Source organism: Sporosarcina sp. NPDC096371, from assembly GCF_044762865.1.
In the GTDB taxonomy this organism is placed as follows: Bacteria; Bacillota; Bacilli; order Bacillales_A; family Planococcaceae; genus Sporosarcina.
Genome location: NZ_JBIWFE010000003.1, coordinates 1 through 57,671, shown reverse-complemented (window position 1 = coordinate 57,671; position 57,671 = coordinate 1). Strand labels below are relative to the sequence as shown.

Below are 57,671 nucleotides of genomic sequence, written 5' to 3'. Positions count from 1 at the left end.
CATCGAGATGCTTCACTGCTAATTGGACAACCTTAATTTCTTTGCCATTTTTCAAAAGAAGTTGTTGGATCATCCTGTGACCTTCTCTGAAAACACCGTTAGTTCGTGTAATACCTGCTCATCAATCTCAATGCCTAATCCAGGTTTGTCAGTCAAGCGGATAAATGGTACATCATAGTGTAAATTCCCAACATCCTTGCTGAACTTTAATGGTCCAGTCAATTCAACACTCGTAATGACTTTTTTCGAAAATGATACATGGAACCCCGCTGCCGAACCAATGGACGATTCAACCATCGAACCCACTTGACACTCAATGCCAGCCATTTCTGCCATATGTGCAAGCTTCATAGCTGGATAGATGCCACCGCACTTCATCAATTTAATGTTGACTTTATCGGCTGCTCGCTTGGCGATAATCTCCCTCATATCTCGCACACCGCGCAAACCTTCGTCAATCATCATTGGTATCGAGGACTTCGATTTCACTTCTACCATGCCATCGATATCGTCTGCCATCACAGGTTGCTCTAACCAATCGAGCGAGCAATGTTCAAGTTTGCGAAGTCCTTGTAACGTATTCGCACTGTTTTTCCATCCTTGGTTCACATCGACACGAATGGCGATATCCTCACCAACACGTGCACGAACCGCTTCAATTCGCTTCACATCTTCTGCAACTTGTGTACCGACTTTCATCTTCAAGGAGCGATAGCCAGCAGCCACTCTTTCTTCCGCTTCTTTCGCCATCGCCTCGGGAGATGCAATACTGAGCACATGCGTAATCGGGAATTCTGCATGATATCTACCACCAAGAAGATCATAAACAGGCACACCCAGCGCTTTACCAACGACATCATAGCAAGCAATATCGATTGCTGCTTTTGCTGTCGGAACACCGTAAATTTCTGAATCCATTAGCTCATGAATACGTTCCATATTCTTCGGGTTTTCACCAATCAGCTTAGGCGCCAATGTATCTTTCAAGACTGCAAATGTGCCTGTCCAGCTTTCCCCAGTCACATGATCATCTGCCACACTTTCCCCGTAGCCCACATGACCTGTATCCGTCGTTACTTTGACAATAATGGAAGGCATATAATCATAGGTCGCATAACTTATCACAAATGGTTCGTATAGTGGTAAGTGGATCGCATAAATCTCAATTTCAGTAATTTTCATTCTTTTCAAACCCTTTCTATTGGCAAATGCTTTAATTCATTGTATCATTGTCGTTAAATAGCCGCTATATAAAAATACTGAAATGCGGAAGGCGCCTGGGAGACGCGACAGGCGCTGGAGGGCTTGAAGATAAAGGCGTTCTTTGCCTTTATCAGCAAGACCGTAGCGACCCGAGCGACTGGCGCCTGCAACTAGACTATACTAAAAAGCGCAAGGCATACAACAGGAGGCTTCATATTATGAAAGTAAAAATTGCAATTATCGGATCCCATGATTTTTGTCAGCATACAGAACAACTTGTTACAGGGAGAACAGATATAGAACTTCATTGGTATCGCTATGATGAACCTAAAACAGCTCCTCTTCTACTACAAACGCTTAAACCATGTGATGCCATTCTTTTCTCTGGTTCACTGCCATACTACTATGCAAAAGAACTACTTATAGACTTTTCGATACCCATTCTCTATTTACAGCAAGACGAAGCAGCTGTGGCGCTTACGCTACTTCATTTAGCCACAAAAGAACGATTGGACTTGAACCGGGTTTCCATCGATGTCCGTGAAAAAACATTGATTGAAAACGTCAAAAAAGATTTGAATCAGGTACTGGAGCTGCCATACGTCCATCCGCTTTATGACGATGAAAATATTGAAGATATTGTTTCCTATCACAAGCTGCTGTCCTTGCAAGGTAAGACTGATATGGCTGTCACAAGTGTCCATGTTGTGTACGAGCGGCTGCAACAGCAACAAATTCCGTCCTATACCATGATTGACCCGATAAGTTCAATTTTGCGTACTATTGAAAATGCAAAACAGCAAGCCATTTTACATAAAAGTAATGCCGCTCAAATTGCAGTAGGCCTTGTCAAAGGAATACCCAATGCCGAAAACCTTGAAACCTTTATCGCCGCCTTGGCTACTATCATGAAGGCACGGTGGAACGAGAATAATGGCGAATATACATTATTTACGACAATGGGTAATATCGAATTTTCTTTAAAAAACAATGAATTTCTAGCGCTGTTCCAAACAATTTCTGGGCAAGCTAAAATGTCGTTTGGCTGTGGTGATACGATTGTAGATGCCACTGAGAATGCACGTTTTGCACTGAATCTCATCCATGAAAGTGATGGTCATTCCTTTTATATGCTAGACGCAAACAAAAAATTGCATGGTCCATTTCCACAAGCAAACACAGCCATCGCGATGAAAATCAACGAACCCGTGCTAGTTGAAATGGCTGACAAAACGAAGTTAAGTCCCGCAAACATTTCTAAACTACTACTTTTTGGTCAAACACGCCAAACCAAACAATTTACAGCGACTGACTTAGCACTCCACCTAAATGTCACGCGGAGAACAGCTGAACGCACACTCAAAAAGTTAGTCGAATTTAATTACATCACAATCGCCGGGGAAGAAATGACCTATAAACAAGGTCGACCTCGAGCATTGTACGAATTCAACTTCCCTACTTTTTAATCTCTCTACAAGAAAAGGAAAGCTCACGTATCTACCGTGGACTTTCCTTTTTCTTTGTTTAATGAATGATTAGACTTATCACCCTACACTTAACTCTTCATTTCTCTGTTCTTCTTTAGCAATATCCATCTTTTCTTGCTCCGTCAATTTCACAATTGTAAGTCCTGTAACCGCATACAAAATCGAAATGAATGGAATGACTAAGTTCAAAATAGCATAAGGTCCGTATTCAACGACACCGACTCCAAGCGTCCCTAAGATAAACACACCACATGTATTCCATGGGATGAAAACAGAAGTAAGTGTTCCCCCATCTTCTAATGCACGTGATAGGTTTTTCGAATGTAATCCCATATCTTTATATGCTTTACTGAACATCCGCGACGGTACGACAATTGAAATATATTGTTCCGAACAAGATGCATTCGTCATGAAACAAGCTGCAATCGTTGATGTGATCAATGATCCTGTAGATTTCACCACTTTTAATAATTGATTCATGATTGCTTTTAACATTCCCGAGAATTCTAAAATCCCGCCAAATGTCATCGCAACGATTGTCATCGAGACCGTATACATCATCGAGTCCAAACCACCACCGTTAAATAGTGCATCTACCATCTCGTTACCTGTTGCAATGGTGAATCCACTTTGCAAGGCCTCGATTCCTCCTATGAGCGAACCACCTTGTATAAAGATTTGTGATAGGAACCCAAGCACAATCCCGACAATCAGGGCAGGAATCGCAGGTACTTTTAAAGCAACCATCACGATTACAGCAAGTGGCACAAGCAATAACCACGGCGTAATAAGAAAGCTTTCCTGTAATACTTTTGCTGTTTCAGCAATTTCAATCGCTTCAATTTGATTCGTTGCAAATTTATTTCCTAAAAAAGCATAGACCCCCAGCGCAATCGCTAGCCCCGGAATGGTCGTGTAGAGCATATGTTTAATATGTTCAAATAAATCCGTTCCCGTCAATCCCGCTGCTAAGTTCGTTGTATCTGAAAGCGGTGACATTTTATCCCCAAAGTAAGCACCAGAAATAATCGCACCTGCAATCATCCCTGCTGGAATGCCCATACTCAAACCGATACCCATTCCCGCAACACCAATCGTTCCCATCGTCGACCATGAACTCCCAATGGCTAATGCAACAATTGCACAAATGATACAAATGGTTACCAAAAACCAAGCAGGCGTAATAATTTGTAGACCATAATAGATCATCGTCGCAACAATCCCGCCACCCATCCAAGCACCAATCGTTAAACCAACTAAAATGATAATAACGACTGCCGGAAGCGCCAAGCGAATTCCCTTATACATCATTTCTTCAATGTCTTTCCACGTATAACCAGCTTTCCAAGCTACTAAAGCTGCAGTCGATGTCCCAATAATTAGTGGAATATGTGGACCTTGCTCTAATTTAACAACTGTAAAAATCATTACAAAGATCATCACAATTAGAGGCAATAAAGCCATCCAAAAACCGATTTTTTTCTCTTGTTTTTCCATCTATATCCCCCCGAATCTAAAAATTAGCAATATTATAAACTGTCGTTATATAGTCGTTATTAGCATAATATACGTTTGTAGAATCAAAGTCAATATCATTCCCGGTTTTTCTGTAAGCGTTTTCAATCCCATTAACGTTAGACCTAGACTTAAATTATCTGAATAGCAACGAAAAAATGCCTACGTATCAGGCACCTCATTGAAGAAGCACATGTACATAGGCTATTGAATAATCGATAGTCCTTTTACAAAGGAAACACAATTGGAATGGCAATCATCATAACGATAAACATCACAATTTGCAACGGAACTCCAACCTTGACGAAGTCAAAAAACTTATAGCCCCCCGCCGTCATCACCAGTGCATTGGTCGGCGAGGCAACCGGTGTGGCAAACGCCATACTGGAAGCAACTGCAACCGCTATTAAAAACGTGTACGGACTGGCATCCAAGCTAATGGCAGCATTCATCGCGATTGGCGCAAACAACACAGCCGTCGCCGTATTGCTAATGAATTGCCCAAACACCATCGTGATGAAGTAGATGCCCGCCAACACACCGATCGCTCCAAATCCGCCAAGCATATCAATAATGCCTTCTGACAGCATCACCATGCCTCCCGTTTTTTCCAAAGCCGTCGCCATAGGCAACATCGCAGCGATCAACACAATACTTTCCCAGTTAATTTTGCTATAGGCATCGTCCATATTGCGTACGCACCCCGTCACAATCATCAATACAGCACCGATTAACACAGAAATAACAGCAGGAAACACTTCAAAGATCATCAGTAACACCATCAACAGCATGATTCCGCCAGCAATCGGTGCTTTGCCGTTCGCAGCGGCCATACTCGCATGTTCTTTCGGCTGCCCCACAACAACGACATCCCGTGTTTCCCTTGCCAACAATTCAATTTCATCCCACGCACCTTGTACAAGCAACGCATCCCCAAAGCGCAAGCGCTCCTTCGACATTTCTTTCAAGACATAATCTCCACTACGGTTAATCCCAAGTATATTCAAATTATATTTTTCCCGAAAATTAATGCTCCTAACCGTCTCACCAATCAGACTGGAATGCGGCGTCAGCAGTACTTCCGCGATGCCAAGCTGCTTCGATACCAACTCGTCAGCTTCAGACTTCTCTTGTTCAATCACTAACGCATAATCGGTCACTAACTGTTCGAGATTGTTCAACGCGCCTTGAATTTGCAAGATGTCTTTTGCTTGAATAATACTCGTTGGCCCCGCCATTTCCTGGTACGTCATCGGCAACAGATTGATGCCTTCTGTCGATTTACGTTCAATGGTCAAGATACATAATTGGTAGGTTCCCGGAATTTTTAGTTGCGCCAGCCGCTTACCAATCATTTCCGAGTCTTCGGGAACACTTACCCGAAATAGTTTCCCACCTAATTGATAGTCGGAAGCCAGCTGTTTAGGCGATAGCTGATGCTCATCCTTTGAATTATTTCTTCTTTTTTCATTCGGCAGTAAAATATTTCGAACGGCAAATAAATAAATGATACCAACAACCACACCAATAATCCCAATCGGTGTAATCTCGAAAAAGCCTAGCTTTTCAAAACCATTATCCACCAATTGTTGACTGACAATTAAATTCGGTGGTGACGCAATTAGCGTTAGCAGACCGGAAAAGCTAGCCATATACGATAGCGGTATTAAAAATTTCGATGGACTGCTTTTGATACTAATGGCTACACTGACAACAATCGGTAGCATCAACGCAACCGTTCCCGTGTTGCTCATGAAAGCTCCGACAGCCGCCACAATAACAAGCAAAAGAATGAATAATTTCTTCTCGCTATCTCCCGATGAACGGAGCAATACATTCCCCGCCATTTGGGCCAGTCCCGTTCGTAAAATTCCTGCCCCCACGATAAATAAACCGGCAATCATAATGACGACAGAGTTGGAAAATCCGACAAGCGCTTCTGTCGCATCTAAAATACCCGTCAAAACGAATGCCAGTAACGCCAGCACCGCCACAAGATCCGCGCGTACTCGATTACTCATGAACAAAATAATGCTAATGCCTAAAATTACAAATGTAATGATTAATTGCAATGGACTCGAATCCTTTCTATTTATGACCGGCATATCCTCTATTATGCTCGGCATAGACGTGATTATGACCGCCACAACTTTCGTCATTTCTATGTTCGACTTATATAGTAATTATATACCGGCCACACAAAAAAGTGCTTCCAACAACGGCACTTTTCTGTGAACTTACGCTGAGTTAGCGCTGCGCATGGAGGCAGCTATCCCTTTGTTAACCCCATAGATTAAAATCGTTTGATCATTTATCATGGTTTCTTCTCCTTACATCCCCCTATTCTACTAGAAAGTTATTGCCAAGTTGTTGCTAGTTGAGTTGACATGAATTATTCCTTTGAAATCCGCTGCGGCGCTTGGGAAGGATTGAACTCCATCCTTCCTCGGGGATGCCTCCCACGATAAGCCTGACGGAAAAGCTGTTTCAATAGGTCACACGCATTCTATTTGCTATACTTACCAATGTAAATACTTATCCAAAAAGGAGCTAATTACATGCAAAACTTAACAGGTAAAACGGCATTGATCACTGGTGCAGGTAGAGGAATTGGCCGTGCGACAGCAATTGCTTTTGCGAAGGAAGGCATCCATATTGGCCTTGTAGGAAGAACAGCTGCAAACCTTGAGGAAGTAGCGAAAGAACTTAGTGAATACGGCGTCAACGTAACAATGGCTACGGCTGATGTATCAGATAACGAATCGGTTATCGCGGCAGTTGAACATGTCAAATCCGAATTAGGTCCTATCGATATTCTCATTAACAATGCGGGTATCGGTAAGTTCGGTAAATTCCTAGAGCTATCTCCAGAGGAATTCAAAAATATTATCGACGTCAACTTAATGGGTGTTTATTATGTCACAAGAGCTGTGCTTCCTGAAATGATCGAGCGACAAGCCGGCGACATCATTAATATTTCATCAACAGCTGGACAAAAAGGTGCACCCGTCACAAGTGCTTACAGCGCATCTAAATTCGGTTTATTAGGATTGACAGAATCCCTTATGCTAGAAGTTAGAAAGCATAACATCCGTGTCAGCGCCTTAACACCAAGTACAGTTGCGACTGATTTGGCATTTGCTGAAAACCTAACAGACGGCAATCCTGACAAAGTCATGCAGCCAGAAGATCTTGCTGAAGTCATGGTGATGCAATTGAAATTGCACCCACGTATTCTTGTGAAATCGGCTGGGTTATGGTCGACAAATCCGTAATAGCATCTATGAAAAAAGCTTTCCAAGGAAATTTCCCTGGAAAGCTTTTTTTCAATAATAAGGTGAGATCAAAATATACACCAACACACCCGTGAAGCTAACATACAACCAAATCGGCATGGTCCAACGCGCAATTTTCTTATGACGCGCATTTTCTCGGTTCCAAGCGCGTGCCACACTCGTCAGCGCAAGTGGTACGATTACTGCCGCCAAAATGATATGCGTAATGAGAATAAAGTAATAAAAACCAGCCATGAAACCTTCTCCACCATAAGGCGTGGAAGGTGCTAAATAATGATACGTGACGTACGTAAGCAGGAAAAGGAATGTCGTCGTAAATGCCGCGTAAATAAAGCGACGATGTACCGTGACATTACGCTTTAATATCGCAACCAACGCACACACTAAGAACACAAAGGTAAAACTATTCAAGATAGCATTCGTCAACGGAAGAATGGTCAGATCAAATGCATCAAAATTCTTCTCCCCACGCATACCTGATAGGACACCAATCGCCCCGATTAAAATAACCGACAATGCAATAATGAACGGCTTATAATTACGTTTTTTAAACGGCTTACTAGCACTATTATTCATCTACATGATTCACTCCAATAGTATTTAAAATTCCTTCTTAAAAAATTTTACCACAACCTGGCCCATAAGAGCGTATCCAGCGTAGAAGTTCATGAATCTGTCAAGAAGAGATAACTTATATATCGTCAAAAACAGCAAGTAAAATAGTAGTAAATGATAGATTTCATTTTGATAACAACGAGACGTTCTTCCCAATTCAACGCTTGGAATGGTCCATTTTTTCACATGCAATCCTCCGTATAATACGTTGTCTTCGACAAATACTATGTTAGCGGATATCCATCAAGGACAATCTTCAGCCATCAACAGAAAGGATGGGGGAATGATTTATGAAATTTTTGAGTTTAAAGATTGTATTCGTACTGATTTTACTTTTCTCAATTACGTATGTAGCTTTGGCAACGGAAAAAGGAAGGCCCTATTATGAAGAAAAAGGATATGTTCTATGGGAAGTTAAAACAGATGAAAAATTAATCGCTCTGACATTTGATGATGGACCCGACAAAACCTACACGGCCCAAATTTTAGATTTACTTGCCCAATACGATGCGAAGTCAACCTTTTTCGTTATTGGAGAACGTGCCGAAAAATTTCCGGATCTTGTTCGTAGGCTAGATGATGATGGCCATGAAATTGCGAATCATACGTATACGCATCCTTATTCCACTACTACTGACAACCTGAAGCAAGAACTGAAAAAGACCAATGATGTAATCCGTGATATCACCGGTACTGCGCCTTTTCTTTATCGACCCGTGGGTGGAAGTTATAATGAACGTATGATTAATACTGCGGTACAAAGTGGCTACAAAGTGGTGATGTGGTCCTGGCATTTGGATACAAAGGATTGGAAAAGACCCGGGGTACAAAACATTGTCTCCATGGTGACATCGGGTGCTAAGCCAGGAAATATCGTATTATTTCATGATGCAGGCGGTGATCGCTCTCAAACCGTAGCAGCACTTAAGCAAATTCTACCTGCCTTACAAAAGCAAGGGTATACATTTGTAACAGTGTCAGAGCTGATGGATCGGACTAGTGTCAAGGTTCATCACTAATTGAAAAACAGGGTTCTAACACGATTTGATATCGTCCCAGAGCCCTGTATGATTAGGGTTGCCCCAAGTATTTTCTAGTCTTCCCCGTTTTCTTTGATGAAATCTGTTTCGTCGAAAAAAGAATAAGTTTCCCTTTTTTTATGACAATCGCGGACATAAATAGTCGCGCCTCCACAACGAGAGCAAATAGCACGATGCCAACAGCAACATGAAACAGTATCCAACCTATTCCATCAGAAGTCTTCATCGATAAAAGACCGAACAAACCTTGCAAAATTACGGTCAGGGAAACGAATTTAAAACGCTTTTGAAGCCCCGCACCCCAATCTTTGGCATAAGACCAATTCGTCAACACTAGACTATATCCTGCCGAAATAATCCATAATAGTGTCAGCACCGTTTGTAGCGGTTGCGAGCTTGTCCCCTCCATCAAACCGTGTCTCACATACGCTTCGACAAATAAAGTCAGCAACACTAAGCCTAGAAAGACCGTCAAATGTCTGGAAATCATTTTGTGCTGTTCATAGTTTAGTGAAAAATAATGAAAACGGACTGATTGACTCCATATCACTAGCACACATGCAAGATAAAGCATCGCAAGTATTGCATGTACCGCTACAACAAATGTATGCACTTCAAACCATACACTAGCGGCACCTAATAACATTTGAACAACAAATAAAGACATCATCCAGTTAGCTACCTTTCGAATAGTAGCACTCACCTTTGCACGTTTTACGTTCACAACTAGCATGACAGTCATGACACCCTGAACAACCCCCATTGCCCTATACAAAAACACAATGAGTGCATCGCCTTCGAGAGGTGGAATGAGTTTTCCATTACACAAAGGCCACTCAGATCCACATGCCGTTCCTGATGATGATGCAGCCACAAAACCACCCATTACCATGAAACCAAACGTAAGGACTATTGTAAAAAAAGACAATCGTCTAATTGACACATTCAACCCTCCATGTCCTTGTCATGCTCATACTAGCCAAAATCCGGCCATTCTATAAGCAGATTGAACAGCAGATAGGTGCATTTCACCCCTTTCGATTATCTTTTCATCACGATAGATAGTTCACGAATCTATAATCTGCTATGCTAGAAAAAAAGATTGATTGTTGGAGATGAACAGCTGTGGATTTAATCTTGATTATTTTGCCGGTATTTATTATTTTTTTCATCGGATATATGGGACAAAAACTAATCGGCTTTGATATTAAGTCGATCTCGACGGTAGCCCTTTACCTAATGTCACCTTTTCTAGCATTCCGAACATTTTATTCGAATGCATTAACGATGGATTATCTTTACATAGTCTTATTTTGTTTAGCTTTAACAGTCGTTCTTCTTGCTATCGTCTGGCTAACAGCACGCGCTATGAAGTCAACCAGGCCTCAGCTATCGGCTATGATTCTCGGTGGCGTGTTCATGAATAGCGGCAACTATGGTGCACCCGTTGTACTCTTTGCATTTGGGGCTGCCGGGTTTGATTACGCAGTAGTCATGATGGTGTTTCAATCACTGTTAATGAACACCATTGGTATCTTTTTTGCATCCATTGGTGGAGAGGAAAAAGCGACATTGCGCCAGTCATTCCAGCGGGTCATCCGTATGCCGCTCATTTATGCCGCCGTGTTAGGAGTTGGTCTTCAGCTACTCCCCATAACGGTCCCTCAGACTTTGATGGAAGGGATTAGTCTCGTTGCAGATGCCTCTATTCCTACAGTGATGCTCGTACTCGGCATGCAACTCGCGGCCATTGCTAGAAAAAAAGTGGCGTACCGCTATGTTTCGGCAGTTGTTGTGGTTAGAATGGTGCTATCTCCTTTAATCGCAGCTGGCTTTTTGTATTTTATGCCGATAAATGACTTACTCAAAGCAGTCATTATTGTCCAATCTGCAATGCCTTCAGCGGCAAATACAACCATGTTTGCGCTACAATTCGGTACGGAGCCAGACCTTGTATCATTTACAACATTCATCACAACGCTAATTAGTATCGTCACCATCCCTTTGGTGCTGTTTTTCTTGGGCGTATAACATCTTCACTCGTCGGTTAGGCTACTATAAAAATCCGATGAAAGGATGGGCGATTTGAAAGTAAAATGGATACTGCTAATTATCGTTCTACTGTCTTCCCAATTAGTGATGAGTGCTTGTAGTGATAAAAATATCGTGAAGAAAAAAAGCGATGAAGATGAACAACAATCCCTCGGAGACGAATTCGGCTTCATTTCATTCGATGTTGCGATTGATACAACGGATACGAAAGAAGCCATTCTCGCCAACTATGAGGAAAAACCCGATAAGACAGAAGCTATGTATGAGAACAAAATGGAAGATGCGTACTTGCATGGTGACCAAGCAATGGACAAACTCGATGGCATCTTCAAGGAGCTAGCACTCGAATCCGATGCCGATGACGAAGATCTAATCAAGCAAACGGCAGAAGCATTTGGGGTGAAGGAGTATACAACGTTGAAATTGACGATTCAATTTAAAGGGCATGATGCAAAAAAATTGATGATGTCGAAGTAATTTCCACTATTTGTAGATGGAGAAACATTCAGCTGTACTATCGTTTCACAGCAAATCGAAATTAATAACATAAATAAGCATTCTCAACGGCACTTAATTTTTGTGCATGTTGTGGATGCTTTTTTGTAGATTACAATTTAACAGTCTCGGTTACCCTTACGTAATGTCATGGCTTTTTTCAAGTATTTTATTCGGGTTCTAGGTAAGAATAGGACTAAACATGAAGATTACTTCTGTTGACAATATAAAATATTGATAGTGAATTTGCGGTTGCCTTTTTCTTTCTTTTTATCATATGGAATCGTTTTGTTAACATCAGTTACAGGACAGCATGGAGGAGATGGTTAGATGAAGAATGCGTGGAAAATATTCACTTCAGACGTCAAAGGCATAGGACGAAATTGGATGGCATCCCTCCTAATAGGCGGTCTTATTTTTCTTCCTTCCCTCTATGCATGGCTCAATATTATCGCTTCCTGGGATCCATATTCACAGACCAGTCAAATGCCCATTGCCATTGTCAATGAAGATGTTGGAGCAAATGTACGCGGAGAACACATTGATGTCGGGGAACAGCTTGTGAACACATTAAAAACGAATAAGGATATGGGCTGGATATTCACCAATCGTGAAAAAGCAATGGAGAAAGTGGAGTACGGCGATTATTTTGCTGTCATTATAATTCCCGCAGATTTCTCCAATAAGCTGACCTCTGTCATTACAGATATACCGGAAAAAGCGCAAATAGACTATTTCGTTAACGAGAAAATCAATTCCATTGCACCAAAAATCACAGAAAAAGGTGCCAGTGTCATTGTAGATCAAATGAGTGGCCAGTTCGTCTCCACTGTCAACGGCGTTATCTTTAACGCCTTCAATGAAATAGGCATTGAAATTGAAAACGACTTGCCGGATATTCAAAAGTTCGAACAGTACATTTTTGATTTGGAAGAAAACCTGCCGAACATTAATAAATTGCTGAATGAATCATTAACCGATACAAAATCCGCACAAAAGATCATCCAAAAAGCACAGAATCTTCTCCCTGATGTACAGCGGTTAACCGCCGACGGTCTCAGTAAGCTGAACAGCACCTCTGACTTTCTTACGAAAGCGGAAACAAGACTAAACGAAATGGCCCCGAAGATAAACGCAGATTTAAAGAACGTACAAAGAATTTCTACTGAATCCAATGACATGCTAAAAAAAGTCCAGTCTTTGGATCTCGATTTCACAGAACTGGAAAGCGTAAAACAACAACTTGACCAAAGAATGAGTAAAGCGATTGAAACCGTCGAAACGATTGAAGCCGATCTTATTCTTTTGAACGATATGAATGCGTCACAACCCTCTCCGCCTACAGAGGAAAATAACCAAGCCGCTAATTCTTCCAAGGGCCAAGCACAACTTGACGATGCCATTCAAAAGACCACGATGCTAAAAGGATTCCTTCAGGAAGTTCAAGGCAACGTTCAAAAAAGTAACGCGCTTGTAGAGGGGAAACAGCTGCAATTTAAAAAAGCCATTGATGAATTGCAGGAAATTACCGCTACTGTTTCCGTCAAATTGGATACTTTCATCAATGACTATAAAGAAACGATTGAACCCCGGGTACTTGCTGAAGTTGGCGAAGCTAAAAACATTGTGCTTGAAGCCAAAGGGATATTAAATGGTATCCATACGACCCTTCCTGAAGCCATCCGGATTATCAGTAGTACAGATGGTCATGTCAACGAAGGAACGAACATACTTGAAACTGTACTCGGGGAGTTTCCTTATGTAAATGACAAAGTAAGACAACTTGCGGGGCGTATCCGAAAAATACAGGGAGATGTAGAAATTAACGAGATTATTAAACTGCTTCAAAATGATCCGCAAGCGGAACGTTCCTTTTTTGAAGAACCGATTGTTTTGAATGAAAACAAACTATTTCCGATTGAGAATTACGGTACAGGAATGACCCCTTTCTATACTGTGCTCTCCATTTGGGTCGGTTGTCTATTGCTCATTTCCTTGCTTGCTGTCGACACAACGCAAAACAGCAATTATATCGTCAAGGATATCTATTTCGGACGCTTTCTCACATTTTGGGCGATCGGATTCTTACAGACCTTGATTGTGACAATCGGCGATATCATCTTGATCGGTGTAAAGGTCCATCATCCGGTTTGGTTTATCTTATTCGGATTATTTATCAGTTTTATTTTCGTTTCAATTGTCTATACACTGGTTTCTGTGTTCGGAAACGTCGGAAAAGCACTTGCCATCATCATGCTTGTCTTGCAAATTTCCGGTTCAGGCGGAACTTACCCGGTCGTTTTACTCCCTAAGTTTTTCCAATTTATTAATCCCGCCCTTCCATTCACATATGCCGTTGACTTAATGCGTGAAGCGGTGGGCGGAATCGTCTGGAGAAGAGTAGGTATCGATCTGTTATTCCTGATGGCTGTCGGTTTGGCATTCTTACTTTTCGGCACTTTCCTGAAAGAACAAATAAACAGAAAAACAAAGCATCTATTGACCAAGTCCAAAGAATCCGATCTGTTTCATTAAGCATGTAGAAACCCAACCTTTACTTTAGCAAGGTTGGGTTTCTACATAATCTACTCAATAAACGGACCTATTAAGATGCGTCCAAATTAGTCTAAAGTGTAGTCCTCTTCCAGATTGTTCATTCAAATACTCCACTTCTAAGCAATGTAAAGTCAACATTGACATTGACCTTCATTTCCTTGTACAATTCATGCCACTTCTCATCTGTAAGTTTAGAATGACGTACAGAGCTTCTGTACAATTCACCATATCCAAAAACATCCGAGTCAATTTGTTGACAATAGGCAATTACTCTCGATATTTCACTTGATAAATTCTTACCAATTAATTTTTCAAGTTCTTCCACCTTTTCAGGTTCCCAGGTATCGATGTCCGGTTTTATTTCTAATAATCTTGCTTGTACGTTGAGATGTAAATCAAATTCGGGTGTTTCTGGATTGACTAACTTCACATCACTATCCGTTTTAATCGGATCGAATACCAAATGAAATTCTTCAGGGGATCCCTTTATTAAAGATGAAGGAAAATCATCGCCTTTAATCTTTATTTCAAGCGTTCCATTTTGATAATCATCTCGACTTAGCTTCACGTAAAAACTATCCTCAACAGAAAGTTCCCCTATCATTTTATCTTCCTTAAATAAAGCGATGCCAGAAATCTCGATAAGCTCCTTATCTTTTTTTATAATAGGCAATGCAATGTCTCTGCCTGGAGAATAAAAATCATACGCTATTTCATGAAGTGTAGATGAAACTACCTGCTCACTTTCAATGTTTTGATCTAACAGCTTATAGATATGTTCACCAATTTCATCGATATCTGGGTATTGAAATTCAAGTAATGGTCTCGCCTCGCCCTCAACTACCGCCACAATCACTCCCGCACTTATAGTGGGATTTCTCAAGAAGGTGTCAATGTAATGGCCAATGCCATTTTCGGCAAACTCCTTCCCGAACAAGACTCCCCTCAATTGTCCTGACACCAACTTTTCGGATGTCCTGAGATTGATTTTTGCTCGTGTCCCTTGACTGGTTTCATTTTCAGCGGTAATAATTGCAACTTTACTTTGTAATTCTGTACCTACTTGGCGAACAACAGCTGTTGTCTCGACGTTTTCCTCTTTACCTGTGTCATAGCCTATCAAAGTGACTAAACTCACCCTTTCAAGGATTTTGGATTTTGCACATCCGACTAAACTAACGCAGAGTACTAGTAATAGTATAAAAAAATAAAACTTTTTCATTCTTTTTTCTCCTTATTTGATTTAAACTTATTTTTTATCGCTGCTAGCACATACAAGATGATAGGGTAAACAAAAATAATATAAAATGCCGCTTGGTTAAAGTAATCATTAAACGTATTTATTTGAACTCGAGTTTTAAAAGTTAAGCTTATAATGAAGATAATTAATGAGAATATCCAGACGAATTTATTCGCATTTACCTTTACCATACGGCTGGTTCCGCGATATGCAGACCATACAAACAGACAAAGGTTCGATAAAATGATCAACATCCAAAAACAAACAACTATATACTCAATTCGTTCGATGAACGGTAGTTTAACAATACTGAATAAAGACAAAGTCGCCCAAATGGTTTTAGTTAATTGTTCCCCACTGAAGTAGGTTAACGAAACCAACATGATGGCGAGGTAAATGATGGTCGTCACGAACAAACCAAGATGAATATGTTTTTTTGCATTCTCTTTATCTTTTACAAAAGGATAAATCACATATATTATCTCAAATCCAATAACTGTAAACGCCATAGACTTTACCCCCTTCAATATTTCGCTCATATTGGCCTCTAAAACGGGGAGAAGACTCCGTGTTTCTATGAACTTTATCGGATAAGCCAATATCGGGATAAGCCATATGGCAAGTACAACACTAAAAAAGGAAATGCCCACAATTACCCGCAGACCACCCGTAAACGTATAAATCACGATTAACAGCAATGTAGCTGCAATAAACCAAGTACCCAAATCTGGGAAAACCCATGTCTGAACGACTTCAATATAGTTTCTCAAAACGGTGAAAAATGCACCTGAACAATAAATTATATAAAGAATGTTCAACAAATTACCTATCCATTTACCAAATATATCTTGTTGAATGCCGTAAAGATCATTTGAACCATACATTTGTAGCGTTTTAAGCATAAAAAAGACGATGACATGTGTGGCAAGACCTGCAAGAAGTACAGAAATCCATGCATCCTGTTTTGCATCTTGGTAGATAACCCGCTGAAATCCCTGTAACCCGACCCCAATTTGAGCGGTATGAATGATGAAAAAAAGTAGAAATGCGTTAAACGTATCCTTGGGACTAAGTTGTATAGAACTTTTCACTTATTTCACCTTCTGAGCATTTTTTTCAGGATTTATAGGCTCAGGTTCATATTTGTCTTCATCTTCCGGTCTGGTATTTGAAGGCCTCTTAAATGTAAATGGTAAGGGTAATCGGACAAGACTATCCCGCCAATCAATTAGACGCGGTGGATAAAAAGGAGCTGTATACGGCGACCCCAGACTTGTTTGTCGCAAAAGGTGAGTAAGGATGAAACAAAGTCCCAGCATAATCCCATAAAAGCCCCAAAGTCCTGCTAATAGTATTAACGGGAAGCGAATGATTCTGATGACATTGCCCATCATATAACTCGGTGTTGTGAATGACGACAATGCCCCTAAGGCAATAATGATAATTAAGATATTACTCGTAATCCCCGCTTGAACAGCTGCCGTTCCAATCACGATACCACCAACAATACCAATCGTTTGACCAACCTTCGACGGTAATCTGACTCCAGCTTCTCTAAGCAGTTCAATAATAAGTTCCAAAAGTAGGGCTTCAATTACAGGTGGGAATGGAACTAAAGCTCTTGATTCACTTAGCGGAACTACGAGCGTTTGTGGAATGACTTCGTAGTGAAATGTTAATGCCGCTACATATAATGGAGTTAAAAAAACAGATAGAACAACCGCACCGAATCTTAATAACCGGGCAAACGTAGCGATCTGCCATCGAAGATTTTGATCTTCCTGACTTTGGAAGAATTCAAGAAATGAGTGTGGACAAACGATTGCAAGGGAACTTCCATCCACGATGACGCCTAACTTACCATTCAATAGTTCAGCGCAAAACTTGTCCGGTCTTTCTGTCAGTAACATTTGCGGAAATATGGATAATGAGTTGTCGTCTATCAACTGTTCAAGAATCGAACTATCCAATACGGAATCAACCTCAAGGTCGTTAATCCTTTGACGTAGCGTACTCACCATTTCCTCAGAAGCAACGCCTTTAATGTATAACATAGCCACTGCTGTTTTCGATTGTTTGCCAAGTTCTATTTTTTCATTGCAAAGGTCCCTATTTTTTATGTATCTCCGAATCAAGGAGACATTCGTTGAAAGACTTTCATTAAACCCAACTTGTGCACCGATTACTTGGGACTCATTTTCCGGCGCTGCTAATGCCCGCGATTCATCAGTGGGGATTCTTGCCAATACAACTTCCGAGTACCCCTCAACATGAATAAGTAGAGCCCCATCCATCATTGCAGTGATGGTTTCATTCGTGTTATTGGATAACTCCACTTGAGGGATGGTCAGTGTGGATAAGATACTTTCTGGCGAGACCTTCTGACTTTTGAACAAGTCCTGCAAAATATGACTTTTTAATATTTTTGCATCCACTAACGTGTCTATATAAATAAGCGTAAGACTCGGGGGAATTGATTTAACAATTAAATCTGATGTGTTATGAACAGCATTACTCACTGCCAGAATAAATTCATTTGCTAATTCTGACACTGTACATTCGATTTCTATCGTACTTTCCATATTATTTTTTTCCAATATCAAACTCACCCCATAACTAACTTTGTTTCTAAGATTGACTTTTAAACAGTAATCTATACTCTTTTACTCATTTTTACCGTTTAAGATATAAATCTATAAATTTTAAAAGGATTGCACAAAAAAACCGATCCAATGATGCGGATCGGTTTTACTTTTTCATTATAGACCAAGTGAAATATACTTCATTTCTATATACTCGTCGATGCCATGCTGCCCACCTTCACGACCTAAACCGCTTTGTTTAAAGCCTCCAAACGGAGCTTGTTGTGTCGATGGAAGTCCATCGTTCAACCCAATGATGCCATACTCCAGTTTTTCGGTCACTCGGATTCCCCGCGTAATATTTTCTGTGAAGACATAAGCAGCCAGTCCATAAATCGAATCATTGGCTCTTCTGATGGCTTCCACTTCGGTCGTAAATGTGCTAATTGGCAATACAGGACCGAATGTCTCCTCTTGCATACACACCATGTCATCCGTTACGTTTGCCAAAATGGTTGGCTCGAAGAACAGCCCTCCCTTTGGATTACCGCCAAGTTCAACTGTTGCACCGCTTATTGTTGCATCCTCTACATGTTGTTGTACTTTTTCAACAGCAGAAGCATCAATGAGCGGACCAATATCTACGCCTTCATCCAATCCATTGCCGACCTTCATCTTCTTCGCTTCTTCAACAAGCTTTTCTGTAAACGACTTCGCAATCGATTCCTGCACGTACACGCGGTTGATGCAGACACATGTCTGACCTGCATTGCGGAATTTCGCCGCCAGTACACCTGCTACGGCTTTATCCAGATCACAATCTTCCATAATAATTGCCGGCGCATGCCCACCCAGTTCAAGGGATACTTTCTTCACCGTTTCCGCAGCACCTTGCATGAGTACCTTGCCCACCTCCGTCGAGCCTGTGAACGTCAATTTCCGGACACGCGGATCTTGTAGCCAAGTATCCCCAATTACTTTGGAGTCTCCCGTAACGATATTGACAACGCCACTCGGGATACCTGCCTGCTTGGCCAACTGAACAAGCTTCAAAGCTGTCAGTGGCGTTTGGCCGGCTGGCTTTATGACAACCGTACATCCTGCTGCCAGTGCTGGCGCCACTTTCCGTGTGATCATCGCCGCCGGGAAATTCCATGGGGTAATCACTGCAGCTACTCCAACTGGCTGCTTATGAACGAAAAGGCGCTTGTTTTGTTGCGTAGCCGGTATGATTTCACCGTAAATCCGCTTGCCTTCCTCTGCATACCAGGACATAAAACCATTCGCATAATTGATTTCACCACGAGCTTCAGAAAGCGGTTTCCCTTGTTCTTGCGTCATCGTCATCGCCAGGTCTTCCGTCTGCTCCTTTATCAAATCATGCCAGTTGCGAATCAATTCACTTCGCTCATAAGCCGATAAACTAGACCATTGTTCAAATGCTTTGTACGCAGCATCGACGGCAAGCTCAGCTTCCTCACGACTCCCCTTCGGAACAGTCGCAAATACTTCGCCTGTAGCAGGGTTACTTACTTCTATAACTGGCAGTTCATGCCCAACTTCTTCACCATTAATCATCATAAGATAAGTTTTCAAGTATACTCACTCCTCATTGGACTTCGAATAGTATTTCTCCAATACCCGATTCATAATCGGTTGTGTTTTTCCATCCTCAAAATTGCTAGTCGTATTCCGAAATGCATCAGAACAGTCATCTGTAATATCAATACCTGTATAGACAAGATTCACTGACGAACCATCACCATAAGAATCATATCCGCCTGTCCCTAATCCCCGAACGCAACGATCATCAATGGGTGTCCGCGTACCATTTTCATCAACAAAATAATATTGATCCGTCACAGTTCCATACGTCATATCATTCTTCGAAGTCGCAAAATAACCTTCTTCATTCATTTCATGAACCGCAAAATCCCCTTCATACGTAAGTGGCTGCGCACCCTTCACATTATAAAAAGCCAATGCATGCCCGGTATAACCTTCAGGAATTAAATAGATGGCGTTTGTTTTGCCGCTGTTCATGCATCCACTTACTAAAAAGGTTATGAAAAGTGTGCTTACGATAAACCACTTTTTGTTCATTCTTTATTCCCTCATCTCATACATTCGTTCAAAATCATAACGGTTATCTGTCAATTCTATCATATTATTGTCAATGGAACTAACGTTCACCCATCTGTTACAATTAAGGATATACACTATGACATTATGACTTAGGAGGACTATCATGCGTAAAAAAATAGTCGCCTATCTTACTCTATTCATCAGTTTGCTTATTTTTTCTGGTTGTTCAAATGACATCATTGAACCTGTATCCAAATTAGACAACGTAGAGATAGACACTGGCGATGCACAACAAAATGGTACATTGAAAGTCCATTACATAGACGTTGGACAAGCGGATGCGACGTTGCTACAAGTAATTGACAAGGATGAATCGATTAATCTCCTTATTGATACCGGAGATTGGAACGCATCCGATGTAGTCGATTACCTTCATGCACAAAATATCAAGGATATTGACATCATCGCCGTGACACATCCCCATGCCGATCACATCGGCCAATTGGATAAAATCATAGGAGAGTTTTCCGTAACTGAAGTGTGGATGAACGGGGAAACCGCAAATTCAGGGGTGTTTGCGAAATCACTAGAAGCAATTGAGAAGCATAATGTCGAGTATTACGAACCCGAAGTTGGCGAGGTATTTGACATCGGACCACTTGAAATCGCGATTCTTCATCCAAACGCTCTTTCGGCGAATACAAATAATAATTCGCTCGCGATGCGGTTACAATATGGAGAAGTGTCCTTCCTATTCACAGGGGATGCTGAACAACAGGCGGAACAGGCAATCCTCACAAATGGCGCAAACATCCATGCACAGATTTTACATCTCGGACACCATGGCTCCAATACATCTAGCACACCTGAATTTTTGCAGGCCGTCAAGCCAGAAATCGCGATTTACTCTGCCGGGATTGATAACTCATATGGTCATCCTGATGCTGAAGTCGTTGATCGTATCCATTCGAGGGACATCCCCCTATACGGAACAGATACACATGGTACGATCATGGTAGAAACAGATGGAAAAACCTATACAGTCATGACCCAAAAACAAGGAACACTTTCCCAGCCAACAGCGGGAAATTCTTGTCTGGATATCAACACGGCAAGTGAAGAAGATGTTCAGCAAATCACACATATCGGTCCTGCTTTGGCAAGTGAATTAATCAAACTTCGCCCTTATCATTCTATTGATGAGCTCACCACCATTAAAGGGATTGGACCTGCACGTTTACAGGATATCAAATCGCAGGGACTTGCCTGCGTGGGAGGCAAATAAATGCATTCAGGCTATCTCGATCGTTTTACGGATACAAATGACGCATTGATACTCGTTGACGCATTACAACAGCAATTCCATGTACCCGTTTCTTTCCTTCCAGCAGGCAGCACTGTGGGGACTTGGTTTTTAGTGACTATTCAAGAAGATAAAATCATTGCGATTCAAACAGATATAGACAAGACGCTTGCGAATAGGCAAGAAGTTGAAGATCGAATGCAGCGATTGAAATCGAAAAAGACAAGCCGGTTTAAACGTCAGTAAATAGTTGAAGACCCGAAAAAACGCCAAGGAACCATTCCTCTGGCGTTTTTTCAAACTCTTTCGTAATATTCCGTTTGACAGAATAATAGATACATGATAGCTTTGAACACATCGATAACTAAATAGTAAAGCAATGGAAATAGGTGGTCTGATGAGTCGTACATTTGTCAGATCTTAATAGAGAAGCCGGTGAAACGATAATCCGGCGCGGTCCCGCCACTGTAACAGCAAATTTGCTGAAGCCAGATAGCTGCCTATTTTTGTAACGCTCTACCCTACGGTCGATAGGGAGTGTTAGAATGCAAACGCAAATGATATGTGTGCCGCGGCACACATGTACGATCCGTAACTAGCGGAATCAACTACGTAAACATTTCTAACCCTCGTTAGAAGTGTTTTTTTGTTGCCTAAGAAGCTAAAAAACACTTCTTCACTTCACAAAAAGAGGAGACGAAACGGTATGTCAATGATCAGCAGTACGATTGGTTACCCATATATCGGGGGCAACAGGGAATGGAAAAAAGCACTCGAGGCTTTTTGGACTGGAAAATTGGAGGAAGACCTATTCCACGCAGAAATCGAAACACTTCGGCTGGAACGTCTTCAAAAACAAAAGGATGCGGGGATTGACTTGATTCCTGTCGGTGATTTCACGCTTTACGACCGGATGCTCGATACAGCTGTGATGTTCGGCATGATTCCTGAGCGCTTTGGATGGTCTGGCGGAGATGTATCGCTTGCCACGTATTTCTCGATTGCACGCGGCAATGATCAAGCAGTTGCGTCAGAAATGACAAAATGGTTCAACGCAAACTACCATTACATCGTGCCAGAATATGGTCAGAAAAAACTAGTACTGACAGAGAACAAACCACTTACTGCCTATCTGGAAGCGAAAGAAAAATTGAATATTGACGGCAAGCCTGTTTTAATTGGCCCATATACGTTTTTAAAACTATCAAAAGGCTATGACAAAAAGGATATCCCGGCATTCATTTTGCAATTGATTCCCCTTTACGGCCAAATTCTTAACGAATTAGCAGAAGCAGGGGCGCAGTGGGTTCAACTCGAAGAACCGATTCTCTCAACGTCACTGACGAAAGATGACATCCAAACCGTCTCCGAAATTTACAAACAACTAAGTACGGTAGCTCCGCATACTAAAATTATGCTACAAACATATTTTGACGCACTCGAGAACTATGAAGAGGTTGTTGCCCTTCCTGTAGCTGGTATTGGTCTAGATTTCGCGCAAGGTGCAGATAAGAATCTTGAACAATTGCAAGCACACAGTTTCCCAGTAGATAAAACCCTTGCTGTCGGCCTCATTGATGGACGCAACATCTGGCGTGCAGATTTGAAAGAAAAAGCGAGTTTGCTTGATGCGTTGACAAAGCTCGTTCCAACAGATCGCATGTGGGTACAACCTTCAAGCAGTCTGCTTCACGTTCCAGTTACCGTACAATCGGAAGAAAAACTGGATGCAACGATTAAAGCCGCGCTTGCTTTTGCAGATGAAAAGCTTGTGGAAGTCACAACGCTCGTTAAAGGCCTGCGCGAAGGGAATCAAGCGATCGCAGATGCGGTGGCAACAAGTTTAACTGCTCGTCAAAATCTTGAAGATCTGCCTGCAAGAAATCACCCTGGTTTACTGCAAGCCGTGCAAAACATCAGCGTACAAGATGGTCAGCGTCATTCGCCATTCAAAGAACGTCGTGACAAACAGCAGGACTACTTTAAATTGCCACTATTACCAACAACAACAATCGGTAGTTTCCCACAGACACCGGAAGTTCGCCGTGCACGAACAAAATGGCGCAAAGGTGAATCGACGGATGTACAATACCGCGACTTCGTCCGCAATGAAATCAAACAATGGATCGACATTCAAGAAGATATCGGGCTAGATGTCTTTGTTCACGGTGAATTTGAACGGACGGACATGGTCGAATATTTCGGCGAAAAATTGGGCGGCTTTGTCTTCACCGAGAAAGCTTGGGTCGTTTCCTACGGTTCACGCTGTGTCAAACCACCCGTTATTTACGGTGATGTGACATTCATCAACCCCATGACCGTAGAAGAATCTGTCTACGCTCAATCCTTAACGAACAAACCGATGAAAGGAATGTTGACGGGCCCTGTCACCATTTTGAACTGGTCATTTGTACGCGACGACATTTCGCGTAAAGATGTCACCTACCAAATCGCACTTGCGCTACGAAAAGAAGTCGAAGCGTTGGAAGAGGCTGGCATTCACATCATTCAAGTAGACGAACCCGCTCTTCGCGAAGGCTTACCGCTCAAAAAGTCGGAATGGAACGACTACCTGGAGTGGGCCATCAACGCATTTAGACTAGCGACAGCGTCCGTACAAGATACAACGCAAATCCATACGCATATGTGCTACTGTGAATTCAACGACTTCATCGACTCGATCAGTGGGCTGGATGCAGACGTCATCTCCATCGAAACATCACGAAGCCACGGCGATCTCGTTTCCGCCTTCAATGACTTCTCTTACGACAAAGGTATTGGTCTCGGCGTCTACGATATCCATAGCCCTCGGGTTCCCGAAGTCAAAGAAATGATTGACGTCATCGAACAAGGCCTTGGCGTACTAGAACCCAACCAATTTTGGATTAACCCCGATTGCGGTTTAAAAACAAGAAAGCATGAAGAAACCATTGCAGCTTTAAAAAATATGGTCGCGGCTACAAATACTATGCGCGAGCATTACGCTGTTTTGCAGAAATAACTACTGTAGACACGTCTATGCCTGCCAAATTCCGGGCAACATTAAAAGCCAGCTCCCGACGGTTTCAGTGTAATTGAAACCGCTGGGGACTGGCGTTCTTCATTTCGGATTACCAAGCAATTCTATAACCCATGATTAATATGGTTAGCGACTAGCATTTCCAACTTCGCAGCAGGAATGGGTGGGCTTAACAGATACCCTTGTATTTCTTCGCAGTGCAATTCTGTTAGAAATGCTAGTTGCTCCTCATCTTCGACGCCTTCTGCAATGACATTTAACTGCAAACTTCGCGCGATGGAAATAATCGCCCTCACAATAGCAGCATTTTCTGAATCACTGGTCACATTCCGCAAAAAAGATCTATCAACTTTGATATGATCAATCGGCATTTTCTTCAAATAACTAAGCGAGTTATAGCCTGTTCCAAAATCATCTATACTAATCTGAACGCCTAGCTTTTTTAATTCGCGTAATACTTGAATAGAGTATTCTGCATCCATCATCATGTTTTCTGTGATTTCCAGATTCAGCAATTCGGGGGCCAATCCCTCATCTTGTAGTGTTTCTGAAACCATTTTTACAAGTTCAGGTTTTTGAAACTGCACAGCGGATAGATTGACAGACATCTCTAACGGTAACGAATTATCCTGCCACTTTTTACATTGGGCAACCGCAGTTCGCAACACCCAATTTCCAATCGGGACAATCAACCCCGATTCTTCCGCTTGCGGAATAAAATCATCAGGTGAAATGAACCCCTTTTCAGGATGATTCCACCTAACCAATGCTTCTACCCCAATAATTTGCCCACTATCCACATGAAGTCTGGGTTGATAGTACACAACAAACTCGTCACGTTCCAACGCCATTCTCAACTCATTTACCAGCTGTAGTTTCTGTAAAACTTGTAAATCAGTTCCCTTTCTGAAAAATGAATAACCATTCCTCCCCTGTTCTTTCGCTTCATACATAGCAATATCAGCATGTTTCACCAGCGTTTCCTGATTTTCACCATCTGACGGATACATGGCTATGCCAATACTCGTTGTGATGAATGCTTCATGACCTTCAAGATCAAAAGGCTGAGCCAAGGATTGGATGAGTTTTCCCACTATATTTTCCGCTTCCTGTCTGGTTGTCCCATTCAAAATAATCGTAAACTCGTCACCACCATTTCGGGCGACTGTATTCTGTGTTTCCATACAGTTCTGCAGTCTTTCTGCAACACTTTTCAGCATTAGATCTCCAACGGTATGACCCATAGAATCATTGATAAGTTTAAATCCATCCAAATCTAAATATAGAACAGCTACCTTTGTCTGATGCGCTTCCGCTTCTTTTAAAGCCATACGGAGATGTTCATTGAAAAAACGTCGATTTGGTAAACTTGTCAGGAAATCTCGGTACGCCATTTTCTTGATTATGTCCTCGGACTGCTTTACCTTTGTGATATCTCGGGCATATACCGTAAATAACGGTAGTCCCTCCCGCTTTATTTTCGTAATGGTTAGTTCTATTGGAAACTCGTCACCGTCACACCGAACGCCGATGGTTTCTAAACGCTGATCACATATCATCTTTCCATCACTCGCTGTGATGCTAGGAACTTCTGCTTGTTTCGCAGATGGCTGCACTAAGAGTTTATTTTTTAAATTATGTCCAATTAACTCTTCCTGTATATAGCCAAATGTCCTCACCGACGCTGGATTGCATTCGATAATATTCCCTTTATGGTCAATGATGATCAAACAATCTAACACTGACTCAAGAATGGCCCCCTTAAAGGTCATTTCTTCCTCTAGTCTCCGATCCAGAACGAAAGAAATCGCAAGTACAATACCTAATATTACGATGGTACCCATCGTTAACCCGACAACAATCGAACTCGTATCAAGAGCAACAACTACTTTTCCCACACTAGAATTGTCTGGCACGATAGTTGCTGCAAACATGCCTGTATAGTGCATACTAGAAATGGCTATTCCCATCACCGTTGCGCTAACTAGTTTCGTATTACTACTTACCCCGTTACGGCTCCCGCGGAATCGAAAGGCCAACATTAATGCAATAATCGAAGCACTGATTGCAAGCACCAGGGAAACAACGACAAGGAAGGGGTCGTAAGTAATACGTATGCCTTTCATCGCGGCCATGCCAATGTAGTGCATGCCACTTATCCCTACTCCCATAAAGCAGCCACCGAAAACCAAATTCAAGCTGTTCATATTTGACTTGTAACTAACATACAACCCACACAAGGAAGCCGAAATAGCAACTATGATTGAAACGAGTACAAGTAAAATATCGTACTGAACAGGAACTGGCAGTTTAAAGGCAAGCATCGCAATAAAGTGCATCGCCCAAATGCCGATACCCATTGCAGCTGATCCACCAAACAGCCATAACTTCCTTTGCCAACCTACGGAGAAATTAGTTCTTCTTACAGTCTCTATCGCCGTGAGTGAAGTTAAAAATGCAAACAATAATGACAGTGCTACCAATGTAAAATTATGAGTCCCGTGCATAGAATGCATACAACTTTCACCTCTTTTTCTAAGCCAAGCCAGTAAAGTAAGTAGTTCTTCTTAAAGATCTTCAATTGTCTCTAAGAGTCGATCTGATGAAAAGGCAAGTATTTGAACCGCTTTATTTATTTCATTTAGTATTTCGGAAATAGTGCTTATATCAGAGTTTGACTGTTCACTTTGTTCTTTAATACCAGCCATTGACTGGACGATAACATCAAATGAGCTGATTACACACTTACTACTTTCCGCACTGTTGTAAACAAGTTTTTGCATAGCAGATACTGATTTCATCATATCTACAATACCTTCATCAGTGTTTTCTATTAAACCTGTTACGTTTCCGATTGCCTCTTTTGTGTCTTCAGAAAGCTTGCGCACTTCCTTAGCAACCACCGCAAATCCGGCTCCATGCTGCCCCGCCCGCGCTGCCTCAATCGCAGCATTTAAAGCAAGTAAATTTGTTTGATTAGCTATGGCAGTCACTAAGTCAACAACATCGCGAACTTGACTCGATGATGCCTGTACTTGGCCCATCTTCGCCTTCAAGTCTCGATTACTTTCGATGATCGCTTCTATTTGCTTTGTTTGATTGATCAATAAATCCGTTCCTACATGCGATTTTTGTTCAGTATCTGTTACTAAAGACAAACTCTCTATTGTCGAGTCCCTAATTGTCATGGCTTCAACCGCCAATTGCTCAATAGAAGCACTTGTTTCTTCACTTATAGTAGCTAATTCTTGTGAAGTACTAAGTACTTGTTGTTTAATGGTTGCTTTGAACTTCATTTCTTCTGTTCTTCGCTGTTCATGCTTATCCTCGTAGGCTTCCAGCACTAATTGCTGTTCCAAGTTCAAGACTCTATAGAACGCACGTATCAATTCCAGTCTATCTTTCGGTGAAATGAGTAAGTTTTCAACGAAGAAGGAGAACTCCGTAAACAAAGATTCGAAAGCGCCCATATACCATTTTGGTTCTAATCCGATTCGTACGTGAACATGCGCAATTACTTTTCGTTGCTGAAGATAATTAGCGTCTATACAACCATCAAACATTTCTTTTAAATGACTTGTCAGTGAGATTTTTAGACGATCTATACTCTTATTCGAATCAATAATTTGCACTAACGATGATTCAACTGTAAGTGCTTTGTAAAATTCATCGACAACCTTTGTCAGAAAAGGATCGATATGTGGCTTTAAATGTCGAAGCATCTCCAAATCTCGCGTAGTTAAATGGATCATTTCAATTTGTTTTTGTACTTCCGGGAATTTGTCCACATCGATTTTTACGGACTGTGTTTGGGTAAAATCAATCATCGATTCTTGATAGTTTTTCGAACGAAATCTTCTATGTACATGCATGACAATAACCCCTTCTTACTTCTTAATGGTCACTAGACTTCTTCCTGTTCAGCAAAAAACATCCCTGATAGACAGCACAACTATTCATCCCAATAATAGCCATCATGACTTTAGTAGTCAAGTTATTATAGTTATATAGTTATAAATACTTTCCATAATAAATATACAAACGTTCTAAACGGCCTATTTGCATTTTATTCAAATCGAAATATCACGCCATTAATACGTTCTCTAAACTTTTTTAGGAATGGTCACTATGTTACCCCCATTCAAACAGGTTGTTAGTCAGGTCGAATTATAAGAAAAAAGAAAAGCATCGCTAAATGCGATGCTCTAGTAAGGTGCTAATCGAAACCATTTGGTACGTTTAATATGTTATTTATACCACTTCGCTGAATCCCAGATATAGGGTTCAGTCTTAATTGTTGTGGTCTATATTTTATTTATTCGCTTTATGCACTTTCAATTGCTTGCCTTTTACAGTCGTCGTTCTCATTGCATCCAACACAAGTTTTCCCTTGCCATTGAGTATATCAATATACGTCTCGGTATCTTGGATTTTAATGATGCCAATATCTTCACCCGTAACGCCCGGAATGTTTGTAATGGTACCCACAAAGTCAAATGCCCGTAGCTTTTTCTTTTTGCCACCATTGAAATACAGCTTCATAATATCTTTGTCCACAAGGGCACTTTTCGTCTTTTTCAACTTGGGAATGCGCTCCATTTTTTCAATGAACGCATCCTTTGCCGCCTCAACGGATTGACGGGATGGTGCATTTCTTTGCGGAATTTCAAAACCTATATATGCCTCAATATCCGCTAGGAATTTATCTTCATTAGGCGTGACAAACGAAATTGCCTTCCCTCTTTTACCCGCTCGTCCTGTTCGTCCTACTCTGTGAACGTAACTTTCAGTCTCTAAAGGAATATCATAATTAATGACATGTGTAATGCTATCAATATCAATCCCGCGTGCTGCAACATCAGTCGCCACCAAGTAACGGAACTCACCGCGTTTGAACGCATCTATTACAGTAAAGCGATCTTCCTGCATCATGCCGCCATGTAGTTTATCGCATGTATAAAAAAACTTCTCAAGCTGTTCAGTAACCCCATCCACCTGGTCCTTCGTCCGACAGAATACGATACAGCTGTCCGGATTTTCAACAACTGTCACATCACGCAACAAATCAAATTTCTGCTGCTCTCTAACGACAATCAACGAATGGTCGATTTGATCCGTTAACGTTACAGTTGAAGCAATCTCAATATTTTTCGGATTGAGTAAGTATTTACTACTCAATTTCGCTATTTTCTCTGGAAGTGTCGCAGAAAAAAGCATCGTCGTTCTATTTTTCGGCAATTGACTAATGATTGACTCGACTTGGTCAATAAAGCCCATATTCAACATTTCATCGGCTTCATCTAACACCAAATAATCGATTTTATCGAGCACCAATGTCCCACGCTCGATATGATCGAAAACGCGCCCCGGTGTCCCAACAACGACGTGGCATTTTTGCTTGAGCTCTTCCTTTTGATAAGCAAAAGGATGCTTACCGTATACCGCAGCTGCTTTAATCCGCTTAAAGCGACCAATGTTCGTTATATCGTCCTTGACCTGATCGGCCAATTCACGTGTCGGCGTTAAAATAAGTGCCTGTGGCTTATTCTCATCCCAGTTCACCATTTCACAAATCGGAATCCCAAACGCAGCCGTTTTACCGCTTCCCGTCTGTGATTTAACAACCAAATCATGACGATCTAATGCAACAGGAATTACGTTCTCCTGCACCTCCGTCGGAGAAGAATAACCGAGCCCGTCTAGCGCTCGTATAATTTCGTTACTTAATCGATAATCTTGAAAGTTCATTCTCTTCAACCTCACATTCTTCGTACATTATCCCATGAACAGGCTATATACGTCAGTATAGAGATTATTATGATTTTTGAAAAGCGCTGGGCATCTGTAACTCCTAGGCGCTGGAGCTGGACACTGACAAATTGATTAGCCAGACGTACCGTTCGGTATACGACGGTTCACCCTTTTTAAAATCGTGACTGCAATCGACAATCATCAGATTTTTAAAGAGTTATGATTAAATGCCTGATGGGCTAGCAACAGCGAACCCGTAATCCCGGCATCATCTCCTAGTCCAGGGCTAACGATGTATTCAGATAGCTCCGGCAATTCAACATACCCTCCCATAAGCTCCGGTAAGTACTTATAAACTGAAGCAAATACTTGTTTCTGTTTCAACACGCCGCCACCAAGAATAATCTTTTTGGGTGAAAGGATCAAGATATACTGCATAAGTGCTTGCGCGATATAATAGCCCTCCAATTCCCATACTTCCTGCTTGTCTACCAAATCAATCCCTTTTTTACCCCAGCGCCCCTCAATCGCGGGACCTGCCGCTAAACCTTCCAAACAGTCGCTGTGATAATGACATTTACCTTGATAGTTGTCATCTGGATGGCGTCTTACGAGAATATGGCCCATTTCTGGGTGTGACAATCCTTGAAGCAACTTACCTTGAACGACTGCGCCGGCTCCGACTCCAGTGCCAACCGTTATGTATAAGCAGCTATCCAGCCCTTTGGCAGCACCGTGGACAGACTCCCCGAGAGCTGCCGCATTCACGTCAGTGTTGAAACCAATAGGCACTGAAAAAGCATCTTTCATCGCTTGCAAAAAATGATAGTTTCGCCACGGCAATTTTGGCGTAGAAGTAATCATTCCATAAGTTGGACTCTCCTCATTAATATCAATCGGACCAAATGAGCCGACACCTATCGCATCCAGTTGATATTTTTCAAAAAAAGTGATGACCTGCGCCATCGTCTCCTCCGGCACGGTAGTAGGAATCGAAATTCGCTCTATAATAATCCCTTTCTCATCACCCACCGCACAAACAAATTTTGTTCCTCCAGCTTCAATTGCACCAAACATATTTAGCTTCCTCCCGATTATGAGATTATTGATGGTTCATGCACTTTTAGGAAATGAAACAAGGCTCCTATTAAATTAGCATCATTGTCAAATTGACAAGCTTCAACTTCAATCGTTAACGTTGAAGTATCATCTTTTAATAACGATAATTCAGCATTAATGCCCTCAGTGACTTCCTTACGCTTACTAATCCCGCCGCCAATAAGAATTTTTTCAGGGTCAAGCGAATACTGCAAATTGTAAATGCCAATCGCTAGTTTTTTATAAAACTGCCTAATACTTTCTTGGGCCGCTACATCTTTTGATTCGGCTAGATGAAATACTTCTTCCCCAGTTAATGTCCCCATTGGTAGTGATTTTTTCGCTTCTAGTTCAGTAACGAGTGCTCGGGTAGAGGCCGTTAGACTCCAAGTAGATTGAAGATCCTTTTTACCTGATGACCTGCTCGCGTCGTTCATAATCATATAGCCAAACTCTCCACCATGCAGATTTGCCCCACGCAAAATAGAATGATTCATAACGATACTTCCGCCAATTCCAGTTCCAATGACAATACAGATGTAATAATCCGTATCTTTTGCTGCACCAATCCAGCCCTCTGCCAGAGCAGCACAATTGGCATCATTTTCAATTGTTACGGGAAGCCCTGTCCGTTGTCGTATTAGATCCGTCATGCAGACGCCGTGTATATAAGGAATTGCGCTTGCCCCACCAATAAACCCGGTCTTTGTATTTACGGCACCTGGGGAACTTATGGCAATCCCCCTCAAATCAAATGCATTTTCAAATTCATTTACAATGTTATGAATGTCCTCTAAAAAAATCTCCAAATCGTCTTGTGGAGTTGGTACTTTGCCGCTTGCAAGCTTCTCTGCCCCTTCGTTCATGACGGAGTATTTTATGTAAGTCCCGCCAACATCGAATACCATATAGGCTTTCATCTTTCATTCCCCCGGCCTCAAAAACCATTGTTTTCAGATAATTGTTTATACCATCTTCCCGATTTTTTCACTGTTCGTTTGAAGTCCTGTTGTAAATCTACTTCTACTAATCCATAGCGATTTTTATAGGCATTGGCCCAAGACCAGTTATCCATAAATGTCCATAAGTGATAACCGAGACAATTGGCCCCTTCTTGAATCCCTTTATGCATCCATTTCAAATGTTCTTGGATAAATTCAATGCGATAATCATCCTCTATGAACCCTTCAGCATTGCGGAATTTCTCTTCCCCTTCCACGCCCATACCATTCTCGGAGATGAAAAACGGAAGATTTCCATAGTTATCGCGCAGATCGACCATAATGTCATAAATCACTTCTTCACAGATTTCCCAACCGCGATGTGGGTTGATTTTACGCCCCGGCATAATATAAGGATCGAATAGATGCTCTGGCATAAATGCCTCTCCATCCGGAATCGGTGTTTCTTTCGCCTTTACTCGACGCGGCTGGTAGTAGTTGACGCCTAACATATCGATTGGATTATTTTTAATGACTGTTAAATCATCTGCTTCTATAATAGGTAGCAGATTTCGCTCCCGTAAAATCTCAACTAAGTCTTTCGGATATTCACCCTTCGTCACCGGGTCAAGGAAGCTACGATTAAAAATTAAATCGGCAATATGAGCAGCCTTCACATCTTCAACGTCTTCACTTCTCGGATAAGAGGGTGTCAAGTTAAGAATAATCCCGATTTCCCCGTCTAACTGCAACTTTTTAAAAGCCTCGACTGCCCTAGCGTGAGCAACAACCGTATTGTGGGCTACTTGCGCCCCACGTTTGAAATCGACGATTTTCGGATAATGCCATTGATATAAATAACTCGCTTCAACCGGGACAATCGGTTCATTGAATGTGAACCAATATTTCACACGGTCTCCAAATAAACGAAAGCAGGTTGTAGCAAAATTCACGTAGGCATCCACCACTTCTCGACTTTCCCATCCGCCTTTTTCCTGCATACACATTGGCATATCGAAGTGATATAAATTGATAAACGGCTCAATGTCATTGGCAATAAGTTCATCAATCACCCGCCCATAAAAATCAACTGCTAACTGATTCACCTCTCCAACACCATCTGGTATTAACCGTGACCATTGAATCGAAGTGCGGAATGAATTATGACCCGTTTTTTTCATAAGTGCTATATCATGTCTGTAGCGATGATAGAAATCAGAAGTATTTTCGGGTCCAACTCCATTATGGAAACTTTCTGGATCAATGCTGTGCCAATAATCCCACATACTTGGTTTTCTTCCATCCACTTGAGCAGCTCCTTCTGTTTGAGGACCAGATGCCGCACTCCCCCACCAAAAATTCTCCGGAAATGAATAAGTCGTTTTACTTTCTACATTCGTATTTTCCATATGCTATCACCCGTTTCTTGTAGTTTACATTTAGATTTTTCTCCATTCACTCGGCGTAATTCCTACAACTCTTCTAAACTGCTTATAAAAATAAGTAGAATCAGAGTACCCTACTTTTTTACCGATTTCCCCCGCACGGAAATGCGTTGTTTTTAACAATTCCTTTGCCTTTTCCAGTCGATAATGATTTATATAATCAGAGAAGACAACGCCCACTTCCTTCTGAAATAATTGCCCTAGATAGATCGTATTGACATGGAATTGCTGTCCCAATGTTTTTAATGATAATCCCTCATCATAATGGGTATGAATATGGTTCAAGACATTTTGGACTATTGGACTCCGCATATGACCTTGATTTTGGATTGTTAACATTAATTCCTGACAGTAGTCCTGTAAAATCACTTTCAATTGCTGAATAGCTGTCGCATACACCATTCGTTCAACGGATGCCGTATAAAGTGGCAGTTCATCAGGCTGTATCGAATAATGAATGTAGGACATCAGATCCAAAACATATTTTTTCGCTACTTGTGGAGAAATATATTTCGACTTCTTTGTCACACTGTCCAAGAAAATTTCAATCATATCTAATGCGGCTTCATCCCCATGTAACAGTGCCTTGACTAAACTTTCCTTAAATTCTTGTTTTCTTTTTACTTCCTCCTGCCGATTGATGGCTAGTCCATCTGAAATAAGGACGTTAGGTTCTAAATATAGCTGCATGAGATTATGCTCCCTAGCGAGTGAATAGCTTTCTTCTAGTCCCTCTATCGCCGTAATTGTTCTTCCCATAGATACATAAAATGAACCTGTTTCCCATTGGCCATCCCTAAGTTTTTCCACTAAACTTTGATTTTGGTTGACGACATCTTGCTTGCTCATCCCGCCAAAGATGACTATCAATTCTTGGTTAGGGCTATAAAAACAGACGGCGTTATAGTGTTCTTCTATAAAATCTCGAATCCTTTTTGTCACTGCAAGGTCCTGAAAATATTCGAAACTTAAAATTGAAATCGTATAATACGGCTCGTGAAACTGGATATTATAAAGGGCTAATCGCTCTAGACAATCATTTTTTTCAATTTCTCCATTGAGAAATCGCCAAAGTGTATTGTCCATTAATGTAATCGAATCCTCACTTGGCATAGGTGCTACTTCTACAGACGCCAAATTCAACTTACGGCCTATATTTTGAACAGACATCAATAACTCTTCCTCATCCACCGGTTTTACCAAATAGTTTTCGATGCCTAATCGTAGACCCTCTTTTATATAATCGAACTCTTGATAACCGGTTAGCACGATACTTTTCATGTGAGGTTGGATATTTTTCGCTTCTTTAATTAATTCCAATCCAGAAATTTCCAACATCCTAATATCAGTAATCAACAGGTCAATTTGATGTTCTTGTATATAGGTAAGCGCTTCTTCCCCGCTTTCTGCCGTATAGACAATTTCAAACCCATAATCCTCCCAGTCTAACAATGCTTGAAGTCCAAGGGTTATCATTGGCTCATCATCTGCCAACAATACCTTAAACATGATAGTTCCCCTGTACCGGAATAGATAGTGTCACAATCGTTCCCTGGTCTTTGATACTCTTTAGTGCAATGCCAAATTGTTCGCCATATTTTAGCTTTAGTCGTTGATGAATATTTCTTAATCCGATTGATTTCATTTCATCACCCTCATCAAGATTAATATGTCGCAAAATAGTTGAAAGTTCTACTTCCGTCATTCCTTTTCCATTGTCTTCCACTCGCACTGTAATCATATCACCTAGCTTTACTGCTCGAATAATTAATGTATTGTCCGACTGACCTTTTTTGAAGCCGTGAATAAAGTAATTTTCAATAATCGGTTGTAAAATAAGTTTTTGTACCATAATTTGTTCCACTTCACTCGGAATATCAAAATACACTTGCAATTTATTTGGAAATTTGAATTGCATTAATGATATATATTGATTCAAGTATTCAATTTCTGTATAAAGTGGCACTACGTCTTTTGATTCCAATGAATAGCGAAAGAGCTTAGATAAATGGAATATCATTTTACCGGAAGTTTTCGATCCTTCCATTACCGCTACCATTCGGATTGCTTCTAGTGTATTGAACAAAAAATGCGGATCAATCTGTGCTTGTAGCGCTTTCAATTCTGCGTGCTGTTGCTTCAGATTCAACAAATAGAACTGTTCAATATAATTGTTCAATTCTTCTAACATTGAATTGATATTAACGGCAATTTTCGATAATTCATCATCATGTTTGGATTCCGGAATCCTTGCGTTAAGATTTCCATTTTCCACCTGACGTATAATCGAAATAATATTTGTAATTCTCCTCGAATAATTATGAGTAAAGGAATATGAAATTAAAATAGCAACAGCAATGAGTAAAGTAATCACGATCCACATCGTTCCCCTGACAATCGAGAGCTTCTTCCAACCTTTGTCTGGGATTACACTTACATACGTAAAGTCTCCACTATTAGCAACCGTGTTAATGTAGTAGTTGTCATGCTGCCATTTCATTTTCGTTTCATTTGTTCGAAGACTTACATTCTCTAGCAAATTTGAGGGAGTACCTTTATCACTTGAATATATACTCTTCCCTTCATTGTCGAGTAGAAAATAGGTAGCAAGAGCGCCTTCATGTCTATTTAACATGTTATCTAATTGTTCTGTTGTATAGTAAAATGAGATTTCCCCTATTTTTGTTAGTGTTATTGGGTTATTTATATCAATTTTTTTCGTAATTGTATTTGTTAACTCACGACTATTTGGTAAATAATTCGTACTTTCTCTCCACCGCGTATAATTATTAATCAACAAATATTCGATAGCGGGATTTTCCAAAGAACGTAAACTAATCGCATTAAGATCGTTATCTTGACTAAAATAACTGGTAAAGTATATCTCTATATTACTTGGTATAAATGAATCTTTATCGGAAAATTTATCTAACCTGTATTCTATGTATTCTCCATAGCCATTGTTAAGGGCATAAGAAATATCCTCAAGCATATCCCCTCTACTATACAAATCCTTCATCGCTCTGTTAATATCTGCGTCTTTAGCATTGAAGTAATCTTCTACCCTCTCCAATGTTCTCGTACTAATATTAACTTCTTTTTGGATAATAATATCCGAATAATAATTCGTAATGGTAACGATTAAAATAATGACCGTCGTAATGATTGTGATGGATGAAATGAGAAATAACTTATTAAAGATATTTTGCGTAGTAAATCGACCTTTTCTTCTTATTTTCATGTTGAAGTCCTCAAATTTACATTTATTTTCTTCAAGCATATCACAATAAAATAGGGCTTCAAGATAGATAATGACACAAAATCAAGCTGGAGTATTTCCTCCAGCTTGACGTTATCTGAATTCAGCAGAAGACCGCCACTTCCATAAGTGGCGGACTGAATGAAGGATGCTTTTCATTCAGTGGAAGTTCGAACCCCTGCTGAATCCAGATAAAGCCTCCGGCGGATGTCACGGATTTTGAAAGGAGTTAATCGAGCAAGCTCGATTCAAAATCCGGACACAATCCCGCCGAGGCGTGATTGATTGTTATTTATTACTGATCTTTTTTCCACTCATCATACTGCTTTTGAATTTCTTGGAGCACTTTATCTATGCCCGCTTCTTTTAACTTCTTATTGTATTTAGGCAAATATACTTCTGGATCAACAGAACCTGTTGCCAATGCTGGATAGAATTCTTTCGAAATATTTGTAATCGCTGCGATTTCTGCTCTCACCGCTGCATTGTTAAAGTGGAATCCAAGCGTTGGTGCAGCGGTTGCTGATTCGTTAAATACTTTAAATTGATCCCATTTGTCTACTGGGTCCGTGTCATATAAATATAACGTAAAGAAGTTACCAATTGAATACGTTGGAATGTTATAACTTTCGATACGTGCTGGAAGGTCTTTAATCCTTCCGTCTTCATTCTTCTCATAGTGAACGCCTTCAAGTCCTTTGTCCACTAGGTTACGTAGGTAAGGGTCTGTGTTCAATAAGTTTAAAAACTCCATTGCTTTTTCAGGATTTTTTGATGTTGCTGAAATCGCTTGAATAGACCCAGAAACAGAATCATTAATTGTCACAGGTTGTTCAGCTGGAACAGAAACAAGTTCATATTTTGCAGCCCGACTCCATAGTAAATCAGCATATGGCTGTGAATCACCCAAGCGGACAAACCAGTTTGCTACATCTAATGGCCAACTATCTTTACTCGTTGCAGCATCTTCTTTTAAGTAGCCAGCTTTATAATACTTATGCATCGTTTTGTAGATTTCCATCGTTAAGTCAGATTCGAATGGGTTAATGACATGGTCAGTGTCCCCTTCAAATGGGATACCAAACGGCATTTCATTGTTGAAAATATAGTCATATGGTAAGTATGCTTTAGATGTTGCCATAGGTGTAACGCCCGGCTCATTTTCTTTAATGATTTTCAACATTGGTTCCAAATCTTCCAACGTTTTTACTGTTGACAAATCGAAGCCATATTTTTCAGCTAGAACGTTATTGAACGTATAAACCGTTTGTCTAGCAGCCTCTTTGTTGGCAGGAATACCATACACTTGACCATCAATTTTGACACCTTCTAATAGGGCAGGGTCAAGCGTTTCTTTTAGTTCTTTCCCTTCGTTCTCTAACAAATCATCAAGTGCTATGAACGCACCTTTTTGGGCATTTTGAACATATTTAGTTCCACTTGCAAAGATAATATCTACTGGTTCACCAGAGTTAATCATTACTTGAGATTTTTGATCCCAATCTCCCCAGTCAATTTGCGTCATTTTAACTGTCGCATTAATTTCTTCTTTCAAATACTTATTCACTTCTTCAAATACTTTTTCAGTATCTTTTTGTGGAGTTCCGATGGTATACCATTTAATTTCATATGGCTGTCCATCTTTTCCTCCCCCATCCGACGAAGAACTATCTTTACCGCCACAAGCAGCAAGGATGGTTCCAACAGCTAGCAATAACGCAAGTAACATTGTAAACCTTTTGTTCATAGTTTTTTCTCCCCTTTTCTTGTTTTATTCTTTCACGCCACCAATTGTCAATCCGCCAATAAAATACTTTTGGAAGAATGGGTACGATACAGCAATTGGTAAAGTGGCGATTACAACCATAGCCATTTTGGCTGATTCTTGTGGCAATGTATCAAATAGACTTTGCTGCATTAAACCAACTTCCACATTTTGTCGCATGAATTCTAGATTTGCCTCAATTTTCATAAGTAACGCTTGAAGCGGTACCAATTTCGGATCATCTATATAGAGTAATGCCGTAAACCAATCATTCCAGTAACCTAATGTGCTGAAAAGTGCGATTGTGGCAATACCCGGCAGTGACAGTGGGAAAACGATTTGGAAAAAGATTCTCCATTCACTAGCTCCGTCAATTCGGGCAGACTCCAATATAGACTCTGAAACGGATTTCATGAAGAAGGTTCTCATAATAATTATGTAGAAAGCGTTCATCGCAAGTGGCAGGATCAAAGCCCAAATCGTGTTTTTTAACCCTAAAAATTGTGTAACGACGATATAGGTCGGAACCAATCCACCGCTAAATAGCATTGTGAAAAATGCTAGCATTGTGAAAAATCTTCTGTATTTAAACTGCGGTCTCGAGATTGCATAAGAGTAAAAGGAAATCATTAAAACACTAACGATTGTTCCAACAACCGTTACGATAATCGTTATACCGTAAGAACCAAGTAGTTGCTCTTTAACACCCCATAAATAGTGATATGCATCCATACTCCACTCAGATGGAATGATTTGGAACCCGTTTCTTACAATACTTTCCTCACTCGTAAAGGAAATGATAATAACGTAGAGAAACGGAAAGACACACATGAAGGTAAACACACCAAGAAAAATACTAAAAATCGAATTCGCTACTGGATGGAGTGCGTGAGGATCTCTTAGCTTTTTTCGCTTAAATCCCCCTCCGTCTTTCTTTACATTCAATGGCTGTGATTCGTTGCCTGAGACTTGAGCTTCGTTTAGATTATTTGGCATATAGTTAGCCGCCGAGCGACTTTCCCTCCTTTCTAAGTAAGGACAAATTGTTCCACCGCTGTGTCAGGTTAGAACAATGCACTTTCTTCATCTACTTTTCGAACAATATAGTTGGTAATTAGAACGAGGGCCAAACCAACGACAGATTGATAAAGACCGGCTGCTGTACTCATCCCAATATCTCCAAGTGTCATCAAGCCCCGGAAGACAAATGTATCAATAACGTTTGTCACTGCGTATAGTGTGCCTGAATCGCGTGGTACTTGATAAAACAAACCGAAATCCGAGTTAAAAATGCGTCCGACGTTCATAATCGTCAAAATAATCATCAATGGTTTCAACATTGGTAGCGTAATGTGCTTAATTTGCTTCCATTTTGAAGCTCCGTCAATCATTGCAGCCTCGTAATACGCTCTGTCAATACCAACGATGGATGCAAGATAGACAATACTACCATAGCCGACCCCTTTCCATAAGCTCATGAATACTAAAATGTACGGCCAATACTTTGGCTCGTTGTACCATGAAACAGGGTCAATATTAAACCAGCCTAGAACACTATTTAACAATCCACTGTCTGCGCTAAGGAAGGTGAAGACAAAATAACTACCGATAACCCAAGATATAAAATGGGGAAATAGCATCCCCGTCTGATACACTTTAGAAAGTCTTTTGTTCACCAACTCACTAAGTATGATGGCCGTTCCAACCGCTGCCACAAGACCTAGTACAATAAACACCAGATTGTACAAAATTGTATTTCTTGTAATGATTAAGGCGTCATTCGTACTAAATAAGTATTTAAAGTTGTCCCATCCAACCCATTCACTAGTGATAACGCTCGCAAAGAAACCATCCGGGTGAATTCGAAAATCTTTAAAGGCTAACACCTGACCGAACATTGGCAAATAGGCAAACAATAAAAGCCAAATTGTTCCGGGCAAAACCATGATTAACCACACTTTATTTCTATAAATATCTTTCAATATCTTTTTCATCATTTTCCTCCTCCCACCCAATGTAAGCACTTCCATAACTCTAGTTTATAGTTCTAAGTAAGCTAATGGTAGTTGACTAATTTAGAATTAACTGAAAAAACCTTAGATTTCATCAATAATTTGTATAGTTTTTTAATTGGTGTTCCTGAAAAAAAATAGAAAAGGCCGACCGGAATATTCCAGCCGGCACTCTTCACTTCTTATACGATTCGAATTGTTTTGATTTCATACGGTTTGATCGCAAACTCAATTGATGAATCAGCCGCCGTGCCAATCGGCTCTTCCATTAGGTCCGTCTCAACCCAAGACGTAAACCCTTTTGGAATCGTTAACGCCACATCGCCTCTTCGTCCTTCATATTCATGGAGGCGAATAATCAGGCCATTACCGTCGTAGGCGGGCTTAATCGCATCAATCCATACATGATCAGCATCCATCTCAACAAACGAATCTTCCATTGTCCACTTACCTTCTACAGCCAAAATGGGATCGTTCAAATCCCAAGCTTTTTCCACAGTTTTTGCCTGACGCCAATCGCCAGCATGTGGATACAATGAGTAAACAAAAGAATGCGCGCCTTGGTCGGCCTCTGGGTCTGGATGTATAGCAGATTTCAGTAGCGTTAATCGCATCACATTCTCTTTAATATCGTAACCGTACTTAGAATCATTCAACAAACTAACCCCGTAATCAGGCTCCGATAGATCAGCCCATTGGTGGCCAACCGTTTCGAATTTCGCCATATCCCAGCTCGTATTCCAATGTGTTGGGCGCTTCACGTTCCCATATTGCACATCATAAGTCGCCTCTGTTGCACGAATATCAACAGGGAAAGCAACTTTCAATAATTTTCTCTTTTCATGCCAGTCAACATTCGTTTCAAAATCAATGCGGCGATCATTTTTATAGAAAACAATTCGCTGTGAAATGTCGGAATGATGATAGTTCCAAGTAACAAGTAAGCTGAAAACAAGCTCACCGTCTTCCTCTACTTCAAACGTACCAATATTACGGATTTCCTCCATCTTTTCCTGATAGAAAATATCAATATCCCAAGCATCGTGAGCAAGCGGCTTATCTTCAAAAATTTGCAGAACATTGCCCTTCTCCCCATCAGCTAATACATGGCGCTGTGCTTCTTTATCAAATAGTTTTGTCATTTGACCAAACTCATTCCACTCAATGGAATAATAAGGCGTTTCCAATTGTCGGTTCTCATAACGGAAATCCGTTGCCGATTCTTCAACAATTTCAAGAGGTTCGAAAGACAATTGTTTTGCGCCAAATGATGGTAGAGAATCCACTTCAACCAACCACCCATCCGAACGTTTTTGGTGGTGTAACACCTTGCCACTGTCATCCTTCCAAATACCAGCATCAACATCAGCAAACTGAGAAATGAAGACATTTCTTCCGCTTGTCAGATGCGTCGAATTAATGGCCACTACTGAATGACCTACTTGTTCAATCCCATTGTCAATAATTCGTGCTTCAAGTCCAGTAACGAGTTGGAGTGCCTCCTCATATTCTTCTCTAGCATCATCATAGACTTCTTTAATCGACGATCCAGGAATAATATCATGGAATTGATTTCTTAAAATAATTTTCCAACCTTCTTTTAGCTCATCTACTCCGAGCCATGCACCATGTTCAGATAGCCAAGAGGTGAAAAATTCAGTTCTACGATACAATAGTTCCAATTTACGATTCATTCTTTTCACATGTGCTTGGCTTGTATACGTTCCACGGTGGTATTCCAAGTACAATTCGCCATCCCATTTATGAATATAGCCATCCGAATCAGCTACATTTTGATGCAATTTATCGAAAAACTCTCCTGCTGTTGAAGTCTTAACATTTGGCATCCCCGGTAGCTGATCAAAACGCCTTCTCATTTCAAGCATATGACGATTGACACCGCCGCCGCCATCGCCGTATCCGTAGGAAAGAAGCAGGTCCTTCGACAAATCCTTGTCGCGATAGCCTTCCCAAATACCTTTCACCGTTTTAGCCGTAATGTAGCCATTATACGTATAGAACCAAGAGTCTGGACCATTCCATGGTTCAGGCGTCGTGATAAAGTGCGTTAAAATTTCAGAGCCGTCAATCCCTTTCCAATAAAAGGTATCATGTGGCATTCTGTTATATTGGTTCCAACTGATTTTTGTCGTCATCATTGTTTTGATGCCAGACTTGGTCAAAATTTGTGGCAGTGCCCAACTATAACCGAACACATCTGGGAGCCATAAATACTCGCAATCTACGCCAAATTCTTCTTGGAAATATTTTTTCCCATGTAGGATTTGACGTACTAACGACTCCCCACTCGGGATATTACAGTCTGCTTCCAACCACATTGCACCGCCCGCTTCCCACTGAGCAGCAGCAACTCGTTCCTTTATTTGTTCATATATCTCCGGATAGTCATCCTTTATATAATCATAAAGTTGTGGCTGTGTTTGTAAAAATAAATAGTCAGGGAACTGCTTCATTAAATGGAGCACCGTCGAAAACGAGCGTGCTGATTTTTCTCTCGTATTTTTTAATCGCCATAGCCAAGCAACGTCAATATGGGTATGTCCAACTGTATGTATCGTAATCTCAGAAGTTTTATCAATCGCTTGTAGCGCCTCTGTAAGAACTTCCTCCGCTTCGTAGCAGGATTCATAAAATTCTGCACTGCCTGGCTCTGTCCAATCAATGCACTGTAAAGCATTTTGAAGTAGCCCTTTTAATTGCATATAAGCAGGATCTGCTTCGTTTGTTTCTTTTAGAGCTTCGTATGCCGCTAGAAGCGTGTAGTATAGATTATCAACTTTTGTATCAAGCCAGCCGATTTGTGCCTGTTGAAGTTTAAATTCGTTTTCAACAGGAACGCCGCCACCCTCATATCCAGACCACAGTCTGAAATCTAAGCGCATTGGCCCGTTACCCGTTTCTTGATCAAACAGGACTTCCTCATGATTGGAGTCTACACCTTGGTACGGCTTCCCATTGACAAATAATAACGATTCAAATCCTGAGTTATTGCCGCCTCCCGTTTTACCAAAAGAGAAAAGACCAACAATTTGCTGACCATTGTTCACTAGATGGCCATCGACATCAGCATTGAGCCAAATATAACGGTCACGACCCTTCCAATGGTCGCCAATCTTCATTGTGGATTGTCCATCATAAGCTACTGGTGGATGGGCTCCGATTTCACCGTCATCCTCTTGGCTATTAAACTGCTCAATCGTCACACAGCCACGATAGCGATACCCTTCTAATTCATTAATACGTGCCTCAAATTTTCTTTCAGTAAGAAACATATCTTCACCCCACGAAATCATTTTTTATTGCTGACTGACCATTTTTTCAAGCTTTTGGAATCTATTCATACATACCACCATCACCCAGTACGCTGGTGCAACTCCAGAAATAAATAACAACAGTCCTGGTAGCTTAAAAATTAGAAATCCTACCATAAATAACCCGGCACCTATCCAAATCGTGGATGAAATACTTGTTGCCGCATAGAAAAAAGATTGTTTAATATAATCCTTAGTAGATAATTCATAATGAGCATAAAGCGCAAAGAAATAGCCAACTGATAATACTAGTAAAATAGAAACTACATATAAAAACACGAGTAGGAAGATGGAGAACATTCCTGTCATAAGCTCCATGACAATCCGGATATCAATAAAAAAGAAAATCCCGAGAGCATAATACACAAGAGCGATTCCATTTGTTCGTTTCCATTCTTTAAAATAAACTCGACTAAATGTCTTCCAAAGGGGAGCATCGGTATCTTTTTTCAACCATTTCCGGACAATTGTAAAAAGGGCGACAGATGCTGGAAAAAATCCAAAGATCCCTAATCCTAGAATCGTAAAGCCAATCCAGCAGAAATTTATCGCGACGACCCTCCAAATCCATTCCAACACAGTCATCCATGAACCTTTTTTCATCATCTTCACCCTTCCGAATTGTCCCGTATAGAAATGTTGTTAGTTATTTTTCTGAAGTTGCTTATGAAGCGGACTTCCCTTGACAGCTTTACCAGTTAAACTTAAAACAAATTCACTGAACATCGTGTTAGCCCAAGCGAACCAATCCCGTGTAAATTCTTCCGGACAATCAGCATCGAATCCTTCATGCATGAAATTCGTACCGCCATCAGTCGTTGTGAAATACGTCAAAATTTGTTGTTTTTCTTCTTCATCAGTAGTCGTCATCCCTTGAATCGCAAGGGCAATATGCCAAATGTAGTGATCCGGCGTATGCGGACTACCAATGCCATTCGCAAATTTTCCTTCGTAATAATACGGATTGTCCCTGCTCAATAAAAACTGGCGCGTGTTGAGATAGCTCTTATCTTCAAATCCAGCATAGCCCAAGTAAGGAGCTGCCAATAAGCTTGGTACGTTCGCATCATCCATTAGATTAAAGCGTCCTTCTCCGTCCGTTTCATAGGCATACATCTCGCCGTGAATCGGATGCTCCAGCTTGGCATATTGCTCAATACCTTGCTGAATTTCTGCCTGAAGCTTTAAGCACTCTTCTTTCAAGGCTGGTTGCTGTAGCACTTCGTCACACATTTCCGCCGCATAACCTAAAACAACGACAGCAAACATATTCGCCGGTACAAGATAGCCGTATGTGCAGGCATCATCACTTGGACGGAACGCACTCCATGTCATACCAGTTGGAACGACACGCCCGCCTTTGCCATCTCGCGTTAATGTATCAGACTGGCGCACATCAGCGCGCTCAAATTTGTAAGGTGAGTTCGCTTCATGATTCTGTTCATCGCGCCATACTTTAAGTATCGTTTCCAATACTTGCGGAAGCTCCTCATTAATATGAGCAGTACGACCAGTTGACTTCCAAAACAGGTAAGCAAGCTGAAGTGGATAACAAAGCGAATCAATTTCGTACTTTCGTTCCCACGTATGCGATGTCATATCCGTCAAATCTGCCTGATGCCCTTTGCCATTTGCCGTTTCATTGAAGGCATTGGCATATGGATCATGAAGGATAAATTCAAATTGCTGGCGAATGACCCCTTCAAGCAAATCTGCTATTTCGCTATCTTCTTCAGCAGCCAACAAATAAGGACGAACTTGAGCAGCTGAATCCCGTAGCCACATTGCGGGGATATCACCAGTGATGACGAATGTTTTTCCATCTTCTTTTTTCTTCATTGTCGTTGTATACGTGTTAACAAAACATTGTTCAAACATTTGTTGTAACTTCTGGTCTTCGGGGAAAAACTCCTTGACGTGTTGGATCAATTTTTGCATGGATTCAGGAATTACAGTTGTCATAGTGATTCTCCTTTTTCAAAACCTAATGTAATAATTTCATATTTCTCAACTGGATACACATTATCCGAGTGTGTTGTTTTGTCTTCTAAAATTGTACTTTTATATGAGTGGGCATTCGCATGAACCGTCGCTTTTAGGCTTACTTGTTTTTCAGACGGATTAAACCAGCGTAGCATCACACCATCATTTTCTTCCGCTACTTTCATCGATGTCCATACAAGTCCATCTGCCTCCGTCGCAACAAACTGCCAAGTTGTCGGTAGTTCCCCTTGATGGGCATCCGTCTGTACAACAGTCATCGGTACTTTGTATTGATAAGCGTCGATAAAGGCTTGCGAATCAATCACATCTTTTTCATGTGGCAGCACTTGCCATTCTGCTGTCTGGAGTCCCAAACATTGCGCTTCCGGTGTTGGGAAGTAGCCCCAGTCACCTAATTCTGCTGTTGAACGAAGCACAGTTACAGCAATCGTGCCATCCTCCGGCAAGATTTCATATTCTTGAAGTCCATCTGTCGCAACAGTTAAGCCGAGTTGGTCATCTGACAAGCTAGAAAAACGTTGCTGGTGGTGACAGAAGCTAGGATTCTCCCATTCCTTTTCAGGCATATTCGGGCGAGTGACAATTTCAAAAATGCTGTCCGCCTGATGCGTTTCAGTCTCCAGTCCCGTTGGGAAGAGAACGCGCAAACGGTGATCCGTTGCCTGATTATCCATTGTTAACTTGAAAGTAGGTCCTTTCATCCCTTTTTCAAGAGTAACAATTGTTTGAAGTGTAATCGTTGTCATCTCACTTGAACGACCCGCTGTTCTTTCCTTATGCCAAATGAGCGCATGACGTTCTACTGCTAATTGATTGTCTGCAGAAACTGGAATCTCCAATGTATGCGTGATTTGTAATACAGTGCTCAACGCATTTTTTTCGATGACCGTAATTTCTGCCTGCGTATCTTTTGTCGTAATGGCAGCATGTCCCGCTGCTTCTTTGAACATATATTCGTTCCCAACATCACCTGTATCTTCGTAAATACCAAGTTGACGGAACGTTTTACCTGACCCTTTATGCGTTAAATCATAGGTACCGTCAGCGTGGAACAGTAGGTGGACATGCTCGTTTTCCATTTCATTTGTCGGATGCTCTTCTTGTTGCACAAGCTGTTGTTCGCCTGGTACAAGATAAAATGTTTTATAACCAAATGATGGAACATCTTCAGCGAAAAACGACAGTTTTACACGCTTCGCGAAAAATGGTTGACGGAATTTATCTTCCGGCAAGTCATAGTCGAACTCCACAGTTGGCTCCGAAGCAAATTCGAATGTCACATCATTACCTTGGTCATCAACGAGCTTGTAGCTTGGCGTTTCTTTATTTTGCAAATGAGTTGGAATTTTTTCGAAATGCATCTCAGAGAAATAAATTTTTTCAAGATCCACAACTTTCGTAACAACGTCGTTCTTATTCCAACCTGTTGTATTCATCACAACTAGTGGAATTCCATCCGCAGGTAATTGTGATGTATCAATAGCACTCACCAGCATGCGGGCATGCTCTTTCACGAACACTTCTCCCATTTGTAAAACGCTTTCAAAACGAGTAACCATTGCACGATGGACCTCGTCAACGCTACAGCCACAAATACTATCATGCGGGTGATTTTCCATTAATGTTTTCCACATAAACCGGACATATTCTCTTGGATACTTGTTACCAGTAAGATGGTTCATAGTTGCCAATGGTTCGGCTACTTTTTCTAGCAATAGTTGACATTGGTGATTCATTTGTTTCAGATAAATCCGGCTCGACGCAGTATTGACAAGTGTTGACCATCCGTCTGTCCGCTGATTGCGCAGTTCTCCTTCAATAACCTGTAGATTGTCTGGTAGAGATTCTTTTAATGCTTCGGTATATTCACTAAAGCTAGAATGTTTAAAGTCATAGTCTGGGTAAAGCTTCTTCGCCGTCTCAATTGCCTGTGGAATGTCTTTTTGCAGCGGCTGATGATCGCATCCATTCATAAATAATAACTGGTTTGTAGAAGCATATTTCTCAACGTCTTGGAGCTTTTGATCCCAAAATTCTTGTGCTTTATCCTCATCAACCGGAATTTCATTGCCGTTTGAATACCAATTGGCAAATAAAACGCCCAACACGCTAGAGCCATCTGGTGCTTTCCAAACCATTTCAGAATACGGCGATTCAAAGTCTGGCGTATCTGAGACTGTATTATTAAAGCCAGTCGGTTTCACTCCGCGCCCAAAAGCAGCGGTATCAATTCCTGCTTGTTTTAATAACTGTGGTGCCTGCCCGTAAATACCGAACGTATCAGGGAAATAACCAAGTTTAGAAGCCGGTCCATAGGTTTTAGTATCATGCAAACCAATGACCAAGTTACGGACATTTGCCTCTGAACTCGTTAGAAATGCATCTTGTAATACGTACCATGGGCCAATATGTATTTTTTTCTCCGCAATTAATTGCTTCACAATGTCACGGTTTTCCGGATGTACGGCAAAATAATCTTCCAACAGAATAGTCTGTCCATCTAGGTGAAAGGATTCGAACGCGTTTCCTTCCTCCTTAAATTGCTCAATCAAATCATTCATTAGCTTAATAAAGTAATAGCGGTGTTGCTCAAAAGGTAAATACCATTCCCGATCCCAATGCGAATGCGAGATAATATGAGCTGTTTTCTTCATAATACTACCTCCTCCAACCGTTTATATTTTCAGCGAGAAAACGCTGTCATTTCCAAATAAAAAAAACTACCTCATCGCTTACAATAAAAAAATCTTACTCTTCTTGCAATAGAATGGTGACAAGTGGCAAAGTTATTACACTCGATATAAAATTAGTCCATTGATTTGAGTTAATGGAAGTATGCCTCTTATGTTCTTTCCCTTATCAACAAAAAAGAATCCCTTCCCATGCAAAAACCCCGGTTTCCCGGGGTCCATCCTGTTTGTTATTCATGAGATACAATAAATTCCGCATTGCCTTCTAAGCTATATGTCGTAACACTATGTGGCAGGATTAAATGAGTACCCTTCTTCAAATCAAAGGATTTTCCATCAATCATAAGAGCTGCCCGCCCTTCCACAACACTCACTTGCAAGAAATCCGCGGTCATTTCACACGTTGCCTGGCCATTCAATTGCCAATGATACACAGAAAAATACTGTTCCTCCACCAACTTTTTCTCGATCAAGTCGCCATTGACCTTTTCCATTTGTTCTACTGGTGCATCCTGATGAGGAATGGTTGTCACTTGTGTGGACCTTTCCAGATGCAATTCTCGTTTATTACCCGCTACATCTGTCCGATCATAGTCATATAGACGATACGTGATATCGGAGCTTTGCTGTGTTTCAAGAATGACAATGCCTTTTCCAATAGCGTGTATTGTACCGCTTGGCACATAAACAAAATCGCCCGCTTTCACCTTCACACCCCGTAACAATTTGTCCCATTCTCCTCGGTCAATCATTTGATCAAATTCTTCTTGCGTCTTGGCATTATGCCCTAATACCAACTCCGCTCCTTCTTCCGCACTCAACACGTACCAGCATTCCGTTTTACCATATGGGACATTTTCAACAGTACGAGCAAATTCGTCATCTGGATGGACTTGAACGGACAAATCATCTGCAGCATCCAGAATTTTAACAAGTAATGGATACTCGCCTTGCTCATCTTCAGCTTTATTAAAAATCTCTTTATGCTCATACCAAGCATCTGCCAATGTTTGACCCGCAAGTGCTCCATTCATAATCTTACTCGGTCCATGCGGATGAGCAGAAATCACCCATGCCTCCCCTGTTTTGTCAGACGGAATTTCATAATCATACTCCGTGCGTAGCTTTTGCCCTCCCCAAATCCTCTCTTGTAACACAGGTTGTAAAAAAATAGGTTCGTTGTTGTACATCATCGTTTTCCTCCATTTCCATTGAGACGGTCCTTCTCATTCTAAAAAACTGCAAAGGCCATCCCTTTTTTCTACTAATTCACTTTCATAGTTTATACACATCATGCCAAGAAGTCATCCTTAACTTTCAGAATTGAATCAACCATTTGTGAGCAGAAACCTATTTTCGAACACTCTCGCAACCACTTATTGGTTACTATAACCTGCCTGATAACTACCGAAGTCATGCTCAAATGATTATATACGCGCTCTGCTTTCTAGCGAGTTTTGAAATAACCATAGAGAGCTGGAGTCGTCTTCGAAAGACCTCAGGGGCAGACTTTAAATCACTAAAATGACGATAACTACGAGCAAATGATTGATGTTTTTTGCTAGGCGTGAAAAGGATTTCAGTCATTCAGCGTTCACTTGTTCTTTTATGTCTAAATAACTCCATATACAAAAGGAATATGCCTACCACTAAAATAATTCCGATTCCACGGTGGACACCTCTGACTTCTGCTAACAGCTCCTACCTTCAAGCCTGTAGTGGACTTTCACCACCTAGCGATTCTCCATGCGGGCACACCATTAGATAAGCGCAATACCTCTCGGAGCTGAGGCTAAACACCGCGAACAAAAATAAGCTGCTGTCCGAAGACTGCAGCTCATACCGAATAGATCTATTTGTATGTTCGTTCCGATTCGCTTTTTTGTCGATCATTTTGCGTCATCGGTTCATATTTCGGATTCATATTACCGAGCTCGGCCAACTCCAAAGAAATTTCTTCTTTCATTTTGCCTGACTTTTGGCGTGAAGAAGCTGAGTTTTGATTGGCCGCATTATCCCGTTTGTTTCCCATATTAAAACCTCCCTTTACATTTTTTTGTTCTCCATTACTATGGCTCCGTTCCCACATTTTCATACAAAAATAAAGGTTCAAGTTTAAGCGCGTCATTAAATAAACATAAAGTAATCAAATCTCGCTGGAATTCACTTGCAGAACAATCTTTTCTAGCCCAGTCGTGGTATTATTATATTCACGCTTCATTATGAAAAAGATAAAAAAGTATTGTTTATGGGAGGGAATATATGTTTCTATCGAGACACTTTGATTATACGAAAATTAAAGCACAGTTAGCGAATGCCATAACATTAGTCAATCTCAGTTTTGGAGTACTTGCAATTATTCTCATTTTAAAAGGCTTAAGCCATATGAGTTTAGCATTTATTTTCCTTGCGGCATTATTTGATCGTTTTGATGGAATGGTAGCAAGACGCTACGATGCAGAATCACTATTTGGGAAAGAACTCGATTCATTATGTGATCTTGTGTCATTCGGTGTAGCTCCCGCATTGTTAATCTACCAAACAGCTTTAGAAACAACATCGTGGGTTGGCATCGTGGTGACAGTTATGTATATATTGGCCGGTGCAGTTCGACTTGCCCGCTTCAATACGACTGAATTTGATGGTGCTTTTTGTGGCCTTCCAATTACGGCGGCGGGTGTTGTGTTGACGCTCAGCTTTTTCCTCATTCCTTATGTGGAACCACTTTTCTTTATTGTACTTATAATCATGCTATCCGTATTCATGGTCAGCAATATTCGTATTACAAAAGTATAAGGCAGGGATAAGAAATGAAAAAAACACTTTTCAAGTATTTTGTCGAGCTGACGGGCAATCCAGTCGCTTCAGCCTTATTAAAATCAGTAACAACTTCACGATTAAGTCGTCCACTTATCCAACCTTTCTCCAATGCCTATCGCATCAATGAACAAGAAATGGAGCACCCCATCAGTCATTATGAAAGTTTGCAAGCCCTGTTTACACGCCAATTAAAAGAAGGTAGTCGGCACATTGACACCTCATCCAATACGATTATTTCTCCTGTCGATGGTGTTCTCAGTGGCGTTGGTAAAATAGGGGACAACCAAACTTTCCTTATTAAAAATTATCGATATCAACTAGATGAAATCATGGGAATTGCAAAAAAAGCAGCTCCCTATAAGGAAGGCTTTTATTATATTTTTTATCTGTCTCCCAGTCATTATCATCATTTCCATTATCCCATTGATGGAGAAATCGTTTCACGCTATGCACTAGGCGGCGTATCGTATCCTGTGAATAATTTAGGTTTACGCCTTGGTCAAAGCCCCTTCTCCACAAATCATCGTTTGATTTCTGAAATGTCAACGCCTTTTGGCAACGTAGCCGTTGTCAAAGTCGGTGCGCTGAATGTCAATAGTATTCAGCTATACAGCTCTTCGAAAGACTGCGTTAAAGGAGATGACTTTGGTTATTTCAGCTTTGGTTCTACCGTTATTCTTTTCATCGAAAACCATCCAAACTTCACACCAACAGTAGGCTTGGATACTGAAGTAAAAATGGGACAATCGATTGGGGAATGGGTGCAATAAAAAAGCCAGTAATTCCACTTGGTATAGCTTTCAATTCAAGCGTCAAATAATAGCAACCTGTTGTTTAGGTGGGCATTATTTGACGCTTAACTATGGAAAAATTCGATTTAACATCCATCACTGCATCAACAAAGGTCTGTTTATTCATAATACAAACACTATTTAAGTTGTTGTTTTGCGTCATTGAATTCTTGTTCAAGTGCTTTCACTTCTTCTGTAGGAGCTGGCGTAAGAGAATGCCATCCATGACGGAATTGCAAATCAACTAATTTCCTATGTAGCTGGGACGTCTCTTTTAGCATTTCTAATATGAGCTGGTATGATTTTTCGTTACTAGCAGCAAGCATAGCCGTTGTATAGCTATTCGATAGATTCCTTTCAGTTGCGAGGGCAGCTCGCAACAGTTCATTATCACTATACTTCGAGTTTTCGGGTGGTGTTGTCTGTGGATTTTCAATTTTCTTAAAAAAAGTCATTTAGTATTCCCCCCATTTTCACTTAAGAAATTCAATAGTTTATCATAGTGTTGTAGATGCGTTTGAGCTGCTTCTTTAAATTGAAGTTTTAAATCCGGTAGTTGGCAGTCCTTTCCGGCCTGGCGATATTGTTTCACGGCAAGTAAATTTGCACTCAGCAGTTCCTGTAAATAAACAATGTCCTGCGTATATACCATATACGGGGGTGTGAAGTAAGTAGGTAGTTGTTGATCATTACTAGTTTGTTGTTGTTGCTGTTGTTGTTGTTGCGGTTGATGTTGTGGCTGAGCCGGTTGCTGCTGTTGCGGCTCTTGATGTTGTGGCTGAGCCGGTTGTTGCTGTTGTTGCGGCGGTTGATGTTGTGGCTGAGCTGGTTGCTGCTGTTGCGGCTCTTGATGTTGTGGCTGAGCCGGTTGTTGCTGTTGCGGCGGTTGATGTTGTGACTGAGCCGGTTGCTGCTGTTGCGGCGGTTGATGTTGTGACTGAGCCGGTTGCTGCTGTTGCGGCTCTTGATGTTGTGGCTTAGCCGGTTGCTGCTGTTGCGGCTCTTGATGTTGTGGCTTAGCCGGTTGCTGCTGTTGCAGCTCTTGATGTTGTGGCTTAGCCGGTTGCTGCTGTTGCGGCTCTTGATGTTGTGGCTGAGCCGGTTGCTGCTGTTGCGGCTCTTGATGTTGTGGCTGAGCCGGTTGCTGCTGTTGCGGCTCTTGCGCTTTTGATTGTTCTGCTTGCTGCATGCCAGCCTGCGCAGACCCCTGTTGATGCCAAGATTCCTGTAACTGTTGTTGATGAAGTTGAATTTGTAGTTCTAATTGTCGAAGTTGTAATTGCAATTGTTGTAATTGTTGCCCTTGTATCATTTGTTCTGGATCCACGTTTTTAGCTCCCTTCATGAAACCTCTACTTAGTATGAATCCATCATTAGGAACTATACAGCGTCAATCATAATTATTTAGCATTTTCATCAAAATCGTTCTCTCAATTTTTAACATACAGATTGACCAAGATTTGATCACATTTAGTGACTGTATCAAGTAATTCGTTTAAAATAAGATGTACACCAAGAAACGGAGGAGTAAACCCTATGATAAGTCAACGATTAGCCGACGCTCTCAACCGACAACTGAACAATGAATTTGATGCCGCCCATTCCTATATGGCAATGGCTGCATATTGTGAACATAACAATTACAGTGGCTTTGCAAATTATTATCTTCAACAGGCGGAAGAAGAACGCTTTCACGCTATGAAGATTTACAACTATTTGAACGACCGTGGGATTCGCGCAAAATTCTCTGCGACATCTGAACCGAAAGTTGATTTCGACTCGATTTTGGATACATTTGAATCAGGCTTACTGCAAGAAAAAGGAGTAACAAAAAATTTCTACGAACTCACTGATCTTGCCTGGGAAGAAAAAGAACATGCTACGATTTCATTTTTGAGATGGTTCTTGGACGAGCAAGTCGAAGAAGAAGCATCTTTTGATACACATATCGAGTACCTTAAACGCATTGGTGAAGACCAAAACGCCTTGTTCATCTACGAAAAAGAACTTGGACAACGCCAATTCTCTCCTTCAACAGGAGAATAAATGATAAAGAAAACCACCCTATTCGCATTCAAGCGCAGGGTGGTTTTCTGTTTTATGATAGAAAATAAGCTGCGACCTCTTCCCAATTGTTAAGACGCGTATAACCCGTTACATTGCGATTATGTGGCGCTGTGAAAAGTATGCCTTGTCCCATAAATGTATCCAAATTACTAGGCGTATCGTCGATTAAGTAGTCTGCATGAATAATGCTTTTATCCCCGCAAAAAACGAAATTCTTTTCATTTAAAAAGCTGAAATGCTGTTTCAACCACTGATATTTTGGGGCTAGTGATGCTGGAAACTCCATTGCAGCCGTAACGATATAAATATCATAGTGAGCGCTTAACTTTTGTATCACTTCTTGACTGTCTTTGATGACCTGTAATTGGAGAAAAAATGATTCATTCGCCAAATAATGATCTACCTTATCCGCAAATCTGGCATCTAACTCGACCAACAATTTGCCTTGTAAATCTTCAGCTGTATAATTTTTGTTGTATTCTTTATTGAATAATGCTAAACAGCTTGCGCTGAAATGCGTGATTACCTCATCCATATCAATTGCAATTCGCTTCACTTCGATATCTCCTTCTTCTTATCTTCCAAAAACAATACTAATAATCCCATTACCAAAATACATACTGATGTATTTAAAATTATCCAATTAGCTTAGCCATATAATATTCGTTCACGTATTGTCCATTTACGTATAGCAAATCTTTTTTTCAGCCCTTCAATTCCAAAACCATTTTTCTGATATAACGCAACCCCGGCTGTATTACTTTCCATCACAGTTAGCTCCAGACGGTGAAGTTGATGTTCTTCCGCCCAATGATCGAGTTGCAGAAATAATTGGCTCCCTATCCCTTGCCCTCATTGTTCGGCAGAGATCCCTATGACAAGATAAGCTGAGCGCTTTGCCCTATTTGCGTTTCCAGCTACTACCATTAGATAGCCCACTAACTTCTCATGCTTTTCCGCTACTAAAATGGTTGATGCATCTTGACCAAAAGATTCAATCCGTTTACGAAATTGTTCCGCTGAAATAATTCTTTCACCCGCTTCAAACAACATGGAATCCGATGTCTTCTCTACTTCCTCGATTAGACGTACTAATTTCTCCGCGTCCGTTAGTCTTACTTTCCATGCCTAACGCAGAAAATAGAAAACGCCTGAAACCATTATACATCAAGGGTTTCAAGCGTCACCAAAAAATAAGTTAGTCAGGTTAGTGGGCTTTATGCGAACTGTCGACTTACAGCCTCTCCCACCGGATGAAGCTTATTGAGGGCTATCCCAAAAGTCTCGACAATGACTTTTGGGATGGCTCTTTATGTTCCGACACCAACTGAATTCAACAATTGAAAATTAATATTCAAATAGCCCAACTGGTTCATATACTGAACTGGCTGGGCTTCTTTTTTATGCTTATGTTTTTACCTACTTTTAGGATTCCTTTTTGTTCAATCCTTGCAAAAGTGCATCCTTCATTATGTCCGTTTCCATTTCCTGCATGGCTATGTATTGCAATGATACAGCTGAATTGAATATGTCCGCATGACTTACTTTTATCAGCAATTTTTCTTGTATCATTTCTTGTATTGTATTCAGCTTTTTCTTTGTAGCATCATCGAACCGCACGGATACCACGTGACTATTCTTCTTTGACAAGTCCACACACCCTTTTCAGCATCAATACCACAACTTATTAATTGACTACAAATGACTACGCGTGTTAAATTTATTCCTGCTCTTAGATACAAGCAAACTTGCTTAATGGTTGATGTTGGTTAAAACCAGAGTAGTATATTCCCCCTATTCATAGCATATAGGGCAGTTGCAACATCAATTTTCATTATTCCTACTTATAACTATTACATATATCGGGTTGTTACCGAACATTTAAATGATAGCTGGTGAAATACATACTATTAAATTATTTTCACGGTAATTCTAGTTGGGGCATGGTTGAAACTTCCCACTGATTCAGAAGCACCTCAACGACACACAACACAGACAATCACACATACAGAATAGGGGAAATTAATCATGGCAATGGGAACTAAATCAATCGTAGCAACAGGAATTGTTGTTGGTGGTCTTACAATTGGAACACTAGCATTTACTGGTACGGATTCACTGAACAAGGTGGGAGACTATGCAAAAGACTTCAAGGACAAGATTATGAACCTTGATATGTCCCTTACTTCTTGGAAAGATGCATTCAACAATCTAAAGACCGATGCAGAAGCAGAGATTGCCGAAGCTAACGCACTTATTTCAGGTAAAAATATAATCATAGACGGTTTGAAAGTTACAATTGCAGAACTTGAAGAACAGATTGCACTGGGTAGTGGTAACACTGAAGCACTTACAGCTGAAATCGAACGCCTATCTTCAGAACTGACACGGGCAAATAATGAAGTCGCTTCCTTGCTTGCTAAAACAGAAGCTATCCATACAGAAGTTGCTAGTATTGGTCTAGCGGTTGAAGAAGCACCAGCCTATAAATTGACAGGGATTATAGACAACGGCACTGTCACAACACCACCAGCATTTGATGTTAGTTCTATTCTTTCACAAACAAGTCAGAGCACAATGAAGGCAATGGGAATCAGAAATATCAGCAATATAAAGAAAGATAATGCGTCAGCCGTTGCGATCTATGCTGATGCTGGTTTTGATTACAATTCTTCAGCTGTCTACAATGAAAGAATAGCTTTTAAAAATAGTGTTGTACCTGAATTACTAAAGTCAGTTTTCGCTGATACTTACAATAAACAAGGCACTATCGCTATCTACACACATGAAGGCGTATTACAGGGCAAATACCTTAACGGTAATTGGTCAAAATAATAAGCAATAACCCGTTTGAATCGGTGGTAAACCTTGTTATAGGGTTGTAAGGCGTAGACCTTGCATCTGAAATCCTTGTGACTGTTCAGCCAATAGCACCTATTTTATTCTCCAGCCAGTGGCATCCTTTCATCAGGGTGTCACTATTTTTTTATGCCCCTTGGCTTAACGCCTGATGACCTATACACTTGAATATTAAATGGCCCGATTGTTGATCACAAGTTAAACAACACTGTTCAACTAAACTCCCTCTATAAACATTAATGTATCAACGGTTTCCATCACTTCTTGATGAATAGAAAATAATTTTTCACTTCATTTATAAACAGTGTTTTGAATTTATAGTTATAATTTACAAGCTAGGTGTACGCTC

The 57,671-nt window shown here is 40.8% G+C and carries 47 protein-coding genes and 1 riboswitch (1 of these 48 running past the window's edge); of the genes, 13 read left to right on the top strand and 34 right to left on the bottom strand.

Annotated elements, in window-relative coordinates; genetic code table 11:
* Positions 1-73 carry the start of a GNAT family N-acetyltransferase gene (locus tag ACIQ0H_RS09060; protein ID WP_403413555.1) on the bottom strand. Its footprint begins 614 nt before the window's first position, so the window shows 73 of its 687 coding nt (coding positions 1-73); its start codon is at positions 71-73; its stop codon lies beyond the left edge, outside the window.
* Complete coding sequence (locus ACIQ0H_RS09055; protein ID WP_403413554.1) at positions 70-1,182, bottom strand: mandelate racemase/muconate lactonizing enzyme family protein; 1,113 nt, start codon at positions 1,180-1,182, stop codon at positions 70-72. The genes ACIQ0H_RS09060 and ACIQ0H_RS09055 overlap by 4 nt, the downstream gene beginning before the upstream one ends.
* A 239-nt stretch (positions 1,183-1,421) precedes the next feature.
* Here ACIQ0H_RS09055 and ACIQ0H_RS09050 point away from each other — a divergent pair, with 239 nt between their 5' ends.
* Positions 1,422-2,669 carry a hypothetical protein gene (locus ACIQ0H_RS09050; protein WP_403413552.1) on the top strand — a complete coding sequence of 416 codons (1,248 nt, stop codon included), beginning with the start codon at positions 1,422-1,424 and terminating at the stop codon, positions 2,667-2,669.
* A 78-nt stretch (positions 2,670-2,747) separates the two neighbouring features.
* Here ACIQ0H_RS09050 and nhaC read toward each other — a convergent pair whose 3' ends face one another.
* Together nhaC and ACIQ0H_RS09040 are read right to left on the bottom strand one after the other, a co-directional pair.
* The gene (gene nhaC / locus ACIQ0H_RS09045; RefSeq protein WP_403413550.1) at positions 2,748-4,187 is read right to left on the bottom strand and encodes a Na+/H+ antiporter NhaC; all 1,440 of its coding nucleotides are present in this window, start codon (positions 4,185-4,187) and stop codon (positions 2,748-2,750) included.
* A 245-nt stretch (positions 4,188-4,432) separates the two neighbouring features.
* A complete protein-coding gene (locus tag ACIQ0H_RS09040; protein WP_403414461.1) occupies positions 4,433-6,310 on the bottom strand; it encodes an SLC13 family permease in 1,878 nt (625 codons plus the stop codon).
* A gap of 453 nt (positions 6,311-6,763) precedes the next feature.
* Here ACIQ0H_RS09040 and ACIQ0H_RS09035 point away from each other — a divergent pair, with 453 nt between their 5' ends.
* Positions 6,764-7,480, top strand: a complete 717-nt coding sequence (locus ACIQ0H_RS09035) for a 3-ketoacyl-ACP reductase (RefSeq protein WP_403413548.1) — start codon at positions 6,764-6,766, stop codon at positions 7,478-7,480.
* 51 nt (positions 7,481-7,531) lie between these two features.
* Here ACIQ0H_RS09035 and ACIQ0H_RS09030 read toward each other — a convergent pair whose 3' ends face one another.
* Entirely contained in the window at positions 7,532-8,077 is a 546-nt protein-coding gene (locus tag ACIQ0H_RS09030) for a DUF420 domain-containing protein (protein WP_403413546.1), read from the bottom strand.
* A gap of 329 nt (positions 8,078-8,406) precedes the next feature.
* On the opposite strand from ACIQ0H_RS09030, the gene ACIQ0H_RS09025 reads away from it, so the two are divergent.
* Entirely contained in the window at positions 8,407-9,135 is a 729-nt protein-coding gene (locus ACIQ0H_RS09025; RefSeq protein ID WP_403413544.1) for a polysaccharide deacetylase family protein, read from the top strand.
* A gap of 52 nt (positions 9,136-9,187) precedes the next feature.
* Here ACIQ0H_RS09025 and ACIQ0H_RS09020 read toward each other — a convergent pair whose 3' ends face one another.
* Positions 9,188-10,099, bottom strand: coding sequence for a COX15/CtaA family protein (locus tag ACIQ0H_RS09020; RefSeq protein WP_403413542.1), 912 nt, complete (start codon positions 10,097-10,099; stop codon positions 9,188-9,190).
* Positions 10,100-10,281: 182 nt separating this feature from the next.
* Here ACIQ0H_RS09020 and ACIQ0H_RS09015 point away from each other — a divergent pair, with 182 nt between their 5' ends.
* The 3 genes from ACIQ0H_RS09015 to ACIQ0H_RS09005 all read left to right on the top strand — a co-directional run bounded on the left by ACIQ0H_RS09015 (position 10,282) and on the right by ACIQ0H_RS09005 (position 14,238).
* The gene (locus tag ACIQ0H_RS09015) at positions 10,282-11,187 is read left to right on the top strand and encodes an AEC family transporter (protein WP_403413540.1); all 906 of its coding nucleotides are present in this window, start codon (positions 10,282-10,284) and stop codon (positions 11,185-11,187) included.
* A 54-nt stretch (positions 11,188-11,241) separates the two neighbouring features.
* Entirely contained in the window at positions 11,242-11,685 is a 444-nt protein-coding gene (locus ACIQ0H_RS09010) for a YusW family protein (protein WP_403413538.1), read from the top strand.
* 348 nt (positions 11,686-12,033) lie between these two features.
* Complete coding sequence (locus ACIQ0H_RS09005) at positions 12,034-14,238, top strand: YhgE/Pip family protein (RefSeq protein ID WP_403413536.1); 2,205 nt, start codon at positions 12,034-12,036, stop codon at positions 14,236-14,238.
* A 118-nt stretch (positions 14,239-14,356) separates the two neighbouring features.
* Here the strand turns inward: ACIQ0H_RS09005 and ACIQ0H_RS09000 are convergent, their stop codons facing one another.
* From ACIQ0H_RS09000 to ACIQ0H_RS08980, 5 genes are all read right to left on the bottom strand, one after another.
* On the bottom strand, positions 14,357-15,481 hold the full coding sequence (locus ACIQ0H_RS09000; RefSeq protein WP_403413535.1) for a Ger(x)C family spore germination protein: 1,125 nt from the start codon (positions 15,479-15,481) through the stop codon (positions 14,357-14,359).
* The gene (locus ACIQ0H_RS08995; RefSeq protein ID WP_403413533.1) at positions 15,478-16,590 is read right to left on the bottom strand and encodes a GerAB/ArcD/ProY family transporter; all 1,113 of its coding nucleotides are present in this window, start codon (positions 16,588-16,590) and stop codon (positions 15,478-15,480) included. The genes ACIQ0H_RS09000 and ACIQ0H_RS08995 overlap by 4 nt, the downstream gene beginning before the upstream one ends.
* Positions 16,591-18,096 (bottom strand): spore germination protein, encoded by a 1,506-nt coding sequence (locus tag ACIQ0H_RS08990; RefSeq protein ID WP_403413532.1) that lies wholly within the window; start codon positions 18,094-18,096, stop codon positions 16,591-16,593.
* Positions 18,097-18,258: 162 nt separating this feature from the next.
* Positions 18,259-19,677 carry an NAD-dependent succinate-semialdehyde dehydrogenase gene (locus ACIQ0H_RS08985; RefSeq protein WP_403413530.1) on the bottom strand — a complete coding sequence of 473 codons (1,419 nt, stop codon included), beginning with the start codon at positions 19,675-19,677 and terminating at the stop codon, positions 18,259-18,261.
* Between the two features lie 6 nt (positions 19,678-19,683).
* Positions 19,684-20,184: a DUF6843 domain-containing protein gene (locus tag ACIQ0H_RS08980; RefSeq protein ID WP_403413528.1), complete on the bottom strand. Its 501-nt coding sequence runs from the start codon at positions 20,182-20,184 to the stop codon at positions 19,684-19,686.
* Positions 20,185-20,329: 145 nt separating this feature from the next.
* On the opposite strand from ACIQ0H_RS08980, the gene ACIQ0H_RS08975 reads away from it, so the two are divergent.
* The 3 genes from ACIQ0H_RS08975 to metE all read left to right on the top strand — a co-directional run bounded on the left by ACIQ0H_RS08975 (position 20,330) and on the right by metE (position 24,470).
* A complete protein-coding gene (locus ACIQ0H_RS08975) occupies positions 20,330-21,451 on the top strand; it encodes an MBL fold metallo-hydrolase (RefSeq protein ID WP_403413526.1) in 1,122 nt (373 codons plus the stop codon).
* Positions 21,452-21,715, top strand: a complete 264-nt coding sequence (locus ACIQ0H_RS08970; RefSeq protein WP_403413524.1) for a DUF3006 domain-containing protein — start codon at positions 21,452-21,454, stop codon at positions 21,713-21,715.
* Between the two features lie 124 nt (positions 21,716-21,839).
* Positions 21,840-21,987, top strand: a riboswitch (cobalamin riboswitch).
* Positions 21,988-22,181: 194 nt separating this feature from the next.
* Positions 22,182-24,470, top strand: coding sequence for a 5-methyltetrahydropteroyltriglutamate--homocysteine S-methyltransferase (metE, locus tag ACIQ0H_RS08965; protein WP_403414458.1), 2,289 nt, complete (start codon positions 22,182-22,184; stop codon positions 24,468-24,470).
* 122 nt (positions 24,471-24,592) lie between these two features.
* On the opposite strand, the gene ACIQ0H_RS08960 is transcribed toward metE, so the two are convergent.
* The 17 genes from ACIQ0H_RS08960 to ACIQ0H_RS08880 all read right to left on the bottom strand — a co-directional run bounded on the left by ACIQ0H_RS08960 (position 24,593) and on the right by ACIQ0H_RS08880 (position 50,817).
* Complete coding sequence (locus ACIQ0H_RS08960) at positions 24,593-27,004, bottom strand: EAL domain-containing protein (RefSeq protein WP_403413523.1); 2,412 nt, start codon at positions 27,002-27,004, stop codon at positions 24,593-24,595.
* A gap of 51 nt (positions 27,005-27,055) precedes the next feature.
* Positions 27,056-28,360: a protoglobin domain-containing protein gene (locus ACIQ0H_RS08955; protein WP_403413521.1), complete on the bottom strand. Its 1,305-nt coding sequence runs from the start codon at positions 28,358-28,360 to the stop codon at positions 27,056-27,058.
* 439 nt (positions 28,361-28,799) lie between these two features.
* The gene (locus tag ACIQ0H_RS08950) at positions 28,800-30,245 is read right to left on the bottom strand and encodes a DEAD/DEAH box helicase (protein ID WP_403413519.1); all 1,446 of its coding nucleotides are present in this window, start codon (positions 30,243-30,245) and stop codon (positions 28,800-28,802) included.
* 195 nt (positions 30,246-30,440) lie between these two features.
* Positions 30,441-31,316, bottom strand: a complete 876-nt coding sequence (locus tag ACIQ0H_RS08945) for an ROK family protein (RefSeq protein ID WP_403413517.1) — start codon at positions 31,314-31,316, stop codon at positions 30,441-30,443.
* Between the two features lie 17 nt (positions 31,317-31,333).
* A complete protein-coding gene (locus ACIQ0H_RS08940; protein ID WP_403413515.1) occupies positions 31,334-32,257 on the bottom strand; it encodes an ROK family protein in 924 nt (307 codons plus the stop codon).
* A gap of 17 nt (positions 32,258-32,274) precedes the next feature.
* The gene (locus ACIQ0H_RS08935) at positions 32,275-33,687 is read right to left on the bottom strand and encodes a glycoside hydrolase family 1 protein (RefSeq protein ID WP_403413513.1); all 1,413 of its coding nucleotides are present in this window, start codon (positions 33,685-33,687) and stop codon (positions 32,275-32,277) included.
* A gap of 30 nt (positions 33,688-33,717) precedes the next feature.
* Entirely contained in the window at positions 33,718-35,232 is a 1,515-nt protein-coding gene (locus ACIQ0H_RS08930) for a response regulator (protein WP_403413511.1), read from the bottom strand.
* Positions 35,225-36,964: a sensor histidine kinase gene (locus ACIQ0H_RS08925; RefSeq protein WP_403413509.1), complete on the bottom strand. Its 1,740-nt coding sequence runs from the start codon at positions 36,962-36,964 to the stop codon at positions 35,225-35,227. Before ACIQ0H_RS08925 ends, ACIQ0H_RS08930 begins: the two co-directional genes overlap by 8 nt.
* Positions 36,965-37,277: 313 nt before the next feature.
* On the bottom strand, positions 37,278-38,729 hold the full coding sequence (locus ACIQ0H_RS08920) for an ABC transporter substrate-binding protein (protein ID WP_403413507.1): 1,452 nt from the start codon (positions 38,727-38,729) through the stop codon (positions 37,278-37,280).
* Between the two features lie 24 nt (positions 38,730-38,753).
* Positions 38,754-39,743 (bottom strand): carbohydrate ABC transporter permease, encoded by a 990-nt coding sequence (locus ACIQ0H_RS08915; protein ID WP_403413505.1) that lies wholly within the window; start codon positions 39,741-39,743, stop codon positions 38,754-38,756.
* 68 nt (positions 39,744-39,811) lie between these two features.
* Positions 39,812-40,741, bottom strand: coding sequence for an ABC transporter permease (locus ACIQ0H_RS08910; protein WP_403413503.1), 930 nt, complete (start codon positions 40,739-40,741; stop codon positions 39,812-39,814).
* Positions 40,742-40,941: 200 nt separating this feature from the next.
* On the bottom strand, positions 40,942-44,052 hold the full coding sequence (locus ACIQ0H_RS08905) for an alpha-mannosidase (protein WP_403413501.1): 3,111 nt from the start codon (positions 44,050-44,052) through the stop codon (positions 40,942-40,944).
* A 24-nt stretch (positions 44,053-44,076) separates the two neighbouring features.
* Complete coding sequence (locus tag ACIQ0H_RS08900; protein ID WP_403413499.1) at positions 44,077-44,694, bottom strand: YesL family protein; 618 nt, start codon at positions 44,692-44,694, stop codon at positions 44,077-44,079.
* A gap of 39 nt (positions 44,695-44,733) precedes the next feature.
* On the bottom strand, positions 44,734-46,053 hold the full coding sequence (locus tag ACIQ0H_RS08895; protein WP_403413497.1) for a glycoside hydrolase family 125 protein: 1,320 nt from the start codon (positions 46,051-46,053) through the stop codon (positions 44,734-44,736).
* A complete protein-coding gene (locus tag ACIQ0H_RS08890) occupies positions 46,050-48,749 on the bottom strand; it encodes an alpha-mannosidase (RefSeq protein ID WP_403413495.1) in 2,700 nt (899 codons plus the stop codon). Before ACIQ0H_RS08890 ends, ACIQ0H_RS08895 begins: the two co-directional genes overlap by 4 nt.
* A 266-nt stretch (positions 48,750-49,015) precedes the next feature.
* Positions 49,016-49,975: a mannose-6-phosphate isomerase, class I gene (manA, locus tag ACIQ0H_RS08885; RefSeq protein ID WP_403413493.1), complete on the bottom strand. Its 960-nt coding sequence runs from the start codon at positions 49,973-49,975 to the stop codon at positions 49,016-49,018.
* A 662-nt stretch (positions 49,976-50,637) separates the two neighbouring features.
* Positions 50,638-50,817 (bottom strand): hypothetical protein, encoded by a 180-nt coding sequence (locus ACIQ0H_RS08880; protein WP_403413492.1) that lies wholly within the window; start codon positions 50,815-50,817, stop codon positions 50,638-50,640.
* 230 nt (positions 50,818-51,047) lie between these two features.
* Here ACIQ0H_RS08880 and pssA point away from each other — a divergent pair, with 230 nt between their 5' ends.
* Together pssA and ACIQ0H_RS08870 are read left to right on the top strand one after the other, a co-directional pair.
* Complete coding sequence (gene pssA, locus ACIQ0H_RS08875; RefSeq protein ID WP_403413490.1) at positions 51,048-51,581, top strand: CDP-diacylglycerol--serine O-phosphatidyltransferase; 534 nt, start codon at positions 51,048-51,050, stop codon at positions 51,579-51,581.
* A 14-nt stretch (positions 51,582-51,595) separates the two neighbouring features.
* Complete coding sequence (locus ACIQ0H_RS08870) at positions 51,596-52,375, top strand: phosphatidylserine decarboxylase (RefSeq protein ID WP_403413488.1); 780 nt, start codon at positions 51,596-51,598, stop codon at positions 52,373-52,375.
* A gap of 158 nt (positions 52,376-52,533) precedes the next feature.
* On the opposite strand, the gene ACIQ0H_RS08865 is transcribed toward ACIQ0H_RS08870, so the two are convergent.
* Together ACIQ0H_RS08865 and ACIQ0H_RS08860 are read right to left on the bottom strand one after the other, a co-directional pair.
* Positions 52,534-52,851, bottom strand: a complete 318-nt coding sequence (locus ACIQ0H_RS08865) for a spore coat protein (protein WP_403413486.1) — start codon at positions 52,849-52,851, stop codon at positions 52,534-52,536.
* Positions 52,848-53,723 carry a ferritin family protein gene (locus ACIQ0H_RS08860; protein ID WP_403413484.1) on the bottom strand — a complete coding sequence of 292 codons (876 nt, stop codon included), beginning with the start codon at positions 53,721-53,723 and terminating at the stop codon, positions 52,848-52,850. Before ACIQ0H_RS08860 ends, ACIQ0H_RS08865 begins: the two co-directional genes overlap by 4 nt.
* A gap of 209 nt (positions 53,724-53,932) precedes the next feature.
* On the opposite strand from ACIQ0H_RS08860, the gene ACIQ0H_RS08855 reads away from it, so the two are divergent.
* The gene (locus ACIQ0H_RS08855) at positions 53,933-54,442 is read left to right on the top strand and encodes a ferritin (RefSeq protein ID WP_403413482.1); all 510 of its coding nucleotides are present in this window, start codon (positions 53,933-53,935) and stop codon (positions 54,440-54,442) included.
* Between the two features lie 52 nt (positions 54,443-54,494).
* On the opposite strand, the gene ACIQ0H_RS08850 is transcribed toward ACIQ0H_RS08855, so the two are convergent.
* The 4 genes from ACIQ0H_RS08850 to ACIQ0H_RS08835 form a co-directional block, all read right to left on the bottom strand.
* Positions 54,495-55,019 (bottom strand): 5' nucleotidase, NT5C type, encoded by a 525-nt coding sequence (locus ACIQ0H_RS08850; RefSeq protein WP_403413480.1) that lies wholly within the window; start codon positions 55,017-55,019, stop codon positions 54,495-54,497.
* A 92-nt stretch (positions 55,020-55,111) separates the two neighbouring features.
* Positions 55,112-55,288, bottom strand: coding sequence for a GNAT family N-acetyltransferase (locus ACIQ0H_RS08845; RefSeq protein WP_403414455.1), 177 nt, complete (start codon positions 55,286-55,288; stop codon positions 55,112-55,114).
* A gap of 27 nt (positions 55,289-55,315) precedes the next feature.
* Entirely contained in the window at positions 55,316-55,516 is a 201-nt protein-coding gene (locus ACIQ0H_RS08840) for a hypothetical protein (RefSeq protein WP_403413478.1), read from the bottom strand.
* A gap of 372 nt (positions 55,517-55,888) precedes the next feature.
* Positions 55,889-56,113, bottom strand: coding sequence for a hypothetical protein (locus ACIQ0H_RS08835; protein ID WP_403413477.1), 225 nt, complete (start codon positions 56,111-56,113; stop codon positions 55,889-55,891).
* Positions 56,114-56,491: 378 nt separating this feature from the next.
* Between ACIQ0H_RS08835 and ACIQ0H_RS08830 the strand changes: the two genes are divergently transcribed.
* Complete coding sequence (locus ACIQ0H_RS08830; protein ID WP_403413475.1) at positions 56,492-57,298, top strand: hypothetical protein; 807 nt, start codon at positions 56,492-56,494, stop codon at positions 57,296-57,298.
* The last annotated feature ends 373 nt before the right edge of the window (positions 57,299-57,671 follow it).

Excerpts from the sequence above, each read along its gene's own strand:
- ACIQ0H_RS08905 (WP_403413501.1), bottom strand. The coding sequence starts at position 44,052 with ATGTTTCTTACTGAAAGAAAATTTGAGGCACGTATTAATGAATTAGAA.
- ACIQ0H_RS08945 (WP_403413517.1), bottom strand. The coding sequence starts at position 31,316 with ATGTTTGGTGCAATTGAAGCTGGAGGAACAAAATTTGTTTGTGCGGTG.
- ACIQ0H_RS09030 (WP_403413546.1), bottom strand. The coding sequence starts at position 8,077 with ATGAATAATAGTGCTAGTAAGCCGTTTAAAAAACGTAATTATAAGCCG.
- nhaC (WP_403413550.1), bottom strand. The coding sequence starts at position 4,187 with ATGGAAAAACAAGAGAAAAAAATCGGTTTTTGGATGGCTTTATTGCCT.
- ACIQ0H_RS08870 (WP_403413488.1), top strand. The coding sequence starts at position 51,596 with ATGAAAAAAACACTTTTCAAGTATTTTGTCGAGCTGACGGGCAATCCA.
- manA (WP_403413493.1), bottom strand. The coding sequence starts at position 49,975 with ATGTACAACAACGAACCTATTTTTTTACAACCTGTGTTACAAGAGAGG.
- ACIQ0H_RS08970 (WP_403413524.1), top strand. The coding sequence starts at position 21,452 with ATGCATTCAGGCTATCTCGATCGTTTTACGGATACAAATGACGCATTG.
- ACIQ0H_RS08940 (WP_403413515.1), bottom strand. The coding sequence starts at position 32,257 with ATGAAAGCCTATATGGTATTCGATGTTGGCGGGACTTACATAAAATAC.
- ACIQ0H_RS09000 (WP_403413535.1), bottom strand. The coding sequence starts at position 15,481 with ATGAAAAAGTTTTATTTTTTTATACTATTACTAGTACTCTGCGTTAGT.
- ACIQ0H_RS09050 (WP_403413552.1), top strand. The coding sequence starts at position 1,422 with ATGAAAGTAAAAATTGCAATTATCGGATCCCATGATTTTTGTCAGCAT.
- ACIQ0H_RS08855 (WP_403413482.1), top strand. The coding sequence starts at position 53,933 with ATGATAAGTCAACGATTAGCCGACGCTCTCAACCGACAACTGAACAAT.
- ACIQ0H_RS08925 (WP_403413509.1), bottom strand. The coding sequence starts at position 36,964 with ATGAAAATAAGAAGAAAAGGTCGATTTACTACGCAAAATATCTTTAAT.
- ACIQ0H_RS08935 (WP_403413513.1), bottom strand. The coding sequence starts at position 33,687 with ATGGAAAATACGAATGTAGAAAGTAAAACGACTTATTCATTTCCGGAG.
- ACIQ0H_RS08980 (WP_403413528.1), bottom strand. The coding sequence starts at position 20,184 with ATGAACAAAAAGTGGTTTATCGTAAGCACACTTTTCATAACCTTTTTA.
- ACIQ0H_RS08880 (WP_403413492.1), bottom strand. The coding sequence starts at position 50,817 with ATGGGAAACAAACGGGATAATGCGGCCAATCAAAACTCAGCTTCTTCA.
- ACIQ0H_RS08900 (WP_403413499.1), bottom strand. The coding sequence starts at position 44,694 with ATGAAAAAAGGTTCATGGATGACTGTGTTGGAATGGATTTGGAGGGTC.
- ACIQ0H_RS08960 (WP_403413523.1), bottom strand. The coding sequence starts at position 27,004 with ATGCATTCTATGCACGGGACTCATAATTTTACATTGGTAGCACTGTCA.
- metE (WP_403414458.1), top strand. The coding sequence starts at position 22,182 with ATGATCAGCAGTACGATTGGTTACCCATATATCGGGGGCAACAGGGAA.
- ACIQ0H_RS08930 (WP_403413511.1), bottom strand. The coding sequence starts at position 35,232 with ATGTTTAAGGTATTGTTGGCAGATGATGAGCCAATGATAACCCTTGGA.
- ACIQ0H_RS09025 (WP_403413544.1), top strand. The coding sequence starts at position 8,407 with ATGAAATTTTTGAGTTTAAAGATTGTATTCGTACTGATTTTACTTTTC.
- ACIQ0H_RS08915 (WP_403413505.1), bottom strand. The coding sequence starts at position 39,743 with ATGCCAAATAATCTAAACGAAGCTCAAGTCTCAGGCAACGAATCACAG.
- ACIQ0H_RS08975 (WP_403413526.1), top strand. The coding sequence starts at position 20,330 with ATGCGTAAAAAAATAGTCGCCTATCTTACTCTATTCATCAGTTTGCTT.
- ACIQ0H_RS08910 (WP_403413503.1), bottom strand. The coding sequence starts at position 40,741 with ATGAAAAAGATATTGAAAGATATTTATAGAAATAAAGTGTGGTTAATC.
- pssA (WP_403413490.1), top strand. The coding sequence starts at position 51,048 with ATGTTTCTATCGAGACACTTTGATTATACGAAAATTAAAGCACAGTTA.
- ACIQ0H_RS08840 (WP_403413478.1), bottom strand. The coding sequence starts at position 55,516 with ATGTTGTTTGAAGCGGGTGAAAGAATTATTTCAGCGGAACAATTTCGT.
- ACIQ0H_RS08865 (WP_403413486.1), bottom strand. The coding sequence starts at position 52,851 with ATGACTTTTTTTAAGAAAATTGAAAATCCACAGACAACACCACCCGAA.
- ACIQ0H_RS08890 (WP_403413495.1), bottom strand. The coding sequence starts at position 48,749 with ATGAAGAAAACAGCTCATATTATCTCGCATTCGCATTGGGATCGGGAA.
- ACIQ0H_RS09035 (WP_403413548.1), top strand. The coding sequence starts at position 6,764 with ATGCAAAACTTAACAGGTAAAACGGCATTGATCACTGGTGCAGGTAGA.
- ACIQ0H_RS09005 (WP_403413536.1), top strand. The coding sequence starts at position 12,034 with ATGAAGAATGCGTGGAAAATATTCACTTCAGACGTCAAAGGCATAGGA.
- ACIQ0H_RS08895 (WP_403413497.1), bottom strand. The coding sequence starts at position 46,053 with ATGACAACTGTAATTCCTGAATCCATGCAAAAATTGATCCAACACGTC.
- ACIQ0H_RS08920 (WP_403413507.1), bottom strand. The coding sequence starts at position 38,729 with ATGAACAAAAGGTTTACAATGTTACTTGCGTTATTGCTAGCTGTTGGA.
- ACIQ0H_RS08830 (WP_403413475.1), top strand. The coding sequence starts at position 56,492 with ATGGCAATGGGAACTAAATCAATCGTAGCAACAGGAATTGTTGTTGGT.
- ACIQ0H_RS09040 (WP_403414461.1), bottom strand. The coding sequence starts at position 6,310 with ATGCCGGTCATAAATAGAAAGGATTCGAGTCCATTGCAATTAATCATT.
- ACIQ0H_RS09055 (WP_403413554.1), bottom strand. The coding sequence starts at position 1,182 with ATGAAAATTACTGAAATTGAGATTTATGCGATCCACTTACCACTATAC.
- ACIQ0H_RS08955 (WP_403413521.1), bottom strand. The coding sequence starts at position 28,360 with ATGCATGTACATAGAAGATTTCGTTCGAAAAACTATCAAGAATCGATG.